A 53,937-nucleotide genomic window follows, 5' to 3' on the forward strand; every position below is an offset into this window, starting at 1 on the left:
CTGCTTCACCGTCGCCGTCACCTCGTGCATCGAGGCCGCCGTCTGCTCCAGCGCCGCCGCCTGGCTCTCCGTGCGCTGCGCCAGGTCCTGGCTGCCCGTCGAAATCTCCGCCGAGGCATCGCGCACCAGCGCTGCCGATTCCGTCAGCTTTTTCACCGTATCCGACAGGCGGTCGCTCACCTGGTTGGCATCGCCGGCCAGTTCGGCGAACAGGCCCTGATACTGGCTGCGGATGCGATGCGTCAGGTCGCCATCGGCCAGCTTGTGCAGCATGTCGCCGAGGTCGTCCAGTACGCGCTCCATGGTGCCGAGCAGCGTGTTGACGCCCTCGCCCAGCTCCTGCATCACGCCTTCGATGCGGCTGGTGTCGATCCGTTCGCTCAGGCGGCCGGCATTGGCTGCCGCGACGATCTCGCCCACCGCGCTCTTCAGCAGGCTTTCCTGTGCCTTGCGTTCGGCCTCGAAGCGGCTGCGGTCGGCTTCGATCTGCTCCTGCAGCTGCTGGGCTTCCTGGCCCTGATCCTTGAACACCTGCACGGCGCGCGCCATGTCGCCGATCTCATCGCCGCGTTCCGTACCGACCACCTGCGCCGTCCAGTCGCGGTTGGCCAGCCTGTCCATGGTGCCGGTGGTGGCGACGATCGGGTCGATCACGCGGCGGCCGATATAGAGCCAGCCGATGCCGATGGCGGCGATCAGGCAGAAGATCGCGATTGATGCCATGACGATCTGCGCGATGTCGATCGCCGAGATCGAGGCCTGCGAGGAGGTCGTGGCATCCGTGCGGGCCGCGGCGACCAGCTGGGCGACCGCATCCGACAGCGCCAGCGTCGCCGAACGGCCCTCGGTCAGCGCCGCCAGAGCCTGCCGCGTGGCGGCCAGCTCCATGCGCCGGATCGAGAACAGGCCGTCCTCGCCCTCGCTGACCTTGGCGATGCCGTTCACCATGTCCTCGATTTCCTTGTTGGGATAAATCGCCATCACGGTATCGAGGCCGCGCAGCATCTCGGCCTTGGTGTTGATGTTGTCGACCTGGATCAGTTCGACGGTTTCAGGGCTGTCGGCCTGCGCCGCCACCGCCAGCATGCCGACGCTCAGGTTGGTCTTGGCGACAAGATCCTGGATGGCGCGGGCGCCGGCCACCTGCTTGTCGAGGATGCTCTGGATCATTTCCGACGCACCCTGGCCGGTGGCACGCGACACCAGCTCGAATTCCATCGTCATGTCCATCACCGCCTGGTCCACCGCCGGCTGGGCGAGGAACAGGAAATTGGCATGGTTGTCGGTCATCGTCTTGGTCAGCGCCTGCCGCTTGGCGCTGAGCGCCAGACGTTCCTTCACGGCGCCGTCGATGCGCTCCATCGCATCGGCCAGCCGGCCGAAGGAGTCTTCGGCTTCCTGGCGCAGCGTCTCGGGTGCGTCGGTCGCCTTCACTTCATTCAGCGTGCGCTTGATCTGCTCCAGCTTGCCGTTCAGCACCGAGATGGAGGTGGCGCGTTCGGCATCGTTGGTCGCATAGGCCAGCGCCGGCGCGGAGGCGGCGACATCAGCGCTCTGCGCCGACAATGTCAGTGCCGCCGTCACTGCCGGCAGACTGCGGTCTGTCACAAGGCCGAGCGCGCTGCGCACCTGGCCGAAAAATCCGAACGAAACCAGACTCGAGATCACCGCCATGGCGGCGATCACACCCACAGCCAGAAGAAGTTTCTGACGAATACCGAAACGCATTCTTGCGCTCCCCCTCTAACCCCACTGAACACCACACTGCGCCCGCATAATGACGGGTGCAACCCTCATTTCGCCGCCGAAGATGAACCGCCAGCGTCAAAACATGGTTAAAGCACACCTATAGGTATTACGAGTATTGGCGGGTCTGATTTACGCCGGGATTACGCGCTGGCTGCACGAGCGGCAGGCCGACAAAAAATGCAGGCCGGCCACATCGGTTTAACTCTGGAATTCCAATCAGAATTCCTGCCAGTCGTTCTCTTCGGCAACGCTCGGCTTCGCGGGCGATGCTGCAACCGTTGCGGGTCTGGCGGCCGGCGTGGCGGCAGATTTCGGTGTGGCGGCAGGTTTCGCTGGCGCCGCAGCCGGCGCCGGACGCGGCGCCGGCGACATGGCCATGCTGCCGCTGCCGTCGAACTTGAAGAAGCCGACCAGTTCGGCCAGCTGGCGGCCCTGATTGGCCAGCGCCTGCGCCGAGGCCGAAGTTTCCTCCACCAGTGCGCCGTTGCGCTGGGTCATCTCATCCATGCTGCCCACGGCGGTATTCACCTGGTCGAGTCCGGTGGCTTGTTCGCGCGACGCGGCGGCGATCTCGGCGACGATGTCGCTGACCTTCTTGATGGCATTGACGATCTCGGTCAGCGAGCCGCCGGTCTGGTTGACCAGCGCCGCACCGGTCTTCACCTGCGCATTCGATTCCGTGATCAGCGCCTTGATGTCTTTGCCGGCATTGGCAGACCGCTGCGCCAGGGCACGCACTTCCTGCGCCACCACGGCGAAACCCTTGCCGGCTTCGCCCGCACGCGCGGCTTCCACCGAAGCATTCAGCGCAAGAAGATTGGTCTGGAAGGCGATCTCATCGATGAGTCCGACAATGTCGCTGATCTTCTGCGCACTGGCTTCGATCTGCGTCACCGCGGTGACGGCGTCGCTGACCACGCTGCCGCCCTTTTCGGCCGTGTCGCGCGCCGCGACGGCCAGCTGGTTGGCGGCCTGGGCGTTGTCGGCATTCTGCTTCACAGTCGTGGTGATCTCGTGCATCGACGCCGCGGTCTCTTCGATGGAAGCGGCCTGCGATTCCGTGCGCTGCGCCAGATCCTGGCTGCCGGTCGAGATTTCCGCCGAGGCATCGCGCACCGTGCGCGAGGTATCGGCCAGCCGGCCGGCGAAATCGCGCAGGCGTTCCGACAATGCATTGGCGCCGGTCTTGAGCTGGCCGAAGATGCCGGGATAGTCCTTGTCCAGGCGCCCGGTCAGGTCGCCCTGTGCCATCGCGCCGATCGCCTGGGCGATTTCGCCGGTCATCGCCTGGCATTTGTCGGACATGGTGTTGATCGCTTCGCTGAGTGCGCGGATGAAGCCGCTCTTGCCGGCGAGATCGACGCGCTCGGCAAAGCCCTTGTCGGTGGCGCCCTGCACCAGGGCGACCACTTCGTTGCCCAGCCGCACTTCCTCGGTGCGGTCGGCCCATTCCACCACGGTGCCGACGCGCTCGCCGCGCTGGTTCAGCGCCGGATTGGCGATCAGGTCGAAGATGCGACCACCGACGGTGATGCGGGTGCGGTAGGTGCTGGTCAGAGTGGCCAGCAGTTTCTGCTGGTGCGCCGGATTCTTGTGGAAGATGTCGACCGACTTTCCGATCAGGTCATCCGCATCGAAATGCGGCAGATCCTCGCGCAGGTCGTCCTGCGCACGCCGCAGCGTCTCCAGCACTGACTTGTTGCAGTAGACGATCGTGTTGTTTCCGTCGGCCACCATCACATTGGTGGTGACATTCTCCAGACCGCTCTGGGCGCGCGCGGCGGTGAGCGAGGTATTCTTCAGTTCCTGCACGGCACGCGCCAGCGTGCCGATCTCGTCGCGCCGCTCACGATGGCCGATCTCGACATTCATTTCGTATTGCGCCAGCCGCTCGGTCCAGCCGGCGATCTCGCCCAGCGGCCGCAGCAGCTTGCGGGTGACGACGATGGCGATGACCACGCCGACCAGCACGGAGATCACGCCGGCCAGCAGCACCTGCCAGTTAATCTTGTCGACGAAGGCTTCGATATTGGTCTTCAGCACGCCGACATAGAGGATGCCGATCACCTTGCCGTTCGGATCGTGCACCGGGTGATAGCCGGTATAGTAGGGCTTGCCGAGGATCACCGCCTCGCCGAGGAAGGTACGGCCGGCCGCCACCGGCGCATAGGCGGCGCTCGCCTTGCCCAGCACGGTGCCGACGGCGCGCTGGCCGTCGTCGCGGATGATGTTGGTGGTCTTGCGGAAGAAGTCCTGCTCGGCATCCTGCCAGCGGAACAGCGTTGCCGTCTCGCCGGTCACCCTGCCGATCTCGTCGATCATTTCATGGCTGGTGAAATCCGGGATCGACGTCATCACGACGCGGCCGACGCGGCCCCGCGCATCGATCTCGAATCTGGTATCGGGGAAGGCTTTCTTCACCAGCACGGCCATGGTGCGCAGGCTGTTGTTCTGGCGGTCGATCACCTGGCTGGCGATCTCGCTGCGGATCTGCAGGACGGCACCGCCGCCGACGCCCAGCGCGGTCAGCACGATCAGGATGGCGGTGACGAGAGCGATTTTGGTGACGAGCGGCAGGCGGCTCAGCATTGTTTTCCCCAGTTCACAACGTGTCGCACGATGTAACTGGAGTTACGTTTGCATAACCGGTGGCGTCGGGCACAGATAAAATCCTGCCGGCCCTGTATTTTCCGATGCCCCTAAGGATGACGAGTTGCCGCGAAAAATATTCTGCTTACGGAGCAGATGCTGCTGTCGCGTGGCATCGCCACGCGTGATGGCGTGCGACTCTCAGGATTCAGGATAGGGCTGCGACGATGCGCCGCCGCAAACGCAGAGCGGTATTCTTTAGTTTTCGCGCGCGTATTTGCCGCTCTGCGCCAGCGCCTGCAATGTGATCAGACGCTCTCCGCCGCCGGGTTCGAGTTTGCGGATCGCCGCATGTTCCGGCAAGTTGGGCAGAGATACGATGCGTTCGACGCGCCAGCGCGCCTGAGCCGCCCGCGGCACAAAACGCGAGCATTCAAGAAAAACAGTGCCGATCGGAATCGCCGCTTCAAGATTCATAACCCGGGCCCCGCCTGCAAGCGAGCCGGCGACGCAACAGCATTGTCAGACATGCCCTGCTTTCCCCCTGTTTCGACGCCGCAATCCCCGCACCCCACCGCGCTCGCCGACTGTCGGTTCAGTATGCTTAATTTTATCTAAATAAAAAAGCTGGTTTTCCGGCGTTTTCCCCGCGAATAACCCCCAAGGATGTACTCGCGGGGGCTGCTGTTGAGCTTGGTCTTATATCACCCTGCGCGCGAAAAAATGCAGTAAGCCAAGCTTCGTTTGCCTAAACTCGCGCGGGATGTGAGGGGGAGCGTGCCGCGATGATCAGACTTTGCATGGTGCTGGTGCTGATTGTGCTGGCCGCGCAGTCATCCTGGGCGCAGCCCTTCGAACCCGGACCGAAAGGCACACCGGAGGGACCATGGCGGCGACAGATCCACTGGATTCCATCGCTGGCAGACAAGCCACCGAGCTGGGTGCTGGTGACGCAGATCTGCCGTCCCGCGGCCGACAAATTCCCCGACAGCAAACCGGCGCCGCTGATGCTGCTCAATCACGGCTCGCCGGCCAATGCCGGCCAGCGTCCGGCCATGAAGCCCTATGCCTGCGACTCAGAATCGGCCGCGTGGTTCCTTGCGCGCGGCTATGTCGTGGCGATGCCGATGCGGCGCGGCTATGGCGAAACCGGCGGGCCGTGGCTCGAAGAATACGGCCGCTGCAACAATCCCGATTTCTATCGCGGCGGATTGCCGGCTGCGGAAGACATGGACTCCGCCGTGCGATACTTGGAGAAGTTGCCCTATGTGCGGCCGGGACGCACGGTGATCGTCGGCCAGTCGGCCGGCGGCTGGGGTAGTCTCGCCTACAGCAGCCGCAATCCGCGGGGCGTTGTCGCCATCGTCAATTTCGCCGGCGGTCGCGGCGGCTGGGCCGGCAATCGCCCGAATACCAACTGCGTGCCGGACCGCCTGGTCGCCGGTGCCGGCAGGTATGGCGAGACCGCGCGCCTGCCGACGCTGTGGATCTATACCGAGAATGACAGCTTCTTCGCGCCGGAGATGTCGCGCGCCATGCATGCGCGCTACACGGCGGCCGGCGGCAAGTCGGAATTCCATCTGCTGCCGCCCTGGGGCAAGGATGGCCATGGCTTCATGAACGGGCGCGGTGCTGCTGCGATCTGGGGCCCGCTGGTCGAGCATTTCATCGCCGGCCGATAGGCGTCTCGATATGGTCTTGGGGGAAAGGCGCGTGGTGGGCGGTACAAGGATCGAACTTGTGACCCCTACCATGTCAAGGTAGTGCTCTACCGCTGAGCTAACCGCCCATTACGCGCAATGACCGCCGGCGAAGCCGTTTCGGGGCGGAAAGTCCGGGGGTCGACCGGACCGGCTGGCTTTTAATGGCTGACGGGCCGGTTGGCAAGCCTCCCCCGGATGCCGCATATTCTCCCCCTGATTGCCCCAGTCACAGTTCCGGCCAGATTGCCCCGGCCGGCCCGGTTCCCAGGTTTCGATGACAAGCAGCGCCCCGATCAAAGCCCGCGTTTTCCGGCCCGACCCGGAATTTCCCGCCGATCCGCCGCTCCGCGTGACGCGGCCGGTCGATGTCGGCTACCAGGGGGCGGCGAGCGCGCTGGTGCTGTCCTCGCCGCATTCGGGCGACATCTACCCGGCCAGCTTCAAGGCCTACAGCCAGCTCGATCCGCTGACCTTGCGCCGCTCGGAAGACGCCTTCATCCACGAACTCTATATCGACGGGCCTTCGCGGGGTGCGCCGCTGCTGGAGGCGCTGTTCCCGCGCGCCTATTGCGACCCGAACCGCTCGGCCTACGAGCTCGATCCCGGCATGTTCGATACGCCGCTGCCGCCGCATGTGGTCACCGAAAGCAGCAAGATCGGCGCCGGCCTGGGCACGATCGCGCGCGTGGTTGCCGGCGGCCTGGAAATCTACAAGAGCAAGATTCCCTTCGCCGAAGCCGAACGCCGCGTCGAAACCTGCTGGCGGCCGTATCACAACATGCTGGAGCAGCTGCTGCGCGACGCCAGGGCGCAGCATGGCGTGGCCCTGCTGCTCGACTGCCATTCGATGCCCAGCGTCGGCGGCAACAACATGCCCGATGCCGGCCAGCGCCGCGCCGATATGGTGCTGGGTGATTTCCACGGCACCTCCTGTCCCGCACGGCTGGTCGAACGCGTGGAAGGCTATCTCGCCTCCTGCGGCTTCGGCGTGGCGCGCAACAAGCCCTATGCCGGCGGCTATATCACGCAGCATTACGCGCGCCGCGACCAGAGCTATTTCACGCTGCAGCTCGAGATCAATCGCGATCTCTACATGGACGAGGCGAAGATCGTGAAGTCGGCGGGCTTTGCCCGCGTGCAGCGCGCGATGACCGGCCTGATCGAACTGCTGATTGCGTCGGCGACGCCGGATTTCCTGCAGGGGTGATTTTCGATCTCGTCATTCCCGCGAAAGCGGGCATGATAATGAGAGGTGCTTATCCCGGCAGCGGCAGCGCCGTCGTCTGCTTGATCGTGTGCAGCACGATACTCGAACGCACGCTGCGCACGCCGGGCACGCGCAGCAGCCGGTCGGAGAGAAAATCGGCAAAGGCCTTGAGGTCGCGCGCCACGATGCGCAGCACGAAATCCTGCTCGCCGGTCACCGAATAGCATTCGAGGATTTCGGGGAAGCGCAGCACGGCGGCTTCGAACCCGTCCATCGCCTCGGCCTGGCGCTCCAGAGAGACAGAACTGAAGGCCAGCACGCTCAGGCCTACGGCGTCGGGTTTGAGCAGCGCCGCGTAAGTGGCGATCACGCCGTCCGCTTCCAGCCGCGCCATCCGGCGGCTGATCTGGCTGGCGCTCAGGCCCACGGTTTCGGCCAGCGCCGCATTGGGCGCGCGGCCGTCGCGCTGCAGGGCACTGAGCAGGCGCAGGTCGAAGACATCCAGGTCGGCAGCCATGCATCATTCTGGCATAAAATCCGAATAATCGCCAGATTATTGCATATATAACGGCCTTATTCTGCGGGATGCAGGGTTCTTGCGGCTGCGGCGCGATATCCTTGCGGGAAATCGAAATCCCGGAGGTCTGCCATGGCCCTCGCCGCCCGATACGACGATCTCGTCATCCGCCCCGACCACACGCATGACCAGCCGCGCGACCGCTACACACCTGAAGACCATGCGGTCTGGCGCGACCTGTTCCGCCGCCAGGCGGCCCTGCTGCCCGGCCGTGCCTGCGACGAGTTCCTCGCCGGCCTGAAAGGGCTGGGCGTGGCCTCAGACGGCGTGCCGGATTTCGAGCGGCTGTCCGATGTGCTGGAACAGGCGACCGGCTGGCGCATCGTCTGCGTGCCGGGCCTGGTGCCCGACGACATCTTCTTCGGCCATCTCGCCGCGCGCCGCTTTCCGGTCACCTGGTGGATCCGCCAGCGCGCGCAGCTCGACTATCTGCAGGAACCCGACTGCTTCCACGATATCTACGGCCATGTGCCGCTGCTGATGAATCCGGTCTTCGCCGATTACATGCAGGCCTATGGCAAAGGCGGGCTGAAAGCGGCGGGGTTGAACGCGCTGCATCATCTGGCGCGGCTCTACTGGTACACGGTGGAATTCGGCCTGATCGAACAGAAGAACGGCGACCTGCGCATCTACGGCAGCGGCATTCTCTCGTCGAAAACCGAGAGTATCTTCTGTCTCGACAGCCCGGCGCCGAACCGCATCCGTTTCGACCTGATGCGGGTGATGCGCACGCGCTACCGCATCGACACGTTCCAGAAGACCTATTTCGTCATCCGCAGCTTCGACGACCTGTTCAACGCGACGCGGCCGGATTTCACGCCGCTCTATGCGCAGCTGCGCGGCCAGCCGGATTTCACTGCTGCCGATATCGCACCGCAGGATGACGTGGTCACGCGCGGCACTTTGAACGCGACGGACGGCGGCTGGGGCGATACGGCGGACGCCTGAATCGCGGCCGCGCAGTTGTCACGGAACCTTTGAGGCCGCCCAGGGTTGTCGCCCAGAATTGTCGCGCTGTCATTCACCCTGTGCGGGATGGCTGCCATGAAAACCGATCTGCTGGTGCTTGCCGGTACGGTGCTGCTGTTCGCTGCCCTGCCGACGGTTTCACACGCCGACGAGGATGACGACCGGACGACGCGCGCGCCGCTCGCCATGGGCGAACCGATGGCGGATTGCGATCTCCATCATCATGATGTCGCCATTGCGCCGGTGGCCGCGCCAACTGCGGTGATCCCTGCTGTCGCATCCGTGAAGCCGGCGAAGTCCGGGACGACGACGCAGGCTGCGCCGCGTCCGCTTTCGACGGCGGCCCTGCTGACGTTTGCGCTGATCGCCTCGCCGGGCACGGCGCTGCCGCAGACCGGCAGCGGCAGTCGCGACTGAACGGGCGACAACGCAGCTAAACCGTAAGCATCGCCTCCAGCTTGTCGAGGCTGGAATTCGTGCCCTCCTGCATGCCGCCATGGCGTGCCGATTCCCATTCGGGCGCCAGCTGCAGCAATGTCGTTTCCATTCGCAGTTTCGTCCTGCCGTCGGGCAATGCCTCAAGGGTCACGACATGCAGGCCTTCCACCATGAAGCGTTCGCCCTCCTTCACGAAGGTCGTATAGGCGATTTTCGCAGCCGGCTCGATCTCATGATACGTGCCGCCCATCACCTGCACATGGCCTTCGGGCGAACGCATATGCACCAGCCAGGCACCGCCGGGTCGCGGATCAAGTTCGCAGACCGGCGCGGTCCAGCCCTGCGGCCCCCACCATTGCGCCAGCAGCTGCGGATCGATCCAGGCGCGGAAGACGCGGTCGCTGGATGCGTTGAACACCCGGTTCAGCACCAGATCGGGTGTCTTGTCAGTGTCTGACATGGCGGGTTCTCCTTATTTCTCTGCAAGGGTTTTCAGGTCGGCCAGGCCAGCTTCAAAGTCGCCGCCGATCATTCTGTCGAAGTTGAAGAACACACTCATCACCTTGCTGATCAGATTCGCCGGGCCGGTCATCGCCCAGGTCACTGTCGTGGCGCCGTTCGGGTCTGGCTGCAGGGTGAATTCCGCCAGCGCGATATGCTGGAAGGGCTTCAGGAATTCGAGCCGGATCGCGACCTTCGAGGGCGCAGTGCTCTCGACGATCTCCATGCGGCCTTCGCCGATCGTCCTGTCGCCGGCCCAGGCATATTGCGCGCCGAGGCCAGCGGCCGGCCCGGTGAAGCTGCGCTGCATGTCCGGGTCTTTCTTCTCGTAGGGCGACCAGGACTGCCAGGCCGGCAGGTCGTTGATCAGGGCAAAGATCCGCTCCGGCGCGGCCTCGATCCGGGCGGCGCGGGCGATGCGGGAGGTGTCGGGCCTGGTCGAGGCATAGGCCAGCAGGCCGGCGATGCCGACGAGAATTACGGCAACACCGATAAGAGCGATCTTGAGCATGGGACTTTCCTGCTGGGGATGGGACATGTCCCAAGGACGGCCGGGCCTGCCTCCAGCCGACAGGGCACAGAAAAAATTCGGGCAGGGCGGCCCTGATGGAAACCGGCAGCCTGTTGTGTCCCGTGGGGAGCCCGTTCCATCCCGTTCGAGGCCAGTTCCGTCCTGTTTGAGCCAGTTTGAGCCTGTTTGAGCCTGTTCCGGCCTGTTTCGTCCCGTTAAATCCCACCTAAACCCTTGGCATTGCGTGCCAAGTCATTGATTTTCCGATCCACGATGTCCAAGAGCGACGGCAGTCCGGCCCTGGCGAGCCATTGAGAATGCAGCCCGTATAATGCAGAACGCGTGTTCTCAGTTATAGGAATAATAACATATCCGCTGACAGATTTCAATGGCAGTCCTGGCCCACAGCCTGCCGGCCGCAGCCGGCCGCAAAGGGGTAGGACCGGCGATTTTGAGTGTCTGAGGGGGTAAAACGCCCCGACTTTGGGAGAAAATCGACCCGGCAGCCCAAAAACCCCCGTCAAGGCGCGTTTGGAATGGCATTTTAAGGCTGTTTTTGTCGAAATCACCCCGTTTCAGACCAAATTTCCAGCCAAAACCGGGTCAAAACCGGCTTTTGCGTGAAAGTGGATACAGCCGTAAACCCTGTCTGAGGCCACCCCGGTCTATTCCATCGGCGGCATGACATGGGCCTGATAGCCCGGCCGTGCGGTCATCCGGGCATGCCAGGCCAGCAGATGCGGCAGATGCGGCCGGGTGATCGGGAAGTTGAGCCAGCGCTGCAGAAAACAGGCGGCCGGGATGTCGCCGATGGTCAGCCGGTCGCCGGCCACGAAGGGCCGCCCCTTCTCCATATTGGCGGTCAGGTGGGCATCCAGCCGGCCCCAGTAGTCGGCCGCCTGGGTCTCGGCTTTGGCCATGGCATTCAGGTCGGCATGCACCGGATCGCGCACGAAGCCCCAGAACAGCGCGCGCATCGGCTCGCCGATCAGGCTGCTCGCCCAGTCCATCCAGCGGTCGGCCTGGCTGCGCGCGGCCGGATCGGCCAGCCACAGGCCGCGACCTTCGGCGTCATAGCGGGCGGCGAGATAACGCACCACGCTGTTGCTCTCCCAGTGCGCGCTGCCGTCGCTCTCCTGCAGCACCGGCACCAGGCCGTTCGGATTCATCGCGCGGTAGTCCGGCGTGTCGTTGCCGCCGTATTTGCCGCCGACGGTGATGTGTTCGTAACGCAGGCCCAGTTCGTCGGCCGCCCACAAAACCTTCTGGACATTGACAGAACTGGCGCGGCCCCAGATTTTCAACATGCTGATTCGCTGTCCTCTCCAGCTTTTTCATTGCTCCGAATACGACTAGACTCCATCGCCATGCGCAAGCTGTACCATCTCTGGCTTTCCCCCCAGTCCCGCAAGGTCCGTGTGCTCCTGAAAGAGAAGGGGCTGGAATTCGACCTTGAGGTCGAGAAGCTGTGGGAGCGCCGGCCGGAATTCCTCGCCATGGACCCGAGCGGCACCGGCCCGGTGCTGGTCGAGCATGACGGCCGCGCGCTGGCCGACAGCCAGGCGATCTGCGAATACCTCGATGAAGTCTATCCCAACAAGATGCTGATCGGCTTCGATCCGCCGAGCCGCGCCGAGACGCGCCGGCTGGTCGCCTGGTGGGATCACAAATTCGGGCCGGAAGTCTCCGAGCCGCTGGTCTATGAAAAGGTGATGAAGCGTTTCATGGGCATGGGGCATCCGGAATCTTCCGTGATCCGCATCGCGCACCAGAATATGAAGCTCCATCTCGACTACATCGCCTGGCTCACCGAACGCCGCAACTGGCTTGCCGGCGACGACTTCTCGCTCGCCGACATTGCCGCCGCCGCGCATGTCAGCTGCCTCGACTATCTCGGCGACATTCCCTGGGCCGATCATCCCGGCGCGCATGACTGGTATGCCCGCGTGAAGTCGCGGCCCAGTTTCCGCCCGCTGCTGGCCGACCACATTCCCGGCCTGCCGCCGCCGAAGCATTACGCCGATCTGGATTTCTGACCCCCCACCCCGTCACCCTCGGGCTTGACCCGAGGGTCCCATTTGAATGGGATGCGCGGATCAAGTCCGCGCATGACAAAAAGAGAGAAAGAAGGAGCACTTCCCATGTCCGTCCGCCGTATCGATGTCGGTCCCCGCATGAGCCAGGCCGTGGTGCATGGCAACACCGTGTATCTCGCCGGCCAGGTTGCCGCCGATCCGAAAGCCGATGTCACTGGCCAGACCGAGCAGATCCTCGGCCAGATCGACCGCCTGCTGAAGGAAGCCGGCACCGACAAGACCAAGATCGTCTCGACCAACATCTGGCTCGCCGACATGTCCACCTTTGCCGACATGAACAAGGCCTGGGATGCCTGGGTGCCCAAGGGCAACACGCCGGCGCGCGCCACCGTGGAATCGAAACTGGCGGCGCCGGACTACAAGGTCGAGATCGCCTGCATTGCCGCGATCGGTTGATACAACCGACCTGAAGGAACTGATCCGTCAGCAGGCGCTGGCGGAAGGATTCGATGCGGTCGGCTTCACATCGGCCGACCGCATCGGCCCCGAACTGGCGCAGCGATTAGACGAGTTCATGGCGCTCAAGCGCCACGGCGCCATGCAGTGGCTGGAAGAGAAAGCCGAACGCCGCCGCCATCCCAATGCGCTGTGGCCCGAGGCGCGCGGTATTATCGCTTTGGGCCTGAACTATGGTCCCGAACGCAATCCGCTCGACGTGCTGGCGCAGACGGACCGCGCCGCGATCTCGGTCTATGCGCAGGGCCGCGACTATCATCTCGTCGTCAAGAAAAAGCTGAAAAGCCTGGCCGGCTGGCTGCATCGCCAGGCCGGCAACGAGGTGAAGGTGTTTGTCGACACCGCACCACTGATGGAAAAGCCGCTGTCAGTGGCGGCCGGGATCGGCTGGCAGGGCAAGCATACCAATCTGGTCTCGCGCGACTTCGGCTCCTGGCTGTTTCTCGGCCTGATCCTGACGACGGCGGAGATCGCAGCAGACGAGGCCGAGACCGATCATTGCGGCTCCTGTTCCAACTGCCTCGACATCTGTCCCACGCAGGCTTTCCCGGCGCCCTATCAGCTCGATGCGCGGCGCTGCATTTCCTATCTCACCATCGAATATGATGGCGTGATTGCCGACGACTTCGCCAGCGCGATGGGCAACCGCATCTATGGCTGCGACGACTGCCTCGCCGTCTGCCCGTGGAACAAGTTTGCGTCGTCAGCGCGCGAGATCGCCCTGCACAGCCGCCCGGAACTGGATGCGCCGCTGCTGCGCGATCTGGCCACGCTGGATGATGCCGGTTTCCGCGAACGCTTTGCCACCACCGCGGTCAAGCGCGTCGGGCGCGACCGTTTCATCCGCAATGTCTGTATCGCATTGGGCAACAGCGGCGATCCGGCACTGCGGCCGGTGCTGGAAAAGCTGACGCAGGATTCCGCCGAGGTGGTGCGCCTGCAGGCGGCGCAGGCGCTGAAAAGGCTGAAAGCAGCCTAATCCTGCTTCACGTCCATCTGCTCGATATATTGCCCGGCAGATATCGCTGCAGGTGAGTCGGGCGCGATCAGCCGCACCTCGATCAGGTCGCGCCGCGCGCCGGGCTTGTCGCCCTTGTTGAGCCGCAGGATGCCGCGTTCCAGCAAAGCCTCCGGCAGGCGCGGCTGGATCGCCAGCGCGGTTTCGGCATCTTCCATGGCGCCGGCCATGTCGCCGGTCTGCCGCCGCGCCGAGGCGCGCAGCGCCAGCGCATCCTCGCGGGTCGGATCGACGCGCAAAGCCACATCCAGATCGCGTTTCGCCGCGGCATAGTCGTTCTGCGCCGCCAGCGCCACGGCGCGGTCGATCAGCAGATCTGAGGTTTCCGGCGCCGCCTTCAGCGCGATATCCAGCAGCTGCTTCGCGCGCTGCGGCTGTTCGGCCAGCAGCCAGGCATTGGCGGCCTGGTCGAGGATCGCCACCGTCAGATGCGGCGCCTGCTTCTCGGCCAGCGGCAGCAGCTTCTCCAGCCGGTCGGCGGCATCGCCGTAATGCCGCATTTCCACCAGCGCCAATGCGGCGCAATGCTGCGCCGGCAGGCCGCCGCCGGTGGCCTGCCAGAGCTGCGCCTGCGCAAAGCCGTCCTCGGGATTGCGGCGCACCAGCGACAGGCAGTCCTGATAGGCGGCATCCTGCAGCACGGTGGACGTCTGCAGTGGCTGCTGTGCCATCACCGGCAGGGATGTCAGCAGAAGGCTGGCGAACAGCGCCGGACGCACTATCTTGATGGCAGAGATCATGGCGCGGCAGAGTGGCGAGGCGCTGTGGCAAAAGCAAGGCATGCGCCATCGGGATGTATCCGGCAATGACAGGTAACCTTTTCTGCTTCGGGATGGGCTTCAGTGCCAAAGTGCTGGCGGCGCAACTGCATGCGCAGGGCTGGGGCGTGATCGGCACCAGCCGCAGCCTGGAGAAAGCCGCCGACATTGCGGCGCTGGGGTATGACGCGCATGTCTTCGATGGCGCGGCGCCGCTCAGCGACGCCTCCGTGCTGCTGCCGGCCACGCATCTGCTGATCTCGGTGCCGGCGGATGATAACGCTGATGCCGTGCTGCGCTGGCATGGCGCCGATATCGCGAAACTGCCGAACCTGAAATGGCTCGGCTATCTCTCCACCAGCGGCGTCTATGGCGACACCGATGGAAACTGGGTGGATGAAACCACCCCGGTCAACCCGAACCAGACACGCAGCAGGCGTCGCGCCGAAGCAGAGGCCGGCTGGCTGCGGCTGCAGGCTGAGCAGGGCGTGCCGGTGCATGTGTTTCGTCTGGCCGGCATCTATGGCCCTGGCCGCAACCAGCTTGAAGGCGTGCGGCGCGGCACCGCGCATCGCATCAACAAGCCGGGGCAGGTGTTCTGCCGCATTCATGTCGAGGATATCGCGCAGGTGCTGCAGGCCTCGATGGCGCAGCCCGATCCGGGCGCGATCTATAATGTTGCCGATGACGAGCCGGCGCCGCCGCAGGATGTGGTGGCCTATGCCGCTGAATTGCTCGGTGTGACACCGCCGCCGGACGTGCCGTTCGAACAGGCGCAGTTATCGCCGATGGCGGCGAGTTTCTATGGCGATAACCGCCGTGTGCGGAATGATCGCATCAAGTCAGACCTCGGCGTGACGCTGAAATACCCGACCTATCGCGAAGGGCTGAAGGCGCTGCAGTCGAGCCTGTAAAAGGCCACCAGTTCCGGCGCGGGCCGGATCGGCGTCTGGTCCATGCGCTGCTCGACGAACTGCATGCCGAGCCGGCGTAACGCTGCCAGCGACGCGGCATTGTCGACCTGCGCGACGGCATTCAGATGGTTCAGGCGCAGGGCTGCGATGGCGCCGGCGACAAATGGCCGCAGGATTTCGCTCAGATAGCCCTGGCCGTGAAAGGCTTCGCCGAGCCAGTAGCCCATGCTGCCGGTACGCTGTGTCTCATCGATCACGGCGATGCCGAGCCAGCCCATCGCGGCGTTGTCCGATTTACGCTCGGCGATGCGGCTGAAGGCGGTGCCGGCGTCGTTGGCGGCGATGGCGCGGGTCAGGCGTTCGGTGGCGGCCTCGATGCTGAAGGGGCTTGGCCAGGTGGCGACCCAGCGGCTGACATTCGGCGTCATCATGGCAGAGACGGCCGCGGCATCTCCGACCCGCAGCGGACGCAGCCGCACGCGCGCCGTCTCCAGCACTGTCATGTCAGGCCGAGCACGGTGCGGACCAGCAGCTCGATATCCTGCGGGCGCGACAGGCGATGGTCGCCGTCGCGCAAGAGCGTCAGCTGCGTATCGCCGCCCTGGAAGGCGGCGGCCGTCTTCACCGCATGCTGGTAGGGCACATCCGGATCCATCATACCCTGCAGGATGCGCACCGGCCTGTCGTAGACGATGCCGGGCTTCAGGATCATGTGATCGCGACCCTCGGTGATCAGCTTCAGCGTATATTCGTAAGGCTGGTCGGAATACTGCGAGGGCTCGCGCAGGATGCCGTCGCGCAGCAGCACGGCACGCTGCGCCTCGGTCATCCCGGCCCACATCAGGTCTTCGGTGAAATCCAGCGCCGGTGCGATCAGCACCAGACCGGCGGTGCGGTCGGGCAGCGCCAGTGCTGCCAGCGTCGCCAGCCAGCCGCCCATGCTCGATCCGACCACGATCTGCGGTGCGGGTCCGCAGATCTCGCGCAGGATGCTGAGCGTGTCTTCCTTCCAGCGGCCGATGCTGCCGTCGAGGAAATTGCCGTCCGACTGGCCATGGCCGAAATAGTCGAAGCGCACATAACCGAGGCCCTGCTGCTGCGCCGCCTGTTCCAGCGCCACCGCCTTGGTGCCGGTCATGTCGGAACGAAAACCGCCGCAGAACAGGATGCCGGGCTTGTGCGGATCATGGGCCGGCGTGGCGTGATAGGCGAGGCGGGTGCCGTCAGGGCGGGTTAGAAATCTGGTATCGCTCATCCGTCTTATCTAACGCTTTCGGCCGCCGGCCGCCATGCCGCCGCGCGCTGCTGCGCCGCGGCCTGAATATCCGGCGTCAGCTTGGGCAGCAGGCTCTGCCGGTTGCGCTCGGCGAGATCATATTTTCCGGCGGCGATGGTGAACCACATCAGCGCCTCGGTCATGTCCTGCGGCACGCCTTTGCCGTCGCGCAACAGGAGGGCAAGATTGTTCTGCGAGGTCAGATGCCCGACATCGGCATTGCGCCGGTAGATGCTGGCCGCGTGGGCAGCGTCCTGCGGTACGAAATATCCGTTATTCAGCGCATAGGCGACGTCGAAGCGCTGAGCGGCATCGGGCAGCTGGGCCGCCTGCGCGATCAGCGCCTGCATCCTGGCCTCATCCTTGGGCAGCGAGAGTCCGAAACGATAGGCCTCGGCCAGCGACAACAGGGCGCGGGCGCTGCCGGCCTTGGCTGCGACTTCCAGATCGGCAATCACGTCATGGAACAGCGCTGTCGAGTCGGTTTTTGGCGGCGCGGCGGGATTCAGTGCGCGCCGTTTTTCCTCAATGATGCCGTCGGCCAGAACCATCGCCGCCAGCCGCGACAGGCCGGGTTTCATGCGCTCGTCATACAGTGTCTGCAGCATCACTGTATCGGCTTCAGTCATATCGAAGACTATGCGCACGGTGTAATAGCTCATCACCGAATGCAGCTTGTGGGGATGGCCACGCAGACCGAAGGCATGCAGCATTTCGTGGTTGATGCACTGCGTCAGGTCGGACCTGGTGCCGAGATTGATATGCAGCTCAGCGCGGTTGAACGCGCCGGTCCACTGATGGCTGTTCCACGATGTCAGGCAGCCGGCCTTGCCGCCGTTGCTGGAGCGCAGGTTATCGGTGTTGCGGAAGACGAGAATGAAGTTGGCCGTAGCTTCGGTGCCTTCGCTGACGGAAACGCCGGCAATGGCTGCTACCCGCTTCAGGCTTGCGATCGTTTCCGCGATCCGCGCCTTGTCATAAGTCATGCCATCGACGCGGTACACGACCGGCCGGGTCCATTTGGCCACAATCCCGGTCATCGTGGCGCCACTGCCATAACCTGTGGTGCCCTGCGACTTGTCGGCATAAAGGGCGGCTATGTCGAAGCCGCGCAGGATGTCGGCGTGCGAAGGATTCTTCCCGGTGGTCTGCGCGACCGCAGTTGCAGCCAGAAATCCCGACAGGCCGATAATTGCAGCGATCCCGCCAAATCCGCGCATGCTTCCCCCCAAAGTTCGCCGCCGAATTTGCCGGGATGCTACCGTAAATACCCCTGTCTCTGGAAGACTCCCGTAAAGATGGATATTCTGATTCAGGCTAGCGGGGAGGCTCTGCCACCGGCCGCCATGCCGCCGCGCGGCGTAAAGCCTCCTGCTGCTGGGCCGGCGGCAGGTTCTGCATCAGTGCCCGCCGGCTGCGTTCGGCCATGGCCACCTTGCCGCGCGCCGCCAGAATGAACCAGCTCAGCGCTGCCACAGGATCGGCCGGCACGCCGATCCCGTCGCGCAGCATCACCGCGTAGTTGTTCTGCGATACGGCATGGCCCAGTTCGGCATTGCGACGATAAAGTGCTGCGGCGCGCGTGCTATCCTTGGGCATGTAGCGTCCGCTGGAGAGTGCATGCGCCAGATCGAAACGCGCCACCACATCGGGGGTGGCCGAGGCGCGCTCGATCCAGGCGGTCATGCGCGCCGGATCCTTCGGCATGCCGTAGCCCTGCCAGGCCGCTTCGGCCAGATACATCATGGCCCGCACGTTTCCTCTCGCCGCCGCCTTGTCGAGATCGGCGATGACGTCGCGCAGCACCGGCGCGGCATCGGTTTTCGCCGGGGCGCGCGGATTGAGGCTGCGGCGATTTGCTTCGATCAGGCTGTCGGTGATGCTCAGCGCCGCCAGTCGTGACATCGCCGGCCGGATGCGCGGATCGTACAGGCTGCGCAGCATCACGATATCGGCCTCGGTCATCTCGGCCATCTGGTCGCCGACATGATAGCTCAGCACCGAATGCAGGCGGTGCGGATGGTTCATCAGGCCGAAGCCATGCAGAATTTCATGCCGCACGCAGCGTTCCAGGCTGGGCGCCGCCAGATTGATCTGCAGCTTCGCCCACTGCATCTGCCCGGTGGTGTTGAAATTGTAGGTCAGGAAGCAGACCGCCTTGCGGTCGCCGATGTTGTATCCGGCGGCATTGCCGAAGGTGAGCGTGTAGTTGGCCTCGCTCGGCGCTTTCGCCGCCCGCACCTCGATCCCGGCCAGTGCGGCCTGCTGCTGCAGCGTGGCAATGGCGAGGTTGATGGCCTCGGGCCGCGAGCGCAGGCCTTCAATTTTGTAGACGATCGGTGTCTGCCACTTCACGATCATGCCGACCGGGTCGTAGCTGCCGCCATAGGCGACATCCTCGCGGCTCGCCGACAGCGCACTGGCATCGAAGCCGCGCAGGATGTCTTCATGCGTCGGGTTGCGGCTGGGCGCCTCGACCAGGGCGACCGCCGTGCCGAGGCCGGCCAGCAGCAGGCTTGCTGCCAGCGCCAGCGTCGCGAACCACCGCCGGATCAGGCTTTTTACAGGCCGCACAGTCTTATTCCTCACCCCGTCCATCTCTTTGGCCATCTCTTTGGGCCCGGCGGGCTTGCCAGCCGCGCGGCTTTGCGCTACCCGGCAGGCGGCCTATACTGGCCCCTCCCTCCTTGCGCGCCCTTGATGTCAGATATTCCGATTTCTACTGCAGACCAGCCCAGTTCGGGAAGACCGCCGGCGGTGATGCAGGTGCTGCCCGCGCTAGTCACCGGCGGCGTCGAGCGTGGCACGGTGGATACCGCCAAGGCGCTGGCCAAGGCCGGCTGGGTCTCCTATGTGGTGTCGGCCGGTGGCCCGATGGTGCGTGAGCTGGAACGCGCCGGCGCCAAACACATCACGCTGCCGGTCAACAGCAAGAATCCTTTCGTGATGCGCAAGAACACCGCGCGGCTGGAAGAGCTGATCCGCAGCCTGCCGGTCGATCTGGTGCATGTGCGGTCGCGCGCGCCGGCCTGGTCGGCCACCGCCGCGGCGGAGCGCTGCGGCGTGCCGTTCGTCACGACGTTTCACAATGCCTACAAGTCGCACAACTGGTTCAAGAAACTCTGGGCCAGCCCGATGGCCAAGGGCGACAGCGTGGTGGCGATCTCGGATTTCGTCGCCGATTACGCCAACAAGGCCTTCGGCGTGCCGCGCGCGCGGCTGGTCACCATTCCGCGCGGCACCGATCTGGCCAAATTCGATCCCAGCCGCATCTATCCCGAACGCATGTCCAATCTGCAGCAGCAGTGGCGCCTGACCGACGGCCTGCCGGTGATCCTGCTGCCGGGCCGGCTGACGCGCTGGAAGGGCCATACTGTTCTGTTGCGTGCACTCAAGATCCTGGCCGAGCGGCATGACGGCAGGCAGGATTTCACCGCCGTGCTGCTCGGTTCGGGCCGCGACGGCTATCGCGCCGAGCTCGAAGGCCTGATCCGCGACTATCATCTGGACCGCAGCGTGCGCATCCCCGGCGACGGCAAGGACATGCCGGCGGCCTATATGCTGGCCGATGTGGTGGTCTCGGCCTCCACCTTCCCCGAAGGCTTCGGTCGTGTGGCGGTGGAAGCGCAGGCGATGGGCAAGCCGGTGATCGCCACCGATCACGGCGGCTCGCGCGAAACCGTGCTGCCGGGCGAAACCGGCTGGCTGGTCAAGGCGGGCGATGCCAAGGCGCTGGCCGATGCGCTGGACGAGGCGCTGCACCTGACGCCGGAGCGCCGCATGGAAATTTCCGCCCGCGCGCGACAGCATGTGTCGGCGAATTTCACGGTGGACGCGATGTGCGAGGCCTATATCAGGGTCTACACGCGCCTGCTGTTTCCCAGCCACAACGACTGAAAATAGCACCCTCATATGTCATGGCCGGGCTTGTCCCGGCCATCCACGTCTTTTCTTTTGCAGACAGAAGGCGTGGATGCCCGGCACAAGGCCGGGCATGACACTATGAGGCATTACCGCAGCGGGATGGCGTACATCAGGCCGCCTTTGGTCCACAGGTCGTTCAGGCCGCGCTCCAGCTTCACCGGGCTGCCCTTGCCCAGGTTGCGCTCAAAGCTTTCGCCGTAATTGCCGATCTGCTTGACGATCCAGTAGGCCCATTTCTCGTCGAGGCCGAGCGCCTTGCCATAACCGGGCGTGACGCCGGTGAAGCGCTTGATCACCGGGTCGTCGCTTTTCAGCATCCCGTCGATATTCGTCTGCGTGATGCCGAGTTCCTCGGCTTCCTTCAGCGCCAGCAGAGCCCATTTCACGATCTGGTACCACTGGTCGTCGCCCTGGCGCACCATCGGACCCAGCGGCTCCTTGGAGATGCGCTCGGGCAGGATGATGTAGTCATCCGGCGGATTGAGCGCCGTGACGCGCACGGCGGCAAGCTGCGAGGCATCGGTGGTGTAGACATCGCAGCGGCCGGAGCTGAAGGCGGCGATGTTTTCATCCACCTTCTCGATCACCACCGCCTTGAAGGTCATGTTCATCTTGCGGAAGTAATCGGCGAGGTTCAGCTCGGTGGTGGTGCCGGGCTGCACGCAGACGGTCGAGCCGTTCAGCTCCTTCGCGCTTTTCACGCCCAGCTTCTTGTTCACGATGAAGCCCTGGCCGTCGTAGAAATTCACCCCGGCCTCGCGCAGGCCCAGCGCCACGTCGCGCAGCAGCGTCTGCGTCACATTGCGGGTCAGCACGTCGATCTCGCCCGATTGCAGCGCGACGAAGCGCTGCTGCGCGGTCAGTGCGGTATATTTGATCTTGCTGGAATCGCCGAACACCGCGGCTGCCACGGCACGGCACATGTCGACATCGATGCCGGTCCACAGGCCCTGGCTGTCGGGTGCGGAAAAGCCGGCAACGCTGCCGTTGACGCCGCATTGCACGAAGCCCTTCGCCCTGACGGCATCGAGCGTGGCGCCGGCCAAAGCGGCCGGGCTGGTGGCGGCCAGGCCGGCGGTGGCCAGCATGGCGGCGAGAATGATTCTGATACGCATGGATTGCCCCTGTTTTTTGCGGCGGTTGATCCGCCCGGTTATGCGAGGTCCATGCCAGCATATTCTGCCCGCCAGACCCAGCAGATTCGTATCGGTCGCCGGTCGCTGGCGCCGAAAGCGGCAGTCGGGCTGCCCGACTGCCCGCAAACCGGCCGGCGGGGCCGGGCACGCGCTTGACAGGGGGGGCAGGGCGGCTAGGCTGCGCCCCCTTGGAGGTCCGCTAAACCATGTCAAATCCTGCTGTTTCTGCCGCCGAAGTCCGCGTCACCCTGCCCGATGGCAGCGTGCGAACTTACGCGTCCGGCAGCACCGGCGCGGATGTGGCGGCCAGCATCGGCGCCGGCCTGGCCAAGGCGGCGCTGGCGATCCGCCTGGATGGCGCGCTGAAGGACCTCAAGACGCCGATCAGGAGCGATGCGAAGCTCGAGATCGTGACGATGAAGGACAAGAACGAGGCCGAGCTGCTCGACCTGATCCGTCATGACGGCGCGCATGTGATGGCGCAGGCCGTGCAGGAACTGTTCCCCGGCACGCAGATCACCTTCGGGCCTTCGACCGACGACGGCTTCTATTACGACTTCGTGCGCGACGAGCCTTTCACGCCCGACGATTTCACCAGGATCGAACAGCGCATGGCCGAGATCGTGAAACGCGATCTGCCGATCACGCGCGAGGAATGGGCGCCGGAAAAGGCGGTCGATTACTTCAAGTCGATCGGCGAGACCTACAAGGCCGAATGGGTGGCGGAAATCGCCAAGCGCGGCGAGGCGATCTCGATCTATCGCCAGGGCGACAGCTGGCTCGACCTCTGCATGGGTCCGCATCTGCCTTCCACCGGCAAGCTGCCGCCGGTGTTCAAGATCATGAAAGTGTCGGGCGCCTACTGGCGCGGCGATGCCAATAACCGCCAGCTGCAGCGCATCTATGCGACGGCCTGGCGCGACCAGAAGGAACTCGACGCTTACCTGAAGCGTCTCGAAGAGGCCGAGAAGCGCGACCATCGTCGCCTCGGCAAGGAAATGGGTCTCTTCCATCAGCAGGAAGAAGCCGCCGGCATGGTGTTCTGGCATCCCAAGGGCTGGACGCTGTATCGCACCCTGGAAGCCTACATGCGTCAGCGCCTGGAAAAGGCGAAGTATGTCGAAGTGAAGACGCCGCAGCTGGTCGACCGCAAGCTGTGGGAAGCCTCGGGCCACTGGGAGAAGTTCCGCGAAAGCATGTATATCGCGGAAAATGAAGAGGGCATCCGCGACTTCGCGAACAATCCCGACGAGCGCATCTTCGCGCTGAAGCCGATGAATTGCCCCTGCCATGTGCAGATCTTCAACCAGGGCCTCAAGAGCTATCGCGACCTGCCGCTGCGCATGGCCGAATTCGGCTCCTGCCACCGTTTCGAGCCGGGCGGCGCGCTGCATGGCATCATGCGCGTGCGCAACTTCACGCAGGACGACGCGCATATCTTCTGCACCGAAGACCAGATCATCTCGGAGAGCAAGATTTTCTGCGACCTGCTGCAGTCGATCTACAAGGACATGGGCTTCACCGAGATCAAGGTGAAGTTCTCCGACCGTCCGGCCAAACGCGCCGGCACGGATGAGACCTGGGACAAGGCCGAGAACGCGCTGAAGGATGCCTGTGTCGCCTCCGGCCTCGACTACACGCTCAATCCCGGCGAAGGCGCCTTCTATGGTCCGAAGCTGGAATTCGTGCTGCGCGACACCATCGGCCGCGACTGGCAGTGCGGCACCTTGCAGGTCGATTTCGTGCTGCCCGAGCGCCTGGATGCCGATTACGTCGGCGCCGATGGCGCCCGCCATCGCCCGGTGATGCTGCATCGCGCGATCCTCGGCAGCTTCGAACGTTTCATCGGTATCCTGCTCGAGCAGTATGCCGGCCGGCTTCCGCTCTGGATGTCGCCGCTGCAGGCGGTGGTCGCGCCGATCGTCTCGGATTGCGACGACTATGCCCAGACGGTGGCCGACCAGCTCGATGCCGCCGGCATGCGGGTCGACACCGATCTGCGCAACGAGAAGATCAATTACAAGATCCGCGAGCTGAGCCTCGCCAAGGTTCCGGTCATCCTGGTGGTCGGCAAGAAGGAAGCGGAACAGGGTACCGTGACCCTGCGTCGCCTCGGATCCGAGCAGCAGGAAACCATTGCGCTGGCCGACGCGATTGCTAAATTGTCGGCCGAGGCCCGGATGCCTGGATGATCCCCCGATGAGCCTTTGGGGGGATTGAATCCTGCCCCTCACGCCTTAACTATCTGATTTTGTTGCAACTACTTCAGGAGCGCGTCATAGCCCGTCCCCCGTTCAATGCCCCGCCGACACCGAAAACCGATGGTCCGCGGGTCAATTTTGAGATCGACGTCCCGAACGTCCGCCTGATCGATGCCGCTGGCGAAAACCGCGGTGTTGTCCCGATCCGCGAAGCGCTGCGTCTGGCTGAAGAAGCCGGCCTCGATCTCTGCGAAATTTCCCCGAATGCCGATCCTCCCGTCGCCAAGATCCTCGATTTTGGCAAATACAAATACGAGGAGCAGAAGAAGGCAGCCGAAGCCCGCAAGAAGCAGAAGATCATCGAGATCAAGGAGATCAAGCTCCGCCCGATGATCGACACGCATGACTATGACGTGAAGATGCGGGCGATGCTGCGCTTCCTGGAAGAAGGCGACAAGGTGAAGGTCACCCTGCGCTTCCGCGGTCGCGAAATGGCGCACCAGGAACTCGGCATGAAACTGCTGGATCGCGTGCGCGACGATCTTGGCGAGAAGGCCAAGATGGAGCAGTACCCGAAGATGGAAGGGCGGCAGATGACCATGGTCATGTCGCCGAAGTAACCAGACCTCTCGAAATGGCGCCGATGCAAGTCGGCGCCATTTCTGTATCTGCAGCATAAGAAAAATCGAAAACAGGGAGTGCGTGATGTCGGCAGCGGTGAACGTGAAGGCAATGGTCTGCGAAGCCTGGGGCGGGCCGGAAAGTCTGGCGCTCAAGGATCTCGCGCTGCCCGCACTGGGTCCGAAGGATGTGCGCATCCAGGTGCATGCCGCGGGCCTGAACTTCCCCGACACGCTGATCATCGCCAACAAATACCAGGTCAAGCCGAGTTTTCCCTTTGCGCCCGGCATGGAATGCGGCGGCGAGATCGTTGCCGTCGGCGACAAGGTGACCGACCTGAAGGTTGGCGACCGCGTGATGGCCACCACCAGCTACGGCGCCTTTGCCGAGCAGTTGAACTGCGCGGCCGCCAATGTGTACAAAATTCCCGCCAGCATGCCCTATGAAACGGCGGCCGGTTTCCCGATCACCTACGGCACCACCTGGCACGCACTGGTCGATCGCGGCCGCATGAAGCAGGGCGAAGTGCTGCTGGTGCATGGCGCGGCCGGCGGCGTCGGGCTGAATGCGGTCGAACTCGGTCGCGAACTCGGCGCAACCGTGATCGGCACCGTGGGATCGGACGAGAAGGCCGCCATCGTCAAGGACTACGGCGCGGCGCATGTGATCAACTACTCGAAGGAAAGCATCAAGGATCGCGTCAAGGAACTCACCGGCGGCAATGGCGCCGATGTGATCTACGATCCGGTCGGCGGCGATGCCTTCGACCAGAGCCTGCGCTGCATCAACTGGGACGGTCGCCTGCTGGTGATCGGCTTTGCCTCAGGCCGCATCCCCGAAGCGCCGGCCAATCTGGCGCTGATCAAGGGCTGCAGCATCGTCGGTGTGTTCTGGGGCGCCTTTGCGGCGCGCGAGCCGGAAAAGAACCGCGCCAATTTTGCCGCACTGCTGGCGCTCTACGAACACGGCAAGCTCAAGCCGCATGTCTCGCAGAGCTTTGCGTTCGATCAGGTGCCGCAGGCGATGGCGGCGCTGCTCTCGCGCAAGACCACCGGCAAGGTGGTCATCAAGGTGCGCTGATTACTTCGCTTCCAGTTCGGCGAGCCACTGCGGCAGCGGGCCGCCGAGGTCATAGGTGATCAGCTTGCCGTATTCCGCCGCGGTCAGGTTGCCCGGCTTGTCTTCCAGCACTTCCACTTTTGGGAAGCGCTTGGCAATGCTCGCCTTGTCGGGCGCCTTGATGATGGCCCAGAGGCCGGCCGAACCGTAATCATAGGTCACGAGATAGCTGTTCATACGCGTCCTCCCGTTTTGCGCTGCTGCGCGCGGATGGCCGTCGCGCTCAGCGGATTAAGCCTGGACTTCAGCAGCAGGAAGGCCGGCGGCGGTCTGTCGGCCAGTATAGCAGCAGCATAGCGCGGCAGGCGATGGCGCGACAGCCAGCGCGCGGCGGGAGTCTGCATCGCCGTCAGGTTGAAGCCCGGCCGGTCCAGCACGGCAATCGGCATGGTCCGGGCAATGCCCTGCCAGTCCTGCCAGCGGTGGAATTGCGCCAGGTTGTCGGCGCCCATCAGCCAGACGAACCTGGCCTGCGGGTAATGGGTGGTCAGGCGGCGGAGCGTATCCGCCGTATACCGCGTACCCAGGGTGGTTTCGATGGCCGTCACCCGAATGCGCGGATGCGCCGCCACGGCTTCGGCCTGCTGCAGGCGATACGCCAGCGGCGCCATGCCGCGTATGGGTTTCAGCGGGTTCTGCGGGCTGACCAGCCACCAGACCTGATCCAGCTTCAGCCGGTGCAGCGCGGTCAGGCTGATCTCGCGATGTGCCGCATGGGCGGGGTTGAACGAGCCGCCGAGCAGGCCGATCCGTAGTCCGGTGGAGGAACCGAGAGGCGGAATACCGTTCATGCGGGGCTTGGTCGCTCCGTCTTGTTGTTCAGGGCCGCGTCTGCCCGGTGCCGTAGACGCGATACTTGAAGGTGGTGAGCTGTTCGACGCCGACGGGGCCGCGCGCATGCATCTTGCCGGTGGCAATGCCGATCTCGGCGCCGAAGCCGAACTCGCCGCCATCGGCAAACTGCGTCGAGGCATTGTGAAGAAGAATGGCGCTGTCGAGCCGGTTCATGAACTGCGCGGCGTGATCCGCATTCTCGGTCAGGATCGCGTCCGTGTGGCTCGAACCATGCGTGGCGATATGTTCGATGGCAGCGTCGAGATCCTCGACCACGCGCACGGCGATGATGGCATCGAGATATTCGGTCGCCCAGTCTTCTTCGGTGGCGGCTTTCACCCGCGCATCGACCTTCTGCGTATCAGTGTCGCCGCGCACTTCGCAGCCTGCCTCCAGCAGCATCTTCACCAGCGGGTGGAGATGCGTGGCGACGGCGGCGCGTTCGACCAGCAGCGTTTCGGCGGCACCGCAGACGCCGGTGCGGCGCAGCTTGGCGTTTTTCACAATCGACAGAGCCATGTCGAGCGAAGCAGAGGCTTCGACATAGACATGGCAGTTGCCTTCGAGATGGGCAAAGACCGGCACGCGGCTCTCGCTCTGTACGCGGGCCACCAGCGACTTGCCGCCGCGCGGCACGATCACGTCGAGCCAGTTCGCCGCCGTCAGCATGGCACCGACCATGGCACGGTCGGTGGTGGGCACCAGCTGAATCGCCGCTTCGGGCAGACCAGCCGCCTTCAGGCCTTCGACCAGGCAGGCATGGATCGCCGTGCTGGAGTGGAAGCTTTCCGAGCCGCCACGCAGGATGCAGGCATTGCCGGCTTTCAGGCAGAGCCCGCCGGCATCGGCCGTGACATTCGGGCGGCTTTCGTAGATCACGCCAATCACGCCGAGCGGCGTGCGCACGCGTTCGAATTTCAGGCCGTTCGGCCGCGTCCAGTCGGCGATCACACCGCCGACCGGATCGGCAAGGTCTGCGATCTCTTCCAGGCCCTGCGCGATGGCCGCGATGCGCTGGCCATCCAGCATCAGGCGGTCGAGCAGCGCAGCCGTCAGGCCCTTGGCCTTGCCGGCGGCCATGTCTTCGGCATTGGCGGCGAGGATTTTCTGTTCATTGCCGCGCATGGCAGCGGCAGCGGCTTTCAGCGCAGCATTCTTCTGCGCCGTCGGCGCCGTGGCCAGCACGCGGGCGGCAGCCTTTGCCGCCGCTCCCATCTGGTTCATCCGCGTGGCTGTGTCAGTGATCGCGGTATGGGCCGTCATCGCAGCACCAGTTCGTCACGATGGATCATCTCGTCGCGGCCACGGTAGCCGAGAATGTCTTCGATGTCGCCGGATTTGTGCCCCTTGATGCGGCGCGCGTCTTCGTCGGCATAGGCCGACAGGCCGACCGCGATCTCGGCGCCATCCGTCGCGCAGACACGCACCAGATCGCCACGCTGGAAATGGCCGTCGACATGGGTCACGCCGGCCGGCAGCAGAGAGCGGCCCGAGCGCAGCGCCTTCACCGCGCCATCATCGAGTGTGAGCGTGCCCTGCGGGTTCAGATGGCCTGCGATCCACTGCTTGCGCGCCGCGCTTGGCGTCGCATGGGCATGGAACCAGGTGCAGCGACCGCCATCGCGGATGTTTTTCACCGGATGCATCTGCTTGCCATTGGCGATCACCATGGCACAGCCCGCACCCACCGCGATCTTGGCGGCGACAATCTTGGTGATCATGCCGCCGCGGCCGAGACCGGAGCGCGACACGCCGGCCATCGCCTCGATCTCCGGCGTGATGGCCGGAATCTCGGCGAGGAATTTGGCATTGGCATCGACGCCGGGATCGGCCGTGTAGAGCCCGTCGATATCCGACAGCAGCACCAGGCAGTCGGCCGAGATCATCTGCGACACGCGGGCCGCGAGGCGGTCGTTGTCGCCGAAACGGATTTCTGCGGTCGCCACCGTGTCGTTCTCGTTCACCACCGGTACGGTGCCGAGTTTCAGCAGCGTGTTCACCGTCTCGCGCGCATTCAGGTAATGTCGGCGCGATTCGGTATCGCCGAGTGTCAACAGCAACTGGGCGGTCTTCAGGTCGTGCCTGCTCAGCGCCTCCTGCCAGGCCGAGGACAGCCGGATCTGGCCGGCCGCCGCCGCCGCCTGGCTTTCCTCCAGCCGCAATGCCTTGCCGTTCAGGCCCAGAATACGACGCCCGAGTGCGATGGCACCCGACGACACCACCAGTACCTCTTTGCCATCGGCACGCAGCCTGGCGATGTCATCGACGAGGGCTGCGAGCCAGTCGGCGCGCAACTCGTTCCTGTCGGCATCGACCAGCAGCGACGAGCCAACCTTGATGACAATACGCTTCGCCTTGTCGAGGTGGCTATTCATCGCCACCCTCAACCTCGATCGCTGCCTTCTCGGCAGCACGCGCTTCGGCAATGATAGAGAACAGCTGCGTCGATACGGCATCGACACCTTCGCCGGTGACGCCCGATAGCGGCAATACCGGACGCTTGGCCGAGCGTTTCAGCTTGGCGATCTTCTCTTTCAGCTCATCGGCCGGGATCGCATCGATCTTGTTGAGGCCGATGATCTCGAGTTTCTTGTCGAGGCCGCCGCCATAGGCCTTCAGTTCCTTGCGGACCAGCTTCCAGTCGCGCACGGGATCGTCCGAGGTGCCGTCGAGCAGATGCAGGATGACGGCGCAGCGTTCGACATGGCCGAGGAAACGATGGCCCAGCCCGGCGCCTTCGGCAGCACCCTCGATCAGGCCAGGCAGATCGGCCAGCACGAATTCGCGGTCATTGGCTTTCACCACGCCGAGCTGCGGCTTCAGTGTCGTGAAGGGATAATCGGCGATCTTGGGCTTGGCGCGGCTGACGCGGCTCAGGAAGGTCGACTTGCCGGCATTGGGCAGGCCGACCAGGCCGGCATCGGCGATCAGCTTCAGCCGCAGCCAGATCCACTTTTCCTCGCCGGGCCAGCCGGGCGAGTTGCGGCGCGGCGCGCGGTTGGTGGCCGACTTGTAGTGTTCGTTGCCGAAGCCGCCGTCGCCGCCCTTGCACAGCAGCACGCGCTGACCGATCTCGGTCAGGTCGGCGAGCAGGGTCTCATTGTCCTCGGCGAGAATCTGCGTGCCTTTCGGCACCTTGAGGATCACGTCGTCGGAATTGGCGCCGGAGCGCTGCCGGCCCGAGCCGTGGCCGCCGCGCGCGGCGCGGAAATGCTGCTGGTAGCGATAGTCGATCAGCGTGTTGAGGCCATCGACGCATTCGGCCCAGACATCGCCGCCCTTGCCGCCGTTGCCGCCATCGGGACCGCCATGCTCGATGAACTTCTCGCGGCGGAAACTGATGGAGCCGGGTCCACCCTGTCCGCTTTCAATATAGACCTTGGCCTGATCGAGGAATTTCATCGGAGTTCACGGGAGATGTGGTGCAGATACGAAAAAGGGGAATGGCCTGCGCCATTCCCCTTGATCGATTGTGATGCTTGCGGGAAGGCGCGTTGACTTACGCCTCCGGCGGGAGCACCGAAACATACGAGCGGCTGCCCTTGCCGTCGTGGAACTTCACGACGCCGTTGGCCGTGGCGAACAGGGTGTGGTCCTTGCCCATGCCCACGTTCTTGCCGGCATGCACCTTGGTGCCGCGCTGGCGCACGATGATGTTGCCGGCGAGAACGGCTTCGCTGCCGTACTTCTTGACGCCGAGGCGCTTGGACTGGGAGTCGCGACCGTTACGCGAAGAGCCGCCAGCTTTTTTATGTGCCATGAGAGTGTCTCCTTAAATCTGTGCGCGGGCTGCTCAGGCAGCGATCTCGAGGATCTTCACCGCGGTGTAGCGCTGGCGATGACCGTTCTTGCGGCGCGAATTCTGCCGGCGACGCTTCTTGAAGATGATCAGCTTCGGGCCGCGGGTCAGGCCGACGACTTCCGCCTTCACCTTGGCATTGGCAACATCCTTGCCGAGCTTGACGTCGCCGCCGTTGCCGATGGCCAGCACCTGGCCGAATTCGATCTTGTCGCCCGCTTCGCCGGCGACCAGTTCGACCTCGAGCACGTCGCCCGCTGCCACCTTATACTGCTTACCGCCGGTCTTGATCACTGCGAACATATTGATATTCCATAACAAAGCGGCAGCGCCGGCCATCCGGCACCGCCTGAATTCGAGGCGCGCACTATAACCGGGGGGAAGGGGCTGTCAACCCCGGATTCGGGCGCTTCCGCCGGCGTTATCATTAGCTGGTTTGGCGCGCCGATTCTGCTGTTTTTGGGCGCGGCGCCAGTCCCAGGCCGGTTCGGCCAGGACATTGCCCGCCCAGACCCCGTTGCCGAGCAGCTGGGCTTCCCATTCGGCCGCTTCGTAATCCCGGCTGTAGGCCAGATAGGCCCAGGCGAGGCCGGCCCGCACCATCGCCCGGTTCAGGTCCAGGCCGCCGGAATGGCAGACCGCCACCACCCGGCCATAGCGGTCGCGATCCATCTCGGTGCAGCTGACCGGCCGGCCGGCGATCAGGCCGCGCAGATAGGCGGCAGCCTCCTGGCCGCACAGCCAGTCCAGGTTATCCCTCTGGCAGCGCTGGGCTTTTTCCGGCGCATCGATGCCATGCAGGCGGTAATTCACCTTGCCGATCTTGATCGTGTCGCCATCCAGCACCCGGACCCCGGGTTCTTCTGCCCGCGCCGGACCGGCCAGCAGCAGGGCGAGCAGGACAAGCCGAATCGCATACCATGTCATGCAGCCGGCTTAGCACGCGGCGGAAACTCAGAATACAAATGTATGCTAAGATTTGTCCGTGTCAGTCGGCCGGAGGCTGCATCCCTGCACCGAGGATCGCCATATAAGCCGTGTAGCAAAAAACCCGACCGCGTTTTTTGCCTGTCACTTCACGAACGATTCCGAGCTTCTGCAGGGTTTCGAGCGCCGTGTTGACGGTTGGCATGCTCAGCCCGGTCTGCGCTGCTGCACGCTTGGCGTTGATATAAGGATGTGCCTGCAGCGCGCCATGGAGGCGCAGGACCGATCCGCTGTTGGCGCCATCCTTTGGAATGCGCTCGCGATCCTGTTTGAACAGATTGACGATCGCCATGGCTTCGTTGGAGGCCTGGTTCGCGGTTTCGGTGACGCCGTCGAGGAAAAACTCGATCCAGGCTTCCCAATTGCCGTTCTCGCGCACTTCCTGCAGCAGACGGTAATAATCCTGTCGGTGAGTTTTGAAATAGAGACTCAAATACAGCAGTGGATGCTGCAGCACGCCTGCGGCGCATAGATACAGCGTGACCAACAGGCGGCCAACGCGACCATTGCCATCGAGAAACGGGTGAATGGTCTCAAACTGGTGATGCAGTAAGGCCGCCTTGATCAACGGTGGCAGATCGTCATGTGTGGCATGGATGAAGGTTTCCATGTCATGTAGGCAAGCCTGCATTTCGATCACGGGCGGTGGCACGTAAAGCGCATTGCCGGGACGGGTACCGCCGATCCAATTTTGCGAGTTACGGAATTCTCCGGGATTTTTGTTCATGCCGCGACCGCTCCGCAGCAGACGCTGGTGCAATTCGCGAATCAGCCGCAACGACAATGGGAAGTCCGGCAGGCGTTCGATGCCATATCGCATGGCATCAACGTAATTCGACACCTCGCGAATATCGTCCACCGGTTCGCCACTCTCGGCGTCGGTTTCGAAACGCAGCAGATCGGACAAGGTGGATTGCGCGCCCTCAATCTGCGACGACAGCACCGCTTCCTTGCGCACATACATATACAGAAACAGTCCCATATCCGGCAGCAGAGCGACGCCGCCGTCCAGACGGCCGAGCGCGCGATCAGCGGCGCTCAAACGCACGGCAAGGCCCGCGATGGCAATCGGTGGATCGGGCGGCAGCGGTGGCGGAATATAGGCGCGAACGGTTTCGTCGCCCGCCTGGGTCACAGCGTACCGCCCTCGTCTGGAAAGCATTCGGTCGCTCATTATTTAATTATATGATATTTATTTAATTAAAGGAACTGGTCTATTTAAATCAGACCTAACACTCTCGCGGTTAATTAAAATTCGTATCACTATTTAATTAGTTGAGATGGACTAATAAAATCAGACATAGCCGCCACTGTCATAAAACCATCCCTGCCGCTGGACCCAAAAACCTGCTATCCGGGCCGCCATGCCCGGGTCCGCGCCTGCGACATACCGCCGGCGCCTGCTGGTGATCTACAACCCGACCGCCGGGGCCGGCCGGCTCGGGCGGCGCAAACGCGCGCGCCTCGAAGCCTATCTCGACCTGCTGGAAGAGTCCGGCTGCGCGGTCGAATTCCGTCCCACCACCCGGCGTGGCGATGCCGAAGCCTTCGCCGCCGAAGCTGCATCTGAGAAATACGATGCCGTGGTCGCCGCCGGCGGCGACGGCACCATCGGCGAAGTGGCGAACGGCCTGCCGGCGAACAGCGCGCCGCTCGGGATTTTCCCGCTCGGCACCGCCAATGTGCTGGCGATGGAAATCGGCCTGCCGCTCGATCCGCCGACCGTGATGCACGCCGTGCTGCACGGGCCACAGACCATGATCTGGCCGGGTTTCGTCAACGACCGCCTCTTCACCATCATGGCCGGCGTCGGTTTCGATGCGCATGTGGTGCGCGACCTGCCGCCGCAGATGAAACGCTGGCTCGGCAAGGGCGCCTATGTGGTCGAAAGTCTGCGTCAGCTCGCGGCCTATCATGTGCCGCGCTATCGCGTCAGCATCGACGGCAAAGATTTCGACTGCGCCTCGGCCGTTGTCGCCAAGGGGCATTTCTACGGCGGCAGGTTCGTCTGTTCGCCAAATGCAAGACTCGACGATCCGGCTTTCGAGGTCTGCCTGTTCAAGATGGGTGGCCGCATCGGCGCGGCGCGCGCGACCGTGGCGCTGACGCTCGGGCTGTTGCAAAAGCTGCCCGAGATCGAACTGGTGCACGGTCGCGAAGTTACCATTACAGGCATCGATGGCGAGCCGGTGCAGGCCGATGGCGATATCGCCGCCACGCTGCCAGCGACTGTCAGGATCGGCAGTCGCGCGATCCCGCTGATCCTGCCGAAGGGCAGCGCACTGACCCCGGATGTGATAGAGACGGTGGCAGATTAAATCCTTCCAGCAGGGGATTCGCCGCCATGTCCGCCGCCGGCTTCGCCAGCACGCCCAAACCACCTTATTACGCCGTGATCTTTTCCTCGCAACGCACAGAAGGCGACAACGGGTATGGTGCCACCGCCGACCGCATGGCCGAACTGGCCGCGCAGCAGCCGGGGTTTCTGGGCATGGAAAGCACGCGCGGCGGCGATGGTTTCGGGATCACGGTGGCGTATTTCGATACGGAAGAAAATATACGCGCCTGGAAGCGCAACATGGAACATGCTGCCGCGCGGCAGAAAGGCCGCGAGGTCTGGTATGCGCATTACGAAATCAGAATCGCGAAAGTCGAGCGCGCCTATAATTTCAAGGCGCCGCAAATTGACTGAGAGAAGGGCTCAGCCCTTCGGCACATCGCCCGGCAGGCGCTTGTAGCGCACGCCGGCGCCGCGTTCGATGGCGGCGGCATGCAGGCGCTCGACGCGCAATTCGTGCCGCAGCATTTCCAGCCAGCGCAGTTCCTCCTGGCGGCCATGGCCATCCACCGCGATGATGTCGCAGGCCAGTGCGTAAGCCGTTTCGCACCAATCGGCGGGTAAAGCTTCCTTCACCAGGCCCAAAGCTGCATCGATGCCATCTTCCTGGTCCAGCAGCGCCACGCAATCGCCGACCGCCACCTGCATCGCATCCAGCCCATAACCGCGGAAAATCGGCAGATGCCGCACGGCGGCGTCGATGGCGGCCACCTCGGTATCCTTCAGTTTTCCGTCCGCCACGGCGGCAATCACCATGGCATAGATCAGGGCATTCTGTGGCGTGATGGTCGACATAGAGTGATGTTTCCCTAACGGTGAATATCCCGCCTAGCGGGACATTGCGGCGAAAGGATGACTTGACCGGCGAAAGACCGGGTGGCGAAAGGATGCCTTCAGCTTACGCGAGATTCTGCTGGCCGCCAGTGCCAGCCCGCATGCCATGCAAAAAAGCCGCCGTCTCGGACACCGCATCCCGGATGCCGAGGCGTTTCACCTCGACGCTGGCCGGGAATGCCGTCAGCAGGCGCGACGGCAGCTGCGCATCCAGCACGACGAAGACGCCGTAATCGTCGGCGCGCCGCAGCAGACGGCCATAGGCCTGCTTCAGTTTCAGGCGCGTGAGAAGATCGTCATAGGCCTGGCCGCCGAAGGCCGCCTTGCGCGCCTTGTGCAGCAGGTCGGGTCGCGGCCAGGGCACGCGGTCGAACACGGCCAGCCGCAAACTCGCACCCGGCACATCGACGCCGTCGCGCATGGCATCGGTGCCGAGCAGGCAGGCATGTTCCTCGGCACGGAAGATATCGACCAGCGTGGCATTGTCGAGCGGATCGACATGCTGCGCGTAGAGCGGCAGCCCGGCGTCGGCTAGCGGCTTGAGGATGCGCTTCTGCACGGCGCGCAGGCGGAAGATCGCCGTGAACAGCCCGAGTGCGCCGCCATTGGCGGCAAGGAACAACTCGCGATAGGCGGCGGCCACCTGGTCCATCGCATCGCGCCGTACATCGGTGACGACAAAAATGCGTGTGCGGTTGGCGTAATCGAACGGCGAGGGGAAAGCGGCACGCCGCGCCGGCTGCGGCAGATGGCGGGCGCCGCTGCGGATCTCGGCGCTGTCCCAGGCAAGCTCCGGCGAAGCATCGGCCTTAGCCGGTGCGATGTCGCGCAAGGTGGCCGAGGTGACCGCCACACCATGCGCGGGCTTCAGCACGGCAGCGGCAAAGGGCAGCATCGGATCGAGATAGTGGCGATAGAGGCCGAGATCGAGGTCGCGGCCGTCGATGCGTTCCAGCCCGAACCAGTCGACGAAGGTCGACGGCGTTTCGGTCTGCAGGTCGAGCAGCATGCTGCGCCAGGCATCCAGCGTCAGCTTTCGCCGCAGCAGGCCGCGCAGCGCACCTTCGATGCGCGAGCGCGTCGCGGTATCCAGTTCGGCGGTTTCATCCGCCAGCATGTCGCTCAGGGCTTTGGTCAGCGTGTTGACCGGTTCCAGCACGCGGTCGATGCCGCTGGCAAACTCCATCGCGGCATCGATCAGGCCGTTGACGGGTTCCTTGGTCGGGCATTCCAGACCGTAAGGCGAGTCCGGCTGCGCGCTGCGCGCGAGAATCTGTTGCCGCGCCTTGTTCAGAAATTTCTCGCCCTGGCCAACCGGATTGCCGTCCGCGATGCGTGCCAGCCAGCCTTCGCCCGGCAGGCAGCGCGCCATCTCCACCACGGCTTCCAGCGCGGTACGGCCGCGTTCGTCCTGCGCCACCAGATCGCCGATGCGATTGGCGATGCCGCGGGCGCGGCTGCGCCGTCCGCCTTCCGGTCCGCGCAGCCAGCGCCGCAGGTCGACGCCTTCCATGCCGGTCAGGTGAGCGGCGAAGGCGCCGTCAGCGGCTTCAAACAGGTGATGGCCTTCGTCGAACACATAACGCAGCGGCTTCTGCGCATCGTCTTCTCCCCCAGAACTTCCTATGGCGGCCTGAATCATGACCAGCGCATGATTGGCAATCACCATCTCGGCCTTGCGCGATTTGCGCACGGCCCGCTCGATGAAACATTTGCGGTAATGCGGGCAGGCGGCGTGGATACATTCGCCGCGCTGGTCGGTCAGACCCAGGGTGCGGTTGCGGCCATGCAGGTCGGCGGCCCAGGCGGGAAAATCGCCGCCGGCCAGATCGCCGTCGCGCGTCGCACCGGCCCAGCGCGCAATGAGCGACAGCGGCACCATATCCTGCGGCCGCGCCGCGCCGCCCTGCGTCGCATCTTCCAGATTCAGCAGGCAGAGATAATTCTCGCGGCCCTTGCGGATGACGACGCGGCCTTGCTTTTCCGCCGGATCGGGAAACAGGCGGTCGAGTTCGTGATCCAGCTGCCGCTGCAGGTTCTTGGTATAGGTCGAGAGCCAGACCGTGCCGCCATTCTTCTCGGCCCAGACGCTGGCCGGCGCGATATAGCCCAGCGTCTTGCCGATGCCGGTGCCGGCCTCGGCCAGCACCATCTCGGGCATGCCGATCACTTCGCGCGGCGCAAAGGCCTGCGCCACGGTGGCGGCGTAGTCGGCCTGCGTCTCACGCAGTTCAGCGGTGGTGCCGAGCAGCTGCGCAAGTCGCTCACGCGCTTCAGAGGGCGACACCGATTGCGTATCGGGCGGCGGTGGCGGCGCGTAATCCACCCATTCGGGCAGTTCCTGCCAGATATCCAGCCCGCCAAAACCGCCGCTCGGCGCCTGCGTTGCTTCCGGCCCGAGGCCGAGCAGCAGATAGGGCGCCCAGGGCCAGCCGGATTTGTTCAGCAGCTGCGCCAGCCGCATCGACCGGCGCAACGCACGCGGCTGCTGGCGCGGCAGGTCTTCCAGCAGCATCTGGGCCGCGTGATGCAGATACTGCACGGCCTCTTCGTCATCGGCGGCGTCGAGGTTGAGCCGTTCGAGCAGGCCATGCGGCGTCGGCAGGCAGAAGCGCGCCGGCCGCACGAAGGCAAACAGGTCGAGCAGGTCGAAAGCCATGAAGGGCTCGACGCCGAGCTTGGCGGCGGTGGCCTTGAAATGCACCAGCAGCGGCGGCGTGGCGCGGGCGCGGCGCGCGGCGGCATCGGGCGACAGCTTTTCCAGGTGACCGTTCTCGAACCACCAGGCAACACCGCCGCCGGCCACCAGCGCCGGCAGTCGACCGAGCGCTTGAGAAAGATTGCTGCCGATACCTTCGCTACTCTGCATTGCCATCGCGTCAGGTTTGTCTGCGCTTCAATACTTGTTTGTCATGCGCGGACTTGATCCGCGCATCCCATTTTTGTCGCCTAAAATGGGATCCTCGGGTCAAGCCCGAGGATGACGATTTTTATCTTACTGCGCTGCCCAGACGATGCGAGCGATCCAGGCGATGTCCTGCACGTCGAAGCCGCGCTCAGGGTAAGCAGGATTGAAGGAGGCGAGTTCGATGCGGGTGAGCGTGCGGCGCGACAGCAGTTTGCACATCACTTCGCCCTGCGTGGTCTTGGCGATCACGCGGTCGCCGCGGCGCACGCTGGCGGCTGGCGATACGATCACCACATCGCCGTCGCGATAGACCGGCAGCATGCTGTCGCCGCTGATCTCCAACGCATAGGCCTGGCTGTCGCCGATCTCGGGGAAGGGCACCTTCTCCCAGCCTTCGCCGGTCGGGAAACCGGCATCGTCGAAGAAGCCGTCCTTACCGGCCTGGGCCAGGCCGATCAGCGGAATGCGCTGCGTGCTGCGCGGCACGCCGCCGCTTTCGCTCAGCAGGTCCATGAATTCCGGCACGCTGGCGCCGGTCGCCTCGATCACCTTGGCGATCGATTCCGTCGACGGCCAGCGCTGCTTGCCGTCGCGCGAAATGCGTTTCGACCGATTGAAGGTCGTTGGATCGAGACCGGCTTTGCGGGCGAGACCGGAGGCGGTGAGGTCGTAGCGTTCGGCAAGACCGTCGAGGGCAGCCCAGATGGCGCGATGTGTCAGCATGGGAAGATTGTCTTGCAAAACGGGTCATTTGCATACAGGAATATTATCTGATTTTTGCTTTGACATGAGAACATAATGGGAATTACATCTTGTCGTTAGGCGCGAAAGTCGCCTCTGTTCTGCTCGCCTCGGGTCTGGATGTGAAACAAATGAGCGAAAATCCAGCGAAACCCGGACTTCAATCGCCAGCTTCGGCTGCAGTCGCTCCCGCCAGACCGGAACGGGCCGTCGTGGTCTTTGCCGAAGACATCCGGCTGCCGAAGCTGCGCCGGCTCAAGCCGGGCTTCCGGCACTGCTATGCCTATCTGGCCATGCCGGGCGGCTGGGTCGGCATCGATCCTCTCTCACATATGATTGAGATAAAAGGGTTTTATGACTGGCCGGTGGATGCCGATCTGGCGGCGCATCTGCGCAGCCTGGGACACTGCGCCTTGACCGTTCCGGTTCTGGCGGCGCCCAAACGCCTGGCGCCGCCGCTGCCGTTTTCCTGTGTCGAGGTGGTCAAGCGTCTGATCGGCCTGCAGAGCTGGCGGATCAGAACACAATGGGAACTATTTCTGCATTTACGGAAAATATCCCTTGATTATGGATTTGTTTTGTTCTATATCTGGTTTTCATAGGAACAAATAGCAAACACTTCTGGTCGATCCGCGAAAGGACTTTGCCGCCATGGGTGGGATTTTCAGCTCTCCGTCGCCGCCGCCACCGCCTCCCGCGCCGCTGCCGCCCCCGGCCGAGCCGCCCGAGAGTGCCGCCGAACTGGCCGAGAAGGCGGCCCGCGACCGTCGTCGTCGCGCCCAGGGTGAAACCATCGCCACCTCGTGGCGCGGCGTGAACGACACCGACACCGAAACGCTGGGCGGCGGCAGTTCGACCGCCAGCCGCAGCGGCAAACGCCTGCTGGGCGAATGAGAGCGCAGATGTCTGGCAAGACCCGCATGACAACGACACAGGAAGAGTCGCGGAAAGATTCCGCAACTGATCCTCTGCATCCTGACGCGCTGCGTCGCCGCTACGACCGGCTGCGCAGCCAGCGCGGCAGCTGGGAAGCGCTGTGGCAGGACTGCTACGACTATTCGCTGCCGGCGCGCCGTCCGAATGCCGGATCAGGCAGCACTACAGGTCGTGTCGCTGAGCGCCTGTTCGATGCGACGGCGGCCGATGCGGCCGAGCAGCTGGCGGCCACCCTGCTGGCGCAGCTGACGCCGCCGTGGTCGCGCTGGTTTGCCTTCCAGCCCGGTCGCGACGTGCCGGAAGACCAGCGCGGCGCCATGGCGAGCGAACTCGATCGAACTGCTGAACTGCTGCAGGCGCAGTTCGACCGCAGTAATCTCGCCGTCGATCTACGCGCTTGCCCCGCGCCGCGAGATCGGCGAGCAGGCACCGTTCCTTGCCGATTTCCATCGTCTCGAACTGCCGGTGCTGGATCAGCATGACGAAAGCCGCTGGCCGGAACGTTTTCCGCGCGAAAGACTCGACAGCATCCGGCGCCGCACCGGCGCGGCGCGGTTCGCTGCGCAGATGCTGCTGCAGCCGGTCTCCACGGAAGACGCGCGCCTCGATCCCGACCGCATTCCGCTTTACGGCGGCGAGCTGGAGGTCGAACACCTGAGCGGCGACCGCATGCTGCTCAGCATCGAGGGCAAACGCATGGTCTCGGCCAGCTGCTGGTGGGATCCCGCCTTCGGCATGCCGCGCCATGGCGACGGCAGCGTGATCGCTGCGGTCTTTGGCGACACCGATGGTGGCTACTGGCTGCATCGCATCCAGTGGCTGGAGCAGCAGCCCGGCAGCAGCCTGGATGCCGCCAGCCAGCTTTGCGCGCAGGCCGCCGGCTTCGTGAAGGCATTGCATCTGCCCTCCGTGCGGCTGGAAACCAACGGCCTTGGCCGTTTCCTGCCCGGCCTGCTGCGCCGCGCGCTCAGTGCTGCCGACTGCGGCGCCGGCGTGGTCGAGCAGACCAGCCGCCAGTCGAAAACCGCCCGCATCCTGCAGGCTTTCGATGTGGTGCTGGCCGCCGGTGCATTGCAGGTGCATCGCAGCGTCGACGACACGCCCTTCTTTGCCGAGATGCGCGAATGGCGCGCCGACGGACGCAGCCGTGACGATGGGCTGGATGCGGTCTCGGGCTGCCTGCTGGCTGAGCCGGTGCGCTTCGGCCTGCTGCCGGCGCGGCCTGCGATGCCCGACTGGCGCGGCGGTGCCGGGCAGCATGTGGCGAAAACGGAATTCGAAGTGTGAAGGGAGGCCGTCATGATCGGACAATTTGCCATCGATCTGATGTGGTGGCTCAGCATGGTGGAACTGCCGGCGCTCGGCGGCCTGTTCTGGCTGATCCAGCACCAGCGCGACCGCCAGGAGCAGAATCTGCAGCAGATGCAGGCCGAACACCGCGCCGCCATCGGCGCGACGCGTGCTGCGCTTTCAGACTTTAAATTGGACGTCGCGCAGCGCTACGCCTCGATCGCGCATCTGAAGGATGTCGAGACGCGGCTGACCGAACATCTGCTGCGCATCGAGGCCAAACTCGGCCAGCCGGTCCGTCTGTAGGGGAGGGTGACATGCGTATCGACAGACTGCCAGCCGATCCGGCCGCCCGTGCGGTGGCTTGCGGAGACCATGCCTTCGCCCTGGATGTGCTGGCGCGTACGCTGTGGGGCGAGGCGCGCGGCGAAGGCCGCGACGGCATGCGCGGTGTGGCGAATGTCGTGCTCAACCGCGCCGCCCGTCCCGGCTGGTGGGGCCGCAGCGTGGCGGAGGTGTGTTTAAAGCCCTGGCAGTTTTCCTGCTGGCTGGAGAGCGATCCCAATCGCGCGAAGCTGCTCGGCGTGGACGGCCGCGACCGTGCATTTGCCACGGCGCTGTCGATCTCGGTCGATGCGCTGGCCGGCATCCTGCCGGACTACACCTTCGGCGCCACGCATTACCACGCGCTCGACTGCGAAGTGGCATGGAGCAAAGGCCGCACGCCCTGCGCGGTAATCGGCCGGCATGCCTTTTACAACGACATAGACTGAGAGACGACAATGCTCGACAAACTGCTGACCGCACAGATCGCCACGCCGATAGAGGCCATCGGCAATGTCTTCGACAAGCTGTTCACGTCCGATGACGAACGCGCCCAGGCCGAGGCCGTGCTGGAAAAACTGCGCCAGCATCCGGCCGAACTGCAGGTCGAGCTGAACAAGATCGAGGCAGCGCATCACTCGGTCTTTGTCGCCGGCTGGCGGCCTGCCGTGGGCTGGATCTGCGCCGCAGCTGTCGGCTGGGCCTATCTCGGCCATCCGCTGTTCCTGTGGGCGGCGGCGCTCTGGTCGCCCGGCCTGCAGCCGCCTGCCATCCATACCGACAGCCTTTTCGAACTGGTGCTGGCCATGCTCGGGATGGCGGGCCTGCGCAGTTTCGAGAAGGCGGCGGGGAAGCGGCGGTGAGAAGCCTCCGTCGTCATGCCGGGCTTGACCCGGCATCCCATTTTTTAATGGGCCTCCGGCTCAAGGCCGGGGTGACGGACTCCGCGCCTTCTGCTATCTCCAGCCCATGACCGTGATCTACCGCATCGTCTCGGCAGCCGACTGGCAGGCGGCACAGGCGGCCGGCACCTTCGCCGGCACCGCGCATGACCTGCGCGACGGCTTCATCCATTTCTCGACAGCGAAACAGGCGGCCGAAACCGCGGCGAAGCACTATGCCGGCAAGACCGACCTGCTGCTGCTCTATGTGCGCGACACCGATGTGGAAGCCCCGTTAAAGTGGGAAAGGTCGCGCAACGACGATCTCTTCCCGCATCTCTACGGCCAGCTTCCCGTGTCTGCCGTGTATCGCATCGATCCGCTGCCGCTGGGCGCCGACGGCCGGCATGTCTTCCCGGCGGATATGCCATGAGCGGCCCGGGAAATGTTCTGGTTCGCGACCCATACTGGGGTCAGCCGCTGATCTCCTACACCGTCGTGCAGATGCTGGAGCCGGCGGCGCGCGACACCTGCGTGGAGAGTCTGCGGCAGGTGTCCGCGATTGCCGGCGGCGCCGAACATCTGCTGATCGCGCCGGCCGAGACGTTTCATCTCTCGCTCTATGCCATCGCGCCGGTGCGCTCGGATTTCGACAAGGATGCCTGGTGGCAGGTGCATGGCCAACAGGCGCTGACCGTGTTCCGCCGCTGGTGCGGCACGCAGCCGGCAGCCGTGCTGAAATTCCGCGAGCTGCGCGTCACGTCTACTGCGGTGATCGCGGTGGCCGAGCCGCATGAGGCGGTCTGGAGCCTGCGCCGCCTGCTGCGCGCCGAAGTGCCGCAGCCGCCGGGTGGCACGCCGAATTACGACATGATCCACATGACCCTGGCGCGTTACGCGCAGCCTGACAGACTGCCAGCGGACTTCGCCGCCCGCGTTGCGGCCTTGCCGCTCACGCTCGATGTGCGGCTGTTCGAACCCACGCTGGTGCGTGAAACCGCCTATCCGCTGCTCGGCGGCAAACCGGTCGAGACGCATGTGCTGAAAACTCCGGAGACGGCGGCATGAGCCTCTATCGCAACCTGATCTTTCCGCTGGTGCGCAACATCGATGCCGAAACCGCGCATCGCGCCACGCTGAGGCTGCTGAGCTGTGCGCCGCTGCCGCCGCTGCTGCCGGACGATCCGGTGCTGGGGACGACGCTGTTCGGCAAACCCCTGCCCAATCCGGTCGGGCTGGCCGCCGGCTTCGACAAGAATGCCGAAGTGCCCGATGCCATGCTGCGGCTCGGTTTCGGCTTTGTCGAGGTGGGCGGCATCACGCCGCAGCCGCAGACCGGTAATCCGCGTCCGCGTGTGTTCCGCCTGCCCGAAGACCGCGCGGTGATCAACCGCATGGGTTTCAACAACGACGGGCTGGAGGTGACGGCGTCGCGGCTGCAGGCGCGCAAGGGCCAAGGAAAGCAACTGGGCGGTGTTGTCGCCGCCAATCTCGGTGCGAACAAGGACAGCGCGGATCGTCCGGGCGATTATGCGATCTCCTATGAGCGGCTGGCGCCGCTGGTCGATTTCGCCGTGGTGAACGTGTCGTCGCCCAATACGCCGGGCCTGCGCAACCTGCAGGGCCGCGAGGAGCTGGCGGCATTGCTGGCGCGGCTGCAGCCGCTGCATGAAAAACTGAAGACGCCGCTGCTGGTCAAAATTGCCCCCGACCTTGCAGAAGAAGATATCCGCGACGTCGCCGACCTGGCGCTGCAATTCCGGCTGGATGGTATCATTGCCACCAACACCACGGTGACGCGGCCGGAGACTTTGCGGAGCGGCAATCGCGGCGAGACCGGCGGGCTCTCGGGCGCACCGCTGTTCGAGCTTTCAACAATGGTGCTGAAGCAGCTCTACGGCTTCACCGGCGGCAAGGTGCCGCTGATCGGGGTCGGCGGCATTGCTTCGGGCGCGCAGGCCTATGCCAAGATCCGCGCCGGTGCCTCGGCCGTGCAGCTGTATTCGGCGCTGGTCTACGAAGGCCCCGGCCTGGTCGGCCGCATCAAGCGCGAACTGGCCACGCTGCTGAAGCGCGACGGGTTCCGCAGCGTGGCGGACGCGGTGGGCGCAGACGTTAAGTAAGACAAATCGTCATACGTGGGCTTGACCCGCGTATCCCATTTAATGGGATGCCCGGATCAAGCCCGGGCATGACAGTACTATTTTCAGGTGTCATGGCCGGACTTGTTCCGGCCATCCACGCCTTAAAAGAAACGGCGCCACTTCAAAGAAGGCGGTGCAAAGACCAACACCTATCTATTGCTTTGGTACCAGTTCAACAGGCTGAGTATATAGCTGGTATTGCGAGATTGTGTTGCCTCGCCAAGCTCGGCTCTGCCGATCTGGCCCGAACGTAGTTTCTGGTAATAAGGATACACTTTCTCGAACTCGGATTTCGTTACGCGTCTTTCGTTTTGGGTGCGAAGACTTTTGACAAGGACGGCATTCCTCTCACATTCGACGACGGCAAACTGATTTCCGGAGTAACCTCGAACACCCCAGTTTTCCACTTTTTGGTTTTTGCTGAGATTGGCCTGAAGATACTGCCAAACCTGTTCAAAGGCCGACATGGAATACCCCCGCTGCTTATCGTCTGAATTATATATTTAGTATGTTGAGGATGAAACACTGTTGTCACCCTCGGGCTTGCCCCGAGGGTCCATCCCATGGTCATCGCATGCGGGATGGGACAGATGGATTCTCGGGGCGAGCCCGAGAATGACGGTTTTAGAGTTCGTACAAAAAAAGCGGCGCCGGTGAGGGCGCCGCTCTGTCGGATTTCAGTATGGAAGTGGCGGCTTACCCGTTCTTCACCGGGTTGCGCAGCAGGCCGACCTTCTCGATCTCGATCTCGATGATGTCGCCGTCCTTCATGTAGACCGGCGGGTTGCGCTTGGTGCCGACGCCGCCCGGGGTGCCGGTGGCAATCACGTCGCCGGGTTCCAGCACCGTGAAGGTCGTCACATACTTGATGATCTTGCGGATGTTAAAGGTCATCAGGTCGGTGTTGGAGGACTGCATCACCTGGCCGTTCAGGCGGCTCTGGATCGCCAGCTTCTGGGCGTCGGGGATATCGTCTGCCGTCACCATCCAGGGTCCGAAGCCGCCGGTGGCGTTGAAGTTCTTGCCGGGGGTGAACTGGCCGGTATGGGTCTGCCAGTCGCGCACCGAGCCGTCGTTGTAGCAGGCGTAACCGGCGACGATGCTGAAGGCATCGTCTTCCGACACCTTGTAGCCGCGCTTGCCGATGATCACGGCCAGTTCGGCTTCGTAATCCAGCTTGTCGGATTCGGCAGGCTTCAGCAGGGGCTGATTATGGGCGACCTGGCTTTCAGGGAAGCGCACGAAGATGGTGGGATGGCCCGGCGGCTCGCGGCCCATCTCGCGGCGGTGTTCGTCGTAGTTGACGCCGACGCAGATGATCTTGCCCGGATTGGGTATCACCGGCAGCAAGGTCGTGCCTTCATACTTGAGGTCGGCCGATTGACCCTTGGCGGCGGCTTCCACCTCGGCCAGCGCGCCGGCCTTCAGCACGGCGACCAGGTCGGCGTATTTCGCGCCCAGCCTGGCGCCCACATCGACGATGCCGTCATTCACGACCACGCCGTAAGAGCTCTTGCCATTACGGACGAAGCTCACCACTTTCATCGGACTGCTCCCTGCCGGAAAAAGAAAATGCGGTATAATTGGGGTGCAGACGATACGCTCCGCATTGCACCCCGACAAGCACCCCCCAGCCTAGTTCACCCATCGCGCCCCGCCCAGCCATGACCGACTTGAAAAAATCGCTACCCAGCTTGCTGATTCCGCGACTCTGGCCGGCCGATCGCCCGGACCTGCGCCGCCGCGTGGTGATCGCCTTCGGCTTCCTGCTGCTGGCCAAGCTGGTCAATGTCACCGTGCCGTATTTCTTCAAGCAGGCCGTCGACCTGCTCGACCGCGGCATGAATGCGAACCAATTGGCGATTGGCACAGGCTTCATTGCTTCGGTACTGGGGATGGTGCTGGCCTACGGCATCGCCCGCATGCTCGCCCAGGGCTTTGGCGAGCTGCGCGATGCGGTCTTTGCCAAGGTGGCGCAGGCCGCCATTCGCAACCTGGCGCTGGAAACCTTCAACCACCTGCATGCGCTGTCGCTGCGGTTCCATCTCGAACGCCAGACCGGCGGCCTGTCCCGCGTGATCGAACGCGGCACCAAGGGCATCCAGTTCGTATTGCAGTTCATGACCTTCAACATCGTGCCGACGCTGGTCGAGATCGGCTTGGTCGGCGGTGTGCTGTGGTGGCTGTATGGCTGGACCTTCGCTGCCATCACCGTGGTCACCATCGGCGGCTATATCTTCTACACGCTGGCGATCACCGAATGGCGCACCAAGTATCGCCGCCAGATGAATGACGAGGACCAGCGCGCCAACACGCGTGCCGTCGACAGCCTGTTGAACTACGAGACGGTGAAGTATTTCACCAACGAGGCGCATGAAGCACATCGCTTCGACGACGCCATGATGCGCTACGAAAAGGCGGCGGTGAAAAGCCAGACCTCGCTGGCCTATCTCAACCTCGGCCAGGGCGCCATCATCGCCATCGGGCTGATCGGCGTGATGAGTCTGGCCGTGCTCGGCGTGCGCGACGGCAGCATGACCTTGGGCGACCTTGTCATGGTCAATGCCTATCTGATCCAGCTGTATCTGCCGCTCAACTTCCTTGGTTTTGCCTATCGCGAGATCAAGCAGGGCCTGGTCGATATGGAGGCGATGTTCAAGCTGCTCGACGTGTCGCAGGAAGTGCAGGATCGCCCCGATGCGCCGGCGCTGCTGGTCGAGCGTGGCGAGGTTGTCTTCGAGGACGTGCGCTTTGCCTACGATCCGCGCCGCGAGATTCTCGCCGGCGTCTCTTTCCGCATTCAGCCGGGCCGCAAGGTCGCCGTCGTCGGCGCCTCGGGTGCGGGAAAGTCGACCTTGTCCCGGCTGCTGTACCGCTTCTACGACATCGGCAGCGGCAGCATCCGCATCGACGGCCAGGATATCCGCGAGGTCTCGCAGGCCTCGTTGCGGCGCTGCATCGGCATCGTGCCGCAGGATACCGTGCTGTTCAACGATACGATTCTCTACAATATCCGTTACGGTCGCGTGGAAGCGTCGGATGCCGACGTGGCCGAAGCCGCGCGGCTCGCGCAGCTCGATCACCTGATCGCGCGTCTGCCCGACGGCATGCAGACCATGGTGGGCGAGCGCGGCTTGAAACTGTCCGGCGGCGAGAAGCAGCGCGTGGCGATTGCGCGTGCGCTGCTGAAGAACCCGAAGATCATGGTCTTCGACGAGGCGACCTCGGCGCTGGATACCCATACCGAACGCGAGATTCAATCCGCACTGAGCCGTGCAGCGGAAGGCTGCACGACTTTGGTGATCGCGCATCGGCTGTCCACTGTGGTGGATGCCGACGAGATCATCGTGTTCGACCAGGGCCGTATCGCCGAACGCGGCCGCCATCATGCTTTGCTGGCGCAGGGCGGGCTGTATGCCGCGCTGTGGCAGAAGCAGCAGGAAGCCCGCGCGCTGGAAGAACAGGCCGAGGGCGAGACGGTTAGCGTGCTGTCGGCGGCGGGGGATTAAGACCTTCACCCTCCCACCGCTTCGCGGCGGTGCCCTCCCTCTCCCACGAGTGGGAGAGGGTAAATGTGGTGCAGTCCTCCCTCTCCCGCTTGCGGGAGAGGGTCGGGGTGAGGGCCTTCTCTTTTACCAGCTCCCCGTCTCCAGCAGCTGCATCGCATAAGCCGGCTGGCTCCAGCGGATCGGTAGCGCGCCCTGCAGGATGCGGCCTTCCTCGACGCGCAGGCGCAGCAGGCGCAACGCGCCCTGGAAGCGCTCGACCTCGGGCCCGTCCCAGACGATCTCGGCCTGGCCGGTGATCTGCAGCAGGTCACCGCTGTCGTAATTGACCACCAGCAAACCCGCGCGGCTGTCGAGCGCGATATTGCCCAGCGTGTTGAAGAAATTGTTGCCGCGGAAATCCGGAAGGGTCAGCTGCGTGAAGCCGGCGCGCTGTTCGACCCTGACGAAGCCCGGCTTGCCGCCGCGATGCGAGACATCGACGCCTTCGTCTTTCGCATGCGTGGCGATGAACAGCGTGTCGGTCTCGGCCAGCATCAATGCGGCGCGCGGCGACAGCACGGAATCTTCCGGCTTCACCGGCGGTTCGGCCGGCGCGCCGACCAGCCGCGGCAGTCGCGCCTGGATATACTGCGGGCAATTGCCGAAACTCTGTTCGACATGCACGGTAAAACCATCGTCCTGCAAATGCGTGACGCGGCCGTTCATGCGGTTGCGCCGCCGCGTCTCCGGCTGCAGGCCGAGGATGCCGAGCTGCGCGTTCTGCTTCAGGTTCTGCGCCAGCATGTCGCCGGGCGCAGGCTTCGCGCTCACCTGCAAGGTCACCGGATCGGGCGAGGTCACGAAGCCGGGCTTGCCGGCCAGCATCGAGGCCCAGGGACGGCCGGCATCGTCCACGCTGCCGACGACAAGCGTGGGCAGAAGGGCGAAGAAATCGCGATGCTGGTCGGGCATGAAATCGCGCAAAGCGATCTCGGCGGTGCGCGCCATGCGTTTGGGCAGTGCCGGATGCACGCGCGCCTGCAACTGCTGCTCGCCCTCGTGAAAGCGTCCCATGGCACTACGCTCTCATCGGCACAAAGCCGGGCAGCGCTTCGATGCGCGCGATCCAGGCGCGGATACCGGGATACGGTTCCAGCGACACATCGCCTTCGGGCGCATGTGCCGTATAGGAGTAGAGCGCGATATCGGCAATCGTCGCATGCGTGGCGGCGAGCCAGTCGCGGCCCTGCAGATGCTGCTCCATCACGTCGAAGAGCTGTGTTGCCGCCTGCCGGCAGGCATCATGGTCGAAGGGCGAACTGAACAGCTTCACCATGCGGGCGCGGGCCGGGCCCATCAGCAGTTGCCCGGCAGCGACCGAGAGCCAGCGCTGCACCTGCGCGGCCGTCGCCGGATCGGCGGGCAGCCACCGGCCGCTGCGGTCATACTTGCCGGCGAGATAGACCAGGATCGCATTGCTGTCGGCGATGACGACAGGATTCTCCGGGTCACCATCCTCCAGTACCGGCACCTGGCCGAAGGCGTTCATCGCCAGATAGGAAGGCTGCTTCTGGGCGCCGCCGCGCAGGTCGACATCGACCACTTCAGCCTGCAGCCCGAGCAGGGCCAGCATCAGCCGGGCGCGATGGGCATGGCCGGAGAGGGGAAAGCTATGGAGACGGAGCGTCATGGGGTCGGTCCTTACATATAATAAGAGGTGGCCCAATCTGGCATTTCGGCTGGAAAACAGAATAACCCCATTTGACAAGTCACTATTTCAATTTATGAAATAATCCCATGGACCGGCTCGACGCCATGCGCATCTTCCTCACCGTCGCGGAGAAGTCCGGCTTCGCCGAGGCCGCCCGGCATCTGCGGCTGTCGCCGCCTTCGGTGACGCGGGCGATTGCGACCCTGGAGGAGCGGCTCGGCACCAGCCTGTTCCAGCGCTCGACCCGGCATGTCCGCCTGACCCAGGCCGGCCAGCGTTTCCTGATGGATGCGCGCCGCATCCTGTCCGACCTCGAGGAAGCCGAGGCCTCGGCCGCCGGCGACCATGGCGCGCCGAGCGGCGATCTTTCGATCACCGCCTCGCAGATGTTCGGCAGCATCTATATCGCGCCGCTGGTGCAGGATTTTCTCAGGATTCATCCGGCAGTGAATGCGCGGCTGCTGCTGCTCGACCGCGTCACCAATCTGATCGACGAGGGCTTCGATATCGCCGTGCGCATCGCGCAGCTACAGGATTCTTCATTGCGCGCCATCCGCGTCGGCGCGGTGCGCCGCGTGATCGTCGCCGCGCCGGAGTATCTGGCGCAGCATGGCGAGCCGCAGACGCCCGACGATCTGCTGCAGCATGATGCGATTGCCTTTTCATCCTCGGCGGCGGCCGACCAGTGGATCTTCAGGGACAACCAACGCGTGGCGCCGCCGGCACGGTTCACGGTGAATTCCTCCGATGTGGCGATCAAGGCAGCGATTGCCGGGCGCGGCGTCACGCGCGTGCTCAGCTATATGGTGGCGCCGGCGCTGGCCGCAGGCCAGTTGAAAATCCTGCTCGCCGACCATGAACTGCCGCCGACACCGGTGCAGCTGGTGCATGCCGAAGGCCGCCGCGCCAATGCGAAAGTGCGCGCCTTCCTCGACTTCGCCGTCGAGCGGCTGCGCACAGAACCCGTGCTGCAGAACTGAATAGAAGGAGAGGGGTATGAGCGCGTCAGCCTTCAAAGCCATCACGGCGATTGATTACACCGTGATCTATGTGCGCGATCTGGCCGCCATGCGCCGCTTCTATGAGGACGTGCTTTGCTTCGAACTGATCCGCGAACTCTCGCCGCGCTGGATCGAATATCGCGTGGGCGCAAATACGCTGGCGCTCGCGCTGCCGGGCCTCACGGCCAAAGACGATCCGGTGCCGAAGCACACGGCCGCGCTGCAGCTTGCTTTCCGGGTCGCGCGCGACGATGTCGATGCCTGCGCCGCCGAATTGACGAAGCAGGGCATCGCGCTGGTGCTGCCGCCGACGGACCAGCCCTTCGGCCATCGCACGCTGTTCTTCCGCGACCCCGACGGCAACCTGCTGGAGATCTATGCGGAGATTTGAAGAGGCGCCCAAGTTGCATCCCCGCGAAAGCGGGGATCCAGGGCCACTTGATAAATCTTGCCTGTGATCTGGATTCCCGCTTTCGCGGGAATGACGAAGAGGGCCAATTGCACCCTCCCAACACGGATTAACGCCATAAATCCACCCGACGGGCCTTTAAGCGCGCGGCGGCAGTAGCTACATTCCGCCCAGCCTCATTCCGCCAAAGGTTTACGTCGCCCATGGACACCATCCGTTCCGTTCTGGTCCCGATCCACCGCGAAGGCTGGAAGTTCATCGCCATCTTCGCGGTCGCGACCCTGGTGCTGTTCTGGATCGCCGAACCGCTCGGCTGGCTCGGCGTGATCCTGACCTGCTGGTGCGCCTATTTCTTCCGCGACCCGCCGCGCGTCACCCCGGTGCGCGACGGCCTGCTGATCTCGCCCGCCGACGGCGTGGTGCAGATGATCGAACGCGCCGTGCCGCCGGAAGAACTCGGCATGGGCAGCGATGCCCGCACCCGCATTTCCGTGTTCATGAATGTATTCGACGTGCATGTGAACCGTGCGCCGGTCGATGCCAGCGTGGTGGCCGTGGCCTATCGCCCCGGCAAGTTCCTCAATGCCGCGCTCGACAAGGCCAGTATCGACAACGAACGCCAGTCACTGCGCATGAAGCTGAACAATGGCAAGGAAATCGCGGTCGTCCAGATCGCCGGGCTGGTCGCCCGCCGCATCCTGTGCGAGGCCCGCGAGGGCCAGAGCTACAAGGCCGGCGAACGTTTCGGCCTGATCCGCTTCGGCAGCCGCGTCGACGTCTATCTCGATGACGGCATGGTGCCGCTGGCGGTGACCGGCCAGCGCTGCGTGGCCGGTGAAACCGTGATCGCCGAGGACGGCGCCAGCGAACAGCCGCGCGTCGGCGAAGTTCGTTAGGGACAAAGTCCGGTAACGTCGCCTCTTTCTGGCGTTATCTTTTTAATCCTGCCGTAACCCAGCCTGCTTAAGCTTGGTGGGGCGTGCCGGAAGGAGGCATCCCAGTGCCGATGGAGTGGGGCCGATGAAGCTGAAACCGCCGCAGCGCCTGGGCAAACTGCCGCTCAACACGCTGGCGCCGAATATCCTCACCATCATCGCGCTCTGTTCGGGGCTGACCGCGATCCGTTTTGCGTTGCTCGGCCAGTTCAAATTCGCCGTGCTGGCCATCGCCACGGCGGCCTTCTTCGACATGCTGGATGGCCGTGTCGCGCGGCTGCTGAAAGGCGCCTCGAAATTCGGCGCCGAACTGGATTCGCTGTCGGACTTCCTCAGCTTCGGCGTCGCGCCGGCGATGGTGCTGTATTTCTGGACGCTGCACGATCTCGGGGCCGGCGGCAATACCGGCTGGCTGGTCGTGCTGGCCTTTGCCGTCTGCGCGGCGCTGCGCCTTGCGCGTTTCAACACCGCACTCGATGACGACAGCAAGCCGGTCTGGACCGGCAGCTTCTTCACCGGCGTGCCGGCGCCGGCCGGCGCCGGCCTGAGTCTGCTGTTCCTGATCATCAACCTGGAACTCGAAAGCGCCTTTTTCGCCTCGCCCTTCCTCAATGCGGTCTGGATGCTGTGCATCGGCGGGTTGATGATCAGCCGCGTGCCGACATACTCGTTCAAGCGCGTGCGGGTGAAGCGCGAATATGTCGGCCTCGTGCTGCTCGGCGTCGGGCTTCTCGTGGCGGCCTTGCTGAACCAGCCGTGGTATACGCTGGCGGCGATGGAGATCGCCTACATCGCGTCGATCCCGCTCTCGATCAAGGCGCATGACAGGCTGAAACGCGGCGATGCCCAGGCGCAGACCGGAGATATGGCCGATGCGGCAGCAGCCTCCGCAGCCATGCCCGCTGCGCCTGCTGCCGGCAGCGACGCGGACGGCGAAAGCAAGCCCGGCAGCACGCCGGGAGTCCTACACTAAAACTTTCCCGCCCGCATCATGCGTGCCGCAATTCTCGCGGGTCTGTTCAGCATTTTTGCCTGTGCATCCACAGCGCAGGCCGCCGATGCCGATCTGCGCAACATCGTCGACCGCGCCTTCCGCCCGCTGCTGCAGGCGCATGACGTGCCCGGCATGGCCGTCGCCATCACGGCCAGTGGCCGCACGGAAATCGTCACCTACGGCGTGGCGTCGAAAGAGAGTAAGGCGCCGGTGACTCCCGACACGCTGTTCGAGCTCGGCTCGGTCAGCAAGACCTTCACCGGCATTCTCGGCGGCTATGCGGTCGCGCTCGGCCGCACGACGCTCAATGATCATCCCGGCCAGTATCTGCCGGCGTTGCGTGGCAGTGCAGTGGATCGTGCCACCCTGCTGCAACTCGGCACCTACACCGCCGGAGGATTGCCGCTGCAATTCCCGGCTGATGTCACCAGCCATGAGCGCATGATCGACTGGTTACAGCATTGGTCGCCGTCAGCGGCACCCGGCACGCAGCGGCGCTATTCCAATCCCAGCATCGGGTTATTCGGTCATCTTGCCGCCATGTCGCTGGGGCGCGATTTCGCCACACTGGCGGAACGCGAGCTGTTTCCGCAATTCGGCCTGCGCAGCACCTTCGTGCGCGTGCCGAAGCCGGAGATGGCGCGCTATGCGCAGGGCTATGATCGCGCGAACCGGCCGGTGCGCGTCAATCCCGGCGTGTTCGATGCCGAAGCCTATGGCGTGAAGTCATCGGCCGCCGACATGATCCGCTTTATCCAGTGCAACTTACGCCCTGCGGAACTGGAGCCGCCGATGCGGCGCGCAGTGGAAATCGCGCAGAGCGGCTATGCGAAGATCGGATCCATGATTCAGGGACTGGGATGGGAGCAGTATTCCTGGCCGGTGAAACTGGAACAGCTGCAAGCTGGCAATGGCGAACAGATGAGCCGGCAGGACAACGCGGCCACGACACTGTCGCCGCCGCAGCCTCCGTCGGCTTCGCGCCTATATAACAAGACCGGTGCGACGAACGGCTTCGGCGCCTATGTCGCCTTCCTGCCGGAAAAGAATGTCGGCCTTGTCATGTTGGCCAACCGCAACCTGCCGATCCCGGCGCGCGTCACGGCGGCCCATGCCGTGCTGGATCAGCTGGCGCGCCCATAACCTAGTGAATGGTCAGTGACTGCTGCGCCGGCGCTTGTCCAGCCTGGCTTTCAGCTTGGCGGCAAAGTCGCCGCCGTCATCCTTCTGCGCCAGGAACAGTTCGATCGCCAGCGTGGCGCGATCCTGGTCGGTGGTGGGAGGTCCTTTCCTGGCGATCTTCTCGCCGAGGCGCAGGATCTGCGGATTGAGCCTGGCGCGGATCGCCCGGATCTGCTGCGCCAGCAGGATGCGCGGGTCCCGGGACTCGCTCTTGGCCGGCCCGGTGTATTTCTGGGTGGGTTTGGCCGCCGGAACCGGCTCCGCGCCGAACAGCCGGGCCAGCAGGCCGGGCTTCGCCGGAGTCTTCTGGGCAGGTTTGGACAGCTTGGGCTTGGACAAGACGGCGGCTCTTTCCCGGTGCGGTTCTGCTGACGAAGGCCTTGGTGATATTAACGATTCGCCCCTCTACCTGCCATCTTACTTTAATTCCTTGTCAAG

Annotated in this window: 59 protein-coding genes, 1 tRNA gene and 1 pseudogene; 30 read left to right on the forward strand and 31 right to left on the reverse strand. The window is 64.1% G+C overall.

All coding sequences use genetic code 11. The features are described from left to right. From CTR53_RS01620 to CTR53_RS01630, 3 genes are all read right to left on the reverse strand, one after another. The coding region (locus tag CTR53_RS01620; protein WP_290808828.1) for a HAMP domain-containing protein at positions 1–1,728 on the reverse strand (1,728 nt) is incomplete at its 3' end. A gap of 237 nt (positions 1,729–1,965) precedes the next feature. Further along, entirely contained in the window at positions 1,966–4,338 is a 2,373-nt protein-coding gene (locus tag CTR53_RS01625; RefSeq protein ID WP_290808830.1) for a methyl-accepting chemotaxis protein, read from the reverse strand. Positions 4,339–4,596: 258 nt separating this feature from the next. Further along, positions 4,597–4,815, reverse strand: coding sequence for a hypothetical protein (locus tag CTR53_RS01630; RefSeq protein ID WP_290808832.1), 219 nt, complete (start codon positions 4,813–4,815; stop codon positions 4,597–4,599). Between the two features lie 308 nt (positions 4,816–5,123). Between CTR53_RS01630 and CTR53_RS01635 the strand changes: the two genes are divergently transcribed. Continuing rightward, positions 5,124–6,020 carry a prolyl oligopeptidase family serine peptidase gene (locus CTR53_RS01635; protein ID WP_290808834.1) on the forward strand — a complete coding sequence of 299 codons (897 nt, stop codon included), beginning with the start codon at positions 5,124–5,126 and terminating at the stop codon, positions 6,018–6,020. Positions 6,021–6,052: 32 nt separating this feature from the next. Here the strand turns inward: CTR53_RS01635 and CTR53_RS01640 are convergent. Further along, positions 6,053–6,127: transfer RNA gene (locus tag CTR53_RS01640), tRNA-Val, on the reverse strand. 188 nt (positions 6,128–6,315) lie between these two features. On the opposite strand from CTR53_RS01640, the gene CTR53_RS01645 reads away from it, so the two are divergent. Beyond that, positions 6,316–7,248 carry an N-formylglutamate amidohydrolase gene (locus CTR53_RS01645; RefSeq protein ID WP_290808836.1) on the forward strand — a complete coding sequence of 311 codons (933 nt, stop codon included), beginning with the start codon at positions 6,316–6,318 and terminating at the stop codon, positions 7,246–7,248. A gap of 49 nt (positions 7,249–7,297) precedes the next feature. Here the strand turns inward: CTR53_RS01645 and CTR53_RS01650 are convergent, their stop codons facing one another. Next, positions 7,298–7,765 carry an Lrp/AsnC family transcriptional regulator gene (locus CTR53_RS01650; protein WP_290808838.1) on the reverse strand — a complete coding sequence of 156 codons (468 nt, stop codon included), beginning with the start codon at positions 7,763–7,765 and terminating at the stop codon, positions 7,298–7,300. 132 nt (positions 7,766–7,897) lie between these two features. On the opposite strand from CTR53_RS01650, the gene phhA reads away from it, so the two are divergent. Both phhA and CTR53_RS01660 read left to right on the forward strand, forming a co-directional pair. Continuing rightward, on the forward strand, positions 7,898–8,773 hold the full coding sequence (gene phhA, locus CTR53_RS01655) for a phenylalanine 4-monooxygenase (protein ID WP_290808840.1): 876 nt from the start codon (positions 7,898–7,900) through the stop codon (positions 8,771–8,773). Positions 8,774–8,869: 96 nt separating this feature from the next. Further along, a complete protein-coding gene (locus tag CTR53_RS01660; protein WP_290808842.1) occupies positions 8,870–9,211 on the forward strand; it encodes a hypothetical protein in 342 nt (113 codons plus the stop codon). Between the two features lie 16 nt (positions 9,212–9,227). Here the strand turns inward: CTR53_RS01660 and CTR53_RS01665 are convergent, their stop codons facing one another. The 3 genes from CTR53_RS01665 to CTR53_RS01675 all read right to left on the reverse strand — a co-directional run bounded on the left by CTR53_RS01665 (position 9,228) and on the right by CTR53_RS01675 (position 11,551). Then, the gene (locus CTR53_RS01665; protein ID WP_290808844.1) at positions 9,228–9,692 is read right to left on the reverse strand and encodes an SRPBCC domain-containing protein; all 465 of its coding nucleotides are present in this window, start codon (positions 9,690–9,692) and stop codon (positions 9,228–9,230) included. 12 nt (positions 9,693–9,704) lie between these two features. Continuing rightward, entirely contained in the window at positions 9,705–10,244 is a 540-nt protein-coding gene (locus CTR53_RS01670) for an SRPBCC family protein (RefSeq protein ID WP_290808846.1), read from the reverse strand. Between the two features lie 665 nt (positions 10,245–10,909). Then, positions 10,910–11,551, reverse strand: a complete 642-nt coding sequence (locus tag CTR53_RS01675) for a glutathione S-transferase family protein (protein WP_290808848.1) — start codon at positions 11,549–11,551, stop codon at positions 10,910–10,912. Between the two features lie 60 nt (positions 11,552–11,611). Between CTR53_RS01675 and CTR53_RS01680 the strand changes: the two genes are divergently transcribed. From CTR53_RS01680 to queG, 3 genes are all read left to right on the forward strand, one after another. Further along, positions 11,612–12,280: a glutathione S-transferase family protein gene (locus CTR53_RS01680; RefSeq protein ID WP_290808850.1), complete on the forward strand. Its 669-nt coding sequence runs from the start codon at positions 11,612–11,614 to the stop codon at positions 12,278–12,280. A gap of 105 nt (positions 12,281–12,385) precedes the next feature. Then, on the forward strand, positions 12,386–12,736 hold the full coding sequence (locus CTR53_RS01685; RefSeq protein ID WP_290808852.1) for a RidA family protein: 351 nt from the start codon (positions 12,386–12,388) through the stop codon (positions 12,734–12,736). Further along, positions 12,720–13,775: a tRNA epoxyqueuosine(34) reductase QueG gene (gene queG, locus CTR53_RS01690; RefSeq protein WP_290808855.1), complete on the forward strand. Its 1,056-nt coding sequence runs from the start codon at positions 12,720–12,722 to the stop codon at positions 13,773–13,775. Before CTR53_RS01685 ends, queG begins: the two co-directional genes overlap by 17 nt. Here the strand turns inward: queG and CTR53_RS01695 are convergent. Beyond that, positions 13,772–14,554: a tetratricopeptide repeat protein gene (locus CTR53_RS01695; RefSeq protein ID WP_290808857.1), complete on the reverse strand. Its 783-nt coding sequence runs from the start codon at positions 14,552–14,554 to the stop codon at positions 13,772–13,774. The genes queG and CTR53_RS01695 overlap by 4 nt on opposite strands. Positions 14,555–14,619: 65 nt before the next feature. Here CTR53_RS01695 and CTR53_RS01700 point away from each other — a divergent pair, with 65 nt between their 5' ends. Next, the gene (locus CTR53_RS01700; RefSeq protein ID WP_290808859.1) at positions 14,620–15,486 is read left to right on the forward strand and encodes an SDR family oxidoreductase; all 867 of its coding nucleotides are present in this window, start codon (positions 14,620–14,622) and stop codon (positions 15,484–15,486) included. On the opposite strand, the gene CTR53_RS01705 is transcribed toward CTR53_RS01700, so the two are convergent. The 4 genes from CTR53_RS01705 to CTR53_RS01720 form a co-directional block, all read right to left on the reverse strand. Next, positions 15,447–15,989, reverse strand: a complete 543-nt coding sequence (locus tag CTR53_RS01705) for a GNAT family N-acetyltransferase (protein ID WP_290808861.1) — start codon at positions 15,987–15,989, stop codon at positions 15,447–15,449. The two genes, CTR53_RS01700 and CTR53_RS01705, sit on opposite strands and share 40 nt — an antisense overlap. Next, a complete protein-coding gene (locus CTR53_RS01710) occupies positions 15,986–16,741 on the reverse strand; it encodes an alpha/beta hydrolase (protein WP_290808863.1) in 756 nt (251 codons plus the stop codon). The genes CTR53_RS01705 and CTR53_RS01710 overlap by 4 nt, the downstream gene beginning before the upstream one ends. 5 nt (positions 16,742–16,746) lie before the next feature. Next, positions 16,747–17,982, reverse strand: a complete 1,236-nt coding sequence (locus CTR53_RS01715) for a DUF2927 domain-containing protein (RefSeq protein WP_290808865.1) — start codon at positions 17,980–17,982, stop codon at positions 16,747–16,749. A gap of 97 nt (positions 17,983–18,079) precedes the next feature. Further along, entirely contained in the window at positions 18,080–19,336 is a 1,257-nt protein-coding gene (locus CTR53_RS01720) for a DUF2927 domain-containing protein (protein WP_290808867.1), read from the reverse strand. A 186-nt stretch (positions 19,337–19,522) separates the two neighbouring features. Here CTR53_RS01720 and CTR53_RS01725 point away from each other — a divergent pair, with 186 nt between their 5' ends. After that, positions 19,523–20,659: a glycosyltransferase family 4 protein gene (locus CTR53_RS01725; protein WP_290808869.1), complete on the forward strand. Its 1,137-nt coding sequence runs from the start codon at positions 19,523–19,525 to the stop codon at positions 20,657–20,659. Between the two features lie 113 nt (positions 20,660–20,772). Here the strand turns inward: CTR53_RS01725 and CTR53_RS01730 are convergent, their stop codons facing one another. Further along, entirely contained in the window at positions 20,773–21,801 is a 1,029-nt protein-coding gene (locus CTR53_RS01730) for an amino acid ABC transporter substrate-binding protein (protein WP_290808871.1), read from the reverse strand. 227 nt (positions 21,802–22,028) lie between these two features. Between CTR53_RS01730 and thrS the strand changes: the two genes are divergently transcribed. The 3 genes from thrS (at position 22,029) to CTR53_RS01745 (ending at position 25,724) form a co-directional block, all read left to right on the forward strand. Then, on the forward strand, positions 22,029–24,014 hold the full coding sequence (thrS, locus tag CTR53_RS01735; RefSeq protein WP_290808873.1) for a threonine--tRNA ligase: 1,986 nt from the start codon (positions 22,029–22,031) through the stop codon (positions 24,012–24,014). 86 nt (positions 24,015–24,100) lie between these two features. Beyond that, positions 24,101–24,643 carry a translation initiation factor IF-3 gene (gene infC / locus CTR53_RS01740; RefSeq protein WP_290809208.1) on the forward strand — a complete coding sequence of 181 codons (543 nt, stop codon included), beginning with the start codon at positions 24,101–24,103 and terminating at the stop codon, positions 24,641–24,643. 103 nt (positions 24,644–24,746) lie between these two features. After that, entirely contained in the window at positions 24,747–25,724 is a 978-nt protein-coding gene (locus CTR53_RS01745; RefSeq protein WP_367158932.1) for an NADPH:quinone oxidoreductase family protein, read from the forward strand. Here the strand turns inward: CTR53_RS01745 and CTR53_RS01750 are convergent, their stop codons facing one another. The 9 genes from CTR53_RS01750 to CTR53_RS01790 all read right to left on the reverse strand — a co-directional run bounded on the left by CTR53_RS01750 (position 25,725) and on the right by CTR53_RS01790 (position 32,518). Then, entirely contained in the window at positions 25,725–25,940 is a 216-nt protein-coding gene (locus tag CTR53_RS01750; protein ID WP_290808877.1) for a hypothetical protein, read from the reverse strand. Further along, positions 25,937–26,554 (reverse strand): nicotinate-nucleotide adenylyltransferase, encoded by a 618-nt coding sequence (locus tag CTR53_RS01755; RefSeq protein ID WP_290808879.1) that lies wholly within the window; start codon positions 26,552–26,554, stop codon positions 25,937–25,939. The genes CTR53_RS01750 and CTR53_RS01755 overlap by 4 nt, the downstream gene beginning before the upstream one ends. Positions 26,555–26,582: 28 nt before the next feature. After that, positions 26,583–27,860: a glutamate-5-semialdehyde dehydrogenase gene (locus CTR53_RS01760; protein ID WP_290808881.1), complete on the reverse strand. Its 1,278-nt coding sequence runs from the start codon at positions 27,858–27,860 to the stop codon at positions 26,583–26,585. Further along, entirely contained in the window at positions 27,857–28,972 is a 1,116-nt protein-coding gene (gene proB, locus CTR53_RS01765; protein ID WP_290808883.1) for a glutamate 5-kinase, read from the reverse strand. Before proB ends, CTR53_RS01760 begins: the two co-directional genes overlap by 4 nt. Continuing rightward, a complete protein-coding gene (gene obgE, locus CTR53_RS01770) occupies positions 28,965–29,999 on the reverse strand; it encodes a GTPase ObgE (RefSeq protein WP_290808885.1) in 1,035 nt (344 codons plus the stop codon). Before obgE ends, proB begins: the two co-directional genes overlap by 8 nt. A gap of 97 nt (positions 30,000–30,096) precedes the next feature. Continuing rightward, positions 30,097–30,357, reverse strand: coding sequence for a 50S ribosomal protein L27 (rpmA, locus tag CTR53_RS01775; RefSeq protein WP_290808887.1), 261 nt, complete (start codon positions 30,355–30,357; stop codon positions 30,097–30,099). A 33-nt stretch (positions 30,358–30,390) separates the two neighbouring features. Continuing rightward, a complete protein-coding gene (gene rplU / locus CTR53_RS01780) occupies positions 30,391–30,699 on the reverse strand; it encodes a 50S ribosomal protein L21 (RefSeq protein ID WP_290808889.1) in 309 nt (102 codons plus the stop codon). Positions 30,700–30,786: 87 nt separating this feature from the next. Continuing rightward, positions 30,787–31,323 carry a thermonuclease family protein gene (locus tag CTR53_RS01785; RefSeq protein WP_290808891.1) on the reverse strand — a complete coding sequence of 179 codons (537 nt, stop codon included), beginning with the start codon at positions 31,321–31,323 and terminating at the stop codon, positions 30,787–30,789. Between the two features lie 61 nt (positions 31,324–31,384). Next, positions 31,385–32,518 (reverse strand): Fic family protein, encoded by a 1,134-nt coding sequence (locus tag CTR53_RS01790; protein WP_290808893.1) that lies wholly within the window; start codon positions 32,516–32,518, stop codon positions 31,385–31,387. A gap of 229 nt (positions 32,519–32,747) precedes the next feature. On the opposite strand from CTR53_RS01790, the gene CTR53_RS01795 reads away from it, so the two are divergent. After that, on the forward strand, positions 32,748–33,701 hold the full coding sequence (locus tag CTR53_RS01795; RefSeq protein WP_290808895.1) for a diacylglycerol kinase family protein: 954 nt from the start codon (positions 32,748–32,750) through the stop codon (positions 33,699–33,701). A 26-nt stretch (positions 33,702–33,727) separates the two neighbouring features. Further along, positions 33,728–34,075, forward strand: coding sequence for an antibiotic biosynthesis monooxygenase (locus tag CTR53_RS01800; protein ID WP_290808897.1), 348 nt, complete (start codon positions 33,728–33,730; stop codon positions 34,073–34,075). A 9-nt stretch (positions 34,076–34,084) separates the two neighbouring features. Here the strand turns inward: CTR53_RS01800 and CTR53_RS01805 are convergent, their stop codons facing one another. From CTR53_RS01805 to CTR53_RS01815, 3 genes are all read right to left on the reverse strand, one after another. Then, positions 34,085–34,516 carry a tellurite resistance TerB family protein gene (locus tag CTR53_RS01805; RefSeq protein WP_290808899.1) on the reverse strand — a complete coding sequence of 144 codons (432 nt, stop codon included), beginning with the start codon at positions 34,514–34,516 and terminating at the stop codon, positions 34,085–34,087. Positions 34,517–34,619: 103 nt separating this feature from the next. Continuing rightward, complete coding sequence (locus CTR53_RS01810; RefSeq protein WP_290808901.1) at positions 34,620–37,430, reverse strand: ATP-dependent DNA helicase; 2,811 nt, start codon at positions 37,428–37,430, stop codon at positions 34,620–34,622. Between the two features lie 120 nt (positions 37,431–37,550). Continuing rightward, the gene (locus CTR53_RS01815; RefSeq protein ID WP_290808903.1) at positions 37,551–38,186 is read right to left on the reverse strand and encodes a helix-turn-helix transcriptional regulator; all 636 of its coding nucleotides are present in this window, start codon (positions 38,184–38,186) and stop codon (positions 37,551–37,553) included. Between the two features lie 89 nt (positions 38,187–38,275). Between CTR53_RS01815 and CTR53_RS01820 the strand changes: the two genes are divergently transcribed. The 10 genes from CTR53_RS01820 to CTR53_RS01865 all read left to right on the forward strand — a co-directional run bounded on the left by CTR53_RS01820 (position 38,276) and on the right by CTR53_RS01865 (position 43,758). Further along, positions 38,276–38,806 (forward strand): hypothetical protein, encoded by a 531-nt coding sequence (locus CTR53_RS01820; protein WP_290808905.1) that lies wholly within the window; start codon positions 38,276–38,278, stop codon positions 38,804–38,806. A gap of 49 nt (positions 38,807–38,855) precedes the next feature. Next, complete coding sequence (locus tag CTR53_RS01825) at positions 38,856–39,098, forward strand: hypothetical protein (protein WP_290808907.1); 243 nt, start codon at positions 38,856–38,858, stop codon at positions 39,096–39,098. Between the two features lie 8 nt (positions 39,099–39,106). After that, complete coding sequence (locus CTR53_RS01830; RefSeq protein ID WP_290808909.1) at positions 39,107–39,622, forward strand: portal protein; 516 nt, start codon at positions 39,107–39,109, stop codon at positions 39,620–39,622. After that, the gene (locus tag CTR53_RS01835; protein WP_290808911.1) at positions 39,606–40,427 is read left to right on the forward strand and encodes a hypothetical protein; all 822 of its coding nucleotides are present in this window, start codon (positions 39,606–39,608) and stop codon (positions 40,425–40,427) included. The genes CTR53_RS01830 and CTR53_RS01835 overlap by 17 nt, the downstream gene beginning before the upstream one ends. Before the next feature lie 12 nt (positions 40,428–40,439). Further along, on the forward strand, positions 40,440–40,736 hold the full coding sequence (locus CTR53_RS01840) for a hypothetical protein (RefSeq protein ID WP_290808912.1): 297 nt from the start codon (positions 40,440–40,442) through the stop codon (positions 40,734–40,736). Positions 40,737–40,747: 11 nt separating this feature from the next. Further along, positions 40,748–41,203 (forward strand): cell wall hydrolase, encoded by a 456-nt coding sequence (locus CTR53_RS01845; protein ID WP_290808914.1) that lies wholly within the window; start codon positions 40,748–40,750, stop codon positions 41,201–41,203. A 9-nt stretch (positions 41,204–41,212) separates the two neighbouring features. Beyond that, a complete protein-coding gene (locus CTR53_RS01850) occupies positions 41,213–41,617 on the forward strand; it encodes a 3TM-type holin (protein WP_290808916.1) in 405 nt (134 codons plus the stop codon). A gap of 106 nt (positions 41,618–41,723) precedes the next feature. Continuing rightward, positions 41,724–42,068 carry a DUF952 domain-containing protein gene (locus CTR53_RS01855; RefSeq protein ID WP_290808918.1) on the forward strand — a complete coding sequence of 115 codons (345 nt, stop codon included), beginning with the start codon at positions 41,724–41,726 and terminating at the stop codon, positions 42,066–42,068. Continuing rightward, positions 42,065–42,703, forward strand: coding sequence for a hypothetical protein (locus tag CTR53_RS01860; RefSeq protein ID WP_290808920.1), 639 nt, complete (start codon positions 42,065–42,067; stop codon positions 42,701–42,703). Before CTR53_RS01855 ends, CTR53_RS01860 begins: the two co-directional genes overlap by 4 nt. After that, on the forward strand, positions 42,700–43,758 hold the full coding sequence (locus tag CTR53_RS01865; protein WP_290808922.1) for a quinone-dependent dihydroorotate dehydrogenase: 1,059 nt from the start codon (positions 42,700–42,702) through the stop codon (positions 43,756–43,758). Before CTR53_RS01860 ends, CTR53_RS01865 begins: the two co-directional genes overlap by 4 nt. Before the next feature lie 170 nt (positions 43,759–43,928). Here CTR53_RS01865 and CTR53_RS01870 read toward each other — a convergent pair whose 3' ends face one another. Both CTR53_RS01870 and CTR53_RS01875 read right to left on the reverse strand, forming a co-directional pair. Next, positions 43,929–44,246 (reverse strand): hypothetical protein, encoded by a 318-nt coding sequence (locus CTR53_RS01870; RefSeq protein ID WP_290808925.1) that lies wholly within the window; start codon positions 44,244–44,246, stop codon positions 43,929–43,931. Positions 44,247–44,475: 229 nt separating this feature from the next. Next, positions 44,476–45,324, reverse strand: coding sequence for a fumarylacetoacetate hydrolase family protein (locus CTR53_RS01875; RefSeq protein ID WP_290808927.1), 849 nt, complete (start codon positions 45,322–45,324; stop codon positions 44,476–44,478). 119 nt (positions 45,325–45,443) lie between these two features. Between CTR53_RS01875 and CTR53_RS01880 the strand changes: the two genes are divergently transcribed. Continuing rightward, the gene (locus CTR53_RS01880) at positions 45,444–47,288 is read left to right on the forward strand and encodes an ABC transporter ATP-binding protein/permease (RefSeq protein WP_290808930.1); all 1,845 of its coding nucleotides are present in this window, start codon (positions 45,444–45,446) and stop codon (positions 47,286–47,288) included. 123 nt (positions 47,289–47,411) lie between these two features. Here the strand turns inward: CTR53_RS01880 and CTR53_RS01885 are convergent, their stop codons facing one another. Next, positions 47,412–48,341 (reverse strand): pyridoxamine 5'-phosphate oxidase family protein, encoded by a 930-nt coding sequence (locus CTR53_RS01885; RefSeq protein WP_290808932.1) that lies wholly within the window; start codon positions 48,339–48,341, stop codon positions 47,412–47,414. Between the two features lie 4 nt (positions 48,342–48,345). After that, positions 48,346–48,957: a glutathione S-transferase family protein gene (locus tag CTR53_RS01890; protein WP_290808934.1), complete on the reverse strand. Its 612-nt coding sequence runs from the start codon at positions 48,955–48,957 to the stop codon at positions 48,346–48,348. 107 nt (positions 48,958–49,064) lie between these two features. Here CTR53_RS01890 and CTR53_RS01895 point away from each other — a divergent pair, with 107 nt between their 5' ends. From CTR53_RS01895 to ampC, 5 genes and pseudogenes are all read left to right on the forward strand, one after another. Continuing rightward, a complete protein-coding gene (locus CTR53_RS01895) occupies positions 49,065–49,958 on the forward strand; it encodes a LysR substrate-binding domain-containing protein (protein WP_290808936.1) in 894 nt (297 codons plus the stop codon). A 16-nt stretch (positions 49,959–49,974) separates the two neighbouring features. Then, on the forward strand, positions 49,975–50,370 hold the full coding sequence (locus CTR53_RS01900; RefSeq protein ID WP_290808938.1) for a VOC family protein: 396 nt from the start codon (positions 49,975–49,977) through the stop codon (positions 50,368–50,370). Positions 50,371–50,588: 218 nt separating this feature from the next. Beyond that, positions 50,589–51,284 (forward strand): annotated as a pseudogene (locus CTR53_RS01905) (phosphatidylserine decarboxylase); the annotation flags it as partial. Between the two features lie 124 nt (positions 51,285–51,408). Beyond that, positions 51,409–52,296 carry a CDP-diacylglycerol--serine O-phosphatidyltransferase gene (gene pssA, locus CTR53_RS01910; RefSeq protein WP_290808940.1) on the forward strand — a complete coding sequence of 296 codons (888 nt, stop codon included), beginning with the start codon at positions 51,409–51,411 and terminating at the stop codon, positions 52,294–52,296. 18 nt (positions 52,297–52,314) lie between these two features. Beyond that, positions 52,315–53,460 (forward strand): class C beta-lactamase, encoded by a 1,146-nt coding sequence (ampC, locus tag CTR53_RS01915; protein ID WP_290808942.1) that lies wholly within the window; start codon positions 52,315–52,317, stop codon positions 53,458–53,460. 12 nt (positions 53,461–53,472) lie between these two features. On the opposite strand, the gene CTR53_RS01920 is transcribed toward ampC, so the two are convergent. Next, positions 53,473–53,838: a hypothetical protein gene (locus CTR53_RS01920; protein ID WP_290808944.1), complete on the reverse strand. Its 366-nt coding sequence runs from the start codon at positions 53,836–53,838 to the stop codon at positions 53,473–53,475. Positions 53,839–53,937 lie beyond the last annotated feature (99 nt).

It is taken from the genome of Ferrovibrio sp., from assembly GCF_002796975.1.
Classification (GTDB): Bacteria; Pseudomonadota; Alphaproteobacteria; order Ferrovibrionales; family Ferrovibrionaceae; genus Ferrovibrio.

Excerpts from the sequence above, each read along its gene's own strand:
- CTR53_RS01800 (WP_290808897.1), top strand. The coding sequence starts at position 33,728 with ATGTCCGCCGCCGGCTTCGCCAGCACGCCCAAACCACCTTATTACGCC.
- CTR53_RS01805 (WP_290808899.1), bottom strand. The coding sequence starts at position 34,516 with ATGTCGACCATCACGCCACAGAATGCCCTGATCTATGCCATGGTGATT.
- CTR53_RS01665 (WP_290808844.1), bottom strand. The coding sequence starts at position 9,692 with ATGTCAGACACTGACAAGACACCCGATCTGGTGCTGAACCGGGTGTTC.
- CTR53_RS01890 (WP_290808934.1), bottom strand. The coding sequence starts at position 48,957 with ATGACGCTCCGTCTCCATAGCTTTCCCCTCTCCGGCCATGCCCATCGC.
- CTR53_RS01865 (WP_290808922.1), top strand. The coding sequence starts at position 42,700 with ATGAGCCTCTATCGCAACCTGATCTTTCCGCTGGTGCGCAACATCGAT.
- CTR53_RS01850 (WP_290808916.1), top strand. The coding sequence starts at position 41,213 with ATGCTCGACAAACTGCTGACCGCACAGATCGCCACGCCGATAGAGGCC.
- CTR53_RS01855 (WP_290808918.1), top strand. The coding sequence starts at position 41,724 with ATGACCGTGATCTACCGCATCGTCTCGGCAGCCGACTGGCAGGCGGCA.
- CTR53_RS01670 (WP_290808846.1), bottom strand. The coding sequence starts at position 10,244 with ATGCTCAAGATCGCTCTTATCGGTGTTGCCGTAATTCTCGTCGGCATC.
- CTR53_RS01840 (WP_290808912.1), top strand. The coding sequence starts at position 40,440 with ATGATCGGACAATTTGCCATCGATCTGATGTGGTGGCTCAGCATGGTG.
- CTR53_RS01795 (WP_290808895.1), top strand. The coding sequence starts at position 32,748 with ATGCCCGGGTCCGCGCCTGCGACATACCGCCGGCGCCTGCTGGTGATC.
- CTR53_RS01725 (WP_290808869.1), top strand. The coding sequence starts at position 19,523 with ATGCAGGTGCTGCCCGCGCTAGTCACCGGCGGCGTCGAGCGTGGCACG.
- CTR53_RS01885 (WP_290808932.1), bottom strand. The coding sequence starts at position 48,341 with ATGGGACGCTTTCACGAGGGCGAGCAGCAGTTGCAGGCGCGCGTGCAT.
- ampC (WP_290808942.1), top strand. The coding sequence starts at position 52,315 with ATGCGTGCCGCAATTCTCGCGGGTCTGTTCAGCATTTTTGCCTGTGCA.
- CTR53_RS01895 (WP_290808936.1), top strand. The coding sequence starts at position 49,065 with ATGGACCGGCTCGACGCCATGCGCATCTTCCTCACCGTCGCGGAGAAG.
- CTR53_RS01650 (WP_290808838.1), bottom strand. The coding sequence starts at position 7,765 with ATGGCTGCCGACCTGGATGTCTTCGACCTGCGCCTGCTCAGTGCCCTG.
- CTR53_RS01755 (WP_290808879.1), bottom strand. The coding sequence starts at position 26,554 with ATGAACGGTATTCCGCCTCTCGGTTCCTCCACCGGACTACGGATCGGC.
- CTR53_RS01660 (WP_290808842.1), top strand. The coding sequence starts at position 8,870 with ATGAAAACCGATCTGCTGGTGCTTGCCGGTACGGTGCTGCTGTTCGCT.
- CTR53_RS01645 (WP_290808836.1), top strand. The coding sequence starts at position 6,316 with ATGACAAGCAGCGCCCCGATCAAAGCCCGCGTTTTCCGGCCCGACCCG.
- CTR53_RS01785 (WP_290808891.1), bottom strand. The coding sequence starts at position 31,323 with ATGACATGGTATGCGATTCGGCTTGTCCTGCTCGCCCTGCTGCTGGCC.
- CTR53_RS01750 (WP_290808877.1), bottom strand. The coding sequence starts at position 25,940 with ATGAACAGCTATCTCGTGACCTATGATTACGGTTCGGCCGGCCTCTGG.
- CTR53_RS01860 (WP_290808920.1), top strand. The coding sequence starts at position 42,065 with ATGAGCGGCCCGGGAAATGTTCTGGTTCGCGACCCATACTGGGGTCAG.
- CTR53_RS01830 (WP_290808909.1), top strand. The coding sequence starts at position 39,107 with ATGTCTGGCAAGACCCGCATGACAACGACACAGGAAGAGTCGCGGAAA.
- CTR53_RS01870 (WP_290808925.1), bottom strand. The coding sequence starts at position 44,246 with ATGTCGGCCTTTGAACAGGTTTGGCAGTATCTTCAGGCCAATCTCAGC.
- rplU (WP_290808889.1), bottom strand. The coding sequence starts at position 30,699 with ATGTTCGCAGTGATCAAGACCGGCGGTAAGCAGTATAAGGTGGCAGCG.
- CTR53_RS01680 (WP_290808850.1), top strand. The coding sequence starts at position 11,612 with ATGCGCAAGCTGTACCATCTCTGGCTTTCCCCCCAGTCCCGCAAGGTC.
- proB (WP_290808883.1), bottom strand. The coding sequence starts at position 28,972 with ATGAATAGCCACCTCGACAAGGCGAAGCGTATTGTCATCAAGGTTGGC.
- CTR53_RS01875 (WP_290808927.1), bottom strand. The coding sequence starts at position 45,324 with ATGAAAGTGGTGAGCTTCGTCCGTAATGGCAAGAGCTCTTACGGCGTG.
- CTR53_RS01695 (WP_290808857.1), bottom strand. The coding sequence starts at position 14,554 with ATGATCTCTGCCATCAAGATAGTGCGTCCGGCGCTGTTCGCCAGCCTT.
- CTR53_RS01635 (WP_290808834.1), top strand. The coding sequence starts at position 5,124 with ATGATCAGACTTTGCATGGTGCTGGTGCTGATTGTGCTGGCCGCGCAG.
- obgE (WP_290808885.1), bottom strand. The coding sequence starts at position 29,999 with ATGAAATTCCTCGATCAGGCCAAGGTCTATATTGAAAGCGGACAGGGT.
- CTR53_RS01710 (WP_290808863.1), bottom strand. The coding sequence starts at position 16,741 with ATGAGCGATACCAGATTTCTAACCCGCCCTGACGGCACCCGCCTCGCC.
- CTR53_RS01815 (WP_290808903.1), bottom strand. The coding sequence starts at position 38,186 with ATGCTGACACATCGCGCCATCTGGGCTGCCCTCGACGGTCTTGCCGAA.
- phhA (WP_290808840.1), top strand. The coding sequence starts at position 7,898 with ATGGCCCTCGCCGCCCGATACGACGATCTCGTCATCCGCCCCGACCAC.
- CTR53_RS01810 (WP_290808901.1), bottom strand. The coding sequence starts at position 37,430 with ATGGCAATGCAGAGTAGCGAAGGTATCGGCAGCAATCTTTCTCAAGCG.
- CTR53_RS01825 (WP_290808907.1), top strand. The coding sequence starts at position 38,856 with ATGGGTGGGATTTTCAGCTCTCCGTCGCCGCCGCCACCGCCTCCCGCG.
- CTR53_RS01700 (WP_290808859.1), top strand. The coding sequence starts at position 14,620 with ATGACAGGTAACCTTTTCTGCTTCGGGATGGGCTTCAGTGCCAAAGTG.
- CTR53_RS01625 (WP_290808830.1), bottom strand. The coding sequence starts at position 4,338 with ATGCTGAGCCGCCTGCCGCTCGTCACCAAAATCGCTCTCGTCACCGCC.
- CTR53_RS01675 (WP_290808848.1), bottom strand. The coding sequence starts at position 11,551 with ATGTTGAAAATCTGGGGCCGCGCCAGTTCTGTCAATGTCCAGAAGGTT.
- CTR53_RS01900 (WP_290808938.1), top strand. The coding sequence starts at position 49,975 with ATGAGCGCGTCAGCCTTCAAAGCCATCACGGCGATTGATTACACCGTG.
- thrS (WP_290808873.1), top strand. The coding sequence starts at position 22,029 with ATGTCAAATCCTGCTGTTTCTGCCGCCGAAGTCCGCGTCACCCTGCCC.
- CTR53_RS01705 (WP_290808861.1), bottom strand. The coding sequence starts at position 15,989 with ATGACAGTGCTGGAGACGGCGCGCGTGCGGCTGCGTCCGCTGCGGGTC.
- CTR53_RS01880 (WP_290808930.1), top strand. The coding sequence starts at position 45,444 with ATGACCGACTTGAAAAAATCGCTACCCAGCTTGCTGATTCCGCGACTC.
- CTR53_RS01630 (WP_290808832.1), bottom strand. The coding sequence starts at position 4,815 with ATGAATCTTGAAGCGGCGATTCCGATCGGCACTGTTTTTCTTGAATGC.
- CTR53_RS01730 (WP_290808871.1), bottom strand. The coding sequence starts at position 21,801 with ATGCGTATCAGAATCATTCTCGCCGCCATGCTGGCCACCGCCGGCCTG.
- CTR53_RS01760 (WP_290808881.1), bottom strand. The coding sequence starts at position 27,860 with ATGACGGCCCATACCGCGATCACTGACACAGCCACGCGGATGAACCAG.
- CTR53_RS01715 (WP_290808865.1), bottom strand. The coding sequence starts at position 17,982 with ATGCGCGGATTTGGCGGGATCGCTGCAATTATCGGCCTGTCGGGATTT.
- pssA (WP_290808940.1), top strand. The coding sequence starts at position 51,409 with ATGAAGCTGAAACCGCCGCAGCGCCTGGGCAAACTGCCGCTCAACACG.
- CTR53_RS01845 (WP_290808914.1), top strand. The coding sequence starts at position 40,748 with ATGCGTATCGACAGACTGCCAGCCGATCCGGCCGCCCGTGCGGTGGCT.
- CTR53_RS01685 (WP_290808852.1), top strand. The coding sequence starts at position 12,386 with ATGTCCGTCCGCCGTATCGATGTCGGTCCCCGCATGAGCCAGGCCGTG.
- rpmA (WP_290808887.1), bottom strand. The coding sequence starts at position 30,357 with ATGGCACATAAAAAAGCTGGCGGCTCTTCGCGTAACGGTCGCGACTCC.